The sequence below is a fragment of the Ruegeria sp. BHSA163 genome (assembly GCF_059613365.1).
The window spans coordinates 1-56968 of record NZ_JBXWSJ010000025.1; the positions used below are offsets into that span (position 1 = coordinate 1).

General features: G+C 51.6%; 55 protein-coding genes, 1 tRNA gene and 1 pseudogene (1 of these 57 cut by a window edge). 32 read left to right on the top strand and 25 right to left on the bottom strand.

Translation table 11 applies throughout. From position 1 onward, the window contains the following. Positions 1-38 precede the first annotated feature (38 nt). The 3 genes from accC to AC2FNV_RS12900 form a co-directional block, all read right to left on the bottom strand. On the bottom strand, positions 39-1388 hold the full coding sequence (accC, locus tag AC2FNV_RS12890) for an acetyl-CoA carboxylase biotin carboxylase subunit (RefSeq protein ID WP_170473429.1): 1350 nt from the start codon (positions 1386-1388) through the stop codon (positions 39-41). A gap of 9 nt (positions 1389-1397) precedes the next feature. Next, a complete protein-coding gene (accB, locus tag AC2FNV_RS12895; RefSeq protein ID WP_170473426.1) occupies positions 1398-1904 on the bottom strand; it encodes an acetyl-CoA carboxylase biotin carboxyl carrier protein in 507 nt (168 codons plus the stop codon). A gap of 151 nt (positions 1905-2055) precedes the next feature. Then, positions 2056-2592 carry a LuxR C-terminal-related transcriptional regulator gene (locus AC2FNV_RS12900; protein ID WP_170473423.1) on the bottom strand — a complete coding sequence of 179 codons (537 nt, stop codon included), beginning with the start codon at positions 2590-2592 and terminating at the stop codon, positions 2056-2058. Positions 2593-2780: 188 nt separating this feature from the next. Here AC2FNV_RS12900 and AC2FNV_RS12905 point away from each other — a divergent pair, with 188 nt between their 5' ends. The 5 genes from AC2FNV_RS12905 to AC2FNV_RS12925 all read left to right on the top strand — a co-directional run bounded on the left by AC2FNV_RS12905 (position 2781) and on the right by AC2FNV_RS12925 (position 8693). Beyond that, positions 2781-4076 (top strand): helix-turn-helix transcriptional regulator, encoded by a 1296-nt coding sequence (locus AC2FNV_RS12905; RefSeq protein ID WP_170604816.1) that lies wholly within the window; start codon positions 2781-2783, stop codon positions 4074-4076. 78 nt (positions 4077-4154) lie between these two features. Next, a complete protein-coding gene (locus AC2FNV_RS12910; RefSeq protein WP_170473417.1) occupies positions 4155-4535 on the top strand; it encodes a response regulator transcription factor in 381 nt (126 codons plus the stop codon). Continuing rightward, a complete protein-coding gene (locus AC2FNV_RS12915) occupies positions 4532-4840 on the top strand; it encodes a hypothetical protein (protein WP_170473415.1) in 309 nt (102 codons plus the stop codon). The genes AC2FNV_RS12910 and AC2FNV_RS12915 overlap by 4 nt, the downstream gene beginning before the upstream one ends. After that, positions 4828-7509 carry a sensor histidine kinase gene (locus AC2FNV_RS12920; protein ID WP_170604818.1) on the top strand — a complete coding sequence of 894 codons (2682 nt, stop codon included), beginning with the start codon at positions 4828-4830 and terminating at the stop codon, positions 7507-7509. The genes AC2FNV_RS12915 and AC2FNV_RS12920 overlap by 13 nt, the downstream gene beginning before the upstream one ends. Before the next feature lie 77 nt (positions 7510-7586). Continuing rightward, a complete protein-coding gene (locus AC2FNV_RS12925) occupies positions 7587-8693 on the top strand; it encodes a FliM/FliN family flagellar motor switch protein (protein WP_170604820.1) in 1107 nt (368 codons plus the stop codon). Between the two features lie 7 nt (positions 8694-8700). Here AC2FNV_RS12925 and AC2FNV_RS12930 read toward each other — a convergent pair whose 3' ends face one another. The 4 genes from AC2FNV_RS12930 to AC2FNV_RS12945 are packed head-to-tail and all read right to left on the bottom strand — an operon-like array spanning position 8701 to position 10895. After that, a complete protein-coding gene (locus AC2FNV_RS12930; protein ID WP_170604822.1) occupies positions 8701-9132 on the bottom strand; it encodes a protein tyrosine phosphatase family protein in 432 nt (143 codons plus the stop codon). Positions 9133-9141: 9 nt separating this feature from the next. Continuing rightward, entirely contained in the window at positions 9142-9573 is a 432-nt protein-coding gene (locus AC2FNV_RS12935; protein ID WP_170473405.1) for a DUF6691 family protein, read from the bottom strand. Beyond that, a complete protein-coding gene (locus tag AC2FNV_RS12940) occupies positions 9573-10001 on the bottom strand; it encodes a YeeE/YedE family protein (RefSeq protein WP_170473402.1) in 429 nt (142 codons plus the stop codon). Before AC2FNV_RS12940 ends, AC2FNV_RS12935 begins: the two co-directional genes overlap by 1 nt. Positions 10002-10031: 30 nt before the next feature. Then, positions 10032-10895 (bottom strand): MBL fold metallo-hydrolase, encoded by an 864-nt coding sequence (locus AC2FNV_RS12945; protein WP_170473399.1) that lies wholly within the window; start codon positions 10893-10895, stop codon positions 10032-10034. A 241-nt stretch (positions 10896-11136) separates the two neighbouring features. On the opposite strand from AC2FNV_RS12945, the gene AC2FNV_RS12950 reads away from it, so the two are divergent. Next, complete coding sequence (locus AC2FNV_RS12950) at positions 11137-11352, top strand: hypothetical protein (RefSeq protein ID WP_170473396.1); 216 nt, start codon at positions 11137-11139, stop codon at positions 11350-11352. 9 nt (positions 11353-11361) lie between these two features. Here the strand turns inward: AC2FNV_RS12950 and AC2FNV_RS12955 are convergent, their stop codons facing one another. Then, on the bottom strand, positions 11362-11580 hold the full coding sequence (locus AC2FNV_RS12955) for a hypothetical protein (protein ID WP_170473394.1): 219 nt from the start codon (positions 11578-11580) through the stop codon (positions 11362-11364). Between the two features lie 164 nt (positions 11581-11744). On the opposite strand from AC2FNV_RS12955, the gene AC2FNV_RS12960 reads away from it, so the two are divergent. Further along, positions 11745-12011 carry a DUF2312 domain-containing protein gene (locus AC2FNV_RS12960; protein WP_170604824.1) on the top strand — a complete coding sequence of 89 codons (267 nt, stop codon included), beginning with the start codon at positions 11745-11747 and terminating at the stop codon, positions 12009-12011. A gap of 67 nt (positions 12012-12078) precedes the next feature. Here AC2FNV_RS12960 and AC2FNV_RS12965 read toward each other — a convergent pair whose 3' ends face one another. From AC2FNV_RS12965 to AC2FNV_RS12985, 5 genes are all read right to left on the bottom strand, one after another. Further along, positions 12079-13167, bottom strand: a complete 1089-nt coding sequence (locus AC2FNV_RS12965; RefSeq protein WP_170604825.1) for an ABC transporter ATP-binding protein — start codon at positions 13165-13167, stop codon at positions 12079-12081. Between the two features lie 3 nt (positions 13168-13170). Next, on the bottom strand, positions 13171-14826 hold the full coding sequence (locus AC2FNV_RS12970) for an alpha-glucosidase (protein ID WP_170604827.1): 1656 nt from the start codon (positions 14824-14826) through the stop codon (positions 13171-13173). Between the two features lie 9 nt (positions 14827-14835). Continuing rightward, positions 14836-15984, bottom strand: coding sequence for a carbohydrate ABC transporter permease (locus AC2FNV_RS12975; RefSeq protein ID WP_170604830.1), 1149 nt, complete (start codon positions 15982-15984; stop codon positions 14836-14838). A gap of 9 nt (positions 15985-15993) precedes the next feature. After that, on the bottom strand, positions 15994-17001 hold the full coding sequence (locus AC2FNV_RS12980) for a carbohydrate ABC transporter permease (protein ID WP_170473382.1): 1008 nt from the start codon (positions 16999-17001) through the stop codon (positions 15994-15996). A gap of 64 nt (positions 17002-17065) precedes the next feature. Further along, positions 17066-18334, bottom strand: a complete 1269-nt coding sequence (locus AC2FNV_RS12985) for an ABC transporter substrate-binding protein (RefSeq protein WP_170604832.1) — start codon at positions 18332-18334, stop codon at positions 17066-17068. A 219-nt stretch (positions 18335-18553) separates the two neighbouring features. On the opposite strand from AC2FNV_RS12985, the gene AC2FNV_RS12990 reads away from it, so the two are divergent. Together AC2FNV_RS12990 and AC2FNV_RS12995 are read left to right on the top strand one after the other, a co-directional pair. Next, positions 18554-19585 carry a substrate-binding domain-containing protein gene (locus AC2FNV_RS12990; RefSeq protein WP_170604834.1) on the top strand — a complete coding sequence of 344 codons (1032 nt, stop codon included), beginning with the start codon at positions 18554-18556 and terminating at the stop codon, positions 19583-19585. A gap of 1 nt (position 19586) precedes the next feature. Next, entirely contained in the window at positions 19587-20897 is a 1311-nt protein-coding gene (locus AC2FNV_RS12995; protein WP_170604836.1) for a GH1 family beta-glucosidase, read from the top strand. A 39-nt stretch (positions 20898-20936) separates the two neighbouring features. On the opposite strand, the gene AC2FNV_RS13000 is transcribed toward AC2FNV_RS12995, so the two are convergent. Beyond that, complete coding sequence (locus tag AC2FNV_RS13000) at positions 20937-21848, bottom strand: hypothetical protein (RefSeq protein ID WP_254442480.1); 912 nt, start codon at positions 21846-21848, stop codon at positions 20937-20939. Between the two features lie 146 nt (positions 21849-21994). Here AC2FNV_RS13000 and AC2FNV_RS13005 point away from each other — a divergent pair. From AC2FNV_RS13005 to AC2FNV_RS13030, 6 genes are all read left to right on the top strand, one after another. Next, a tRNA-Thr gene (locus tag AC2FNV_RS13005) sits at positions 21995-22070 on the top strand. 237 nt (positions 22071-22307) lie between these two features. Continuing rightward, complete coding sequence (locus AC2FNV_RS13010; protein WP_170604840.1) at positions 22308-23711, top strand: tyrosine-type recombinase/integrase; 1404 nt, start codon at positions 22308-22310, stop codon at positions 23709-23711. After that, the gene (locus tag AC2FNV_RS13015; protein WP_170604842.1) at positions 23708-24250 is read left to right on the top strand and encodes a hypothetical protein; all 543 of its coding nucleotides are present in this window, start codon (positions 23708-23710) and stop codon (positions 24248-24250) included. The genes AC2FNV_RS13010 and AC2FNV_RS13015 overlap by 4 nt, the downstream gene beginning before the upstream one ends. 133 nt (positions 24251-24383) lie before the next feature. Continuing rightward, the gene (locus tag AC2FNV_RS13020; RefSeq protein ID WP_170610439.1) at positions 24384-24575 is read left to right on the top strand and encodes a helix-turn-helix domain-containing protein; all 192 of its coding nucleotides are present in this window, start codon (positions 24384-24386) and stop codon (positions 24573-24575) included. Further along, positions 24575-25111 (top strand): class I SAM-dependent methyltransferase, encoded by a 537-nt coding sequence (locus AC2FNV_RS13025; protein ID WP_170610442.1) that lies wholly within the window; start codon positions 24575-24577, stop codon positions 25109-25111. Before AC2FNV_RS13020 ends, AC2FNV_RS13025 begins: the two co-directional genes overlap by 1 nt. Positions 25112-25113: 2 nt before the next feature. Beyond that, positions 25114-26535, top strand: coding sequence for a DUF3631 domain-containing protein (locus tag AC2FNV_RS13030; protein WP_170610444.1), 1422 nt, complete (start codon positions 25114-25116; stop codon positions 26533-26535). Positions 26536-27066: 531 nt separating this feature from the next. Here AC2FNV_RS13030 and AC2FNV_RS13035 read toward each other — a convergent pair. Then, the gene (locus AC2FNV_RS13035) at positions 27067-28632 is read right to left on the bottom strand and encodes an arylsulfatase (RefSeq protein ID WP_496773497.1); all 1566 of its coding nucleotides are present in this window, start codon (positions 28630-28632) and stop codon (positions 27067-27069) included. 99 nt (positions 28633-28731) lie between these two features. Next, positions 28732-29559 (bottom strand): neuromedin U, encoded by an 828-nt coding sequence (locus AC2FNV_RS13040; RefSeq protein WP_170499493.1) that lies wholly within the window; start codon positions 29557-29559, stop codon positions 28732-28734. A gap of 775 nt (positions 29560-30334) precedes the next feature. On the opposite strand from AC2FNV_RS13040, the gene mbfA reads away from it, so the two are divergent. Then, on the top strand, positions 30335-31312 hold the full coding sequence (gene mbfA, locus AC2FNV_RS13045) for an iron exporter MbfA (protein ID WP_170473345.1): 978 nt from the start codon (positions 30335-30337) through the stop codon (positions 31310-31312). Positions 31313-31522: 210 nt separating this feature from the next. After that, positions 31523-31630, top strand: a pseudogene (locus AC2FNV_RS13050) (IS6 family transposase); the annotation flags it as partial. Between the two features lie 177 nt (positions 31631-31807). Here the strand turns inward: AC2FNV_RS13050 and AC2FNV_RS13055 are convergent. Further along, the gene (locus tag AC2FNV_RS13055) at positions 31808-32446 is read right to left on the bottom strand and encodes a pyridoxamine 5'-phosphate oxidase family protein (RefSeq protein ID WP_170604892.1); all 639 of its coding nucleotides are present in this window, start codon (positions 32444-32446) and stop codon (positions 31808-31810) included. Between the two features lie 462 nt (positions 32447-32908). On the opposite strand from AC2FNV_RS13055, the gene AC2FNV_RS13060 reads away from it, so the two are divergent. From AC2FNV_RS13060 to AC2FNV_RS13090, 7 genes are all read left to right on the top strand, one after another. Continuing rightward, entirely contained in the window at positions 32909-33247 is a 339-nt protein-coding gene (locus AC2FNV_RS13060) for a hypothetical protein (RefSeq protein WP_170473340.1), read from the top strand. Further along, positions 33240-34466, top strand: a complete 1227-nt coding sequence (locus tag AC2FNV_RS13065; RefSeq protein WP_496773500.1) for an HlyD family secretion protein — start codon at positions 33240-33242, stop codon at positions 34464-34466. The genes AC2FNV_RS13060 and AC2FNV_RS13065 overlap by 8 nt, the downstream gene beginning before the upstream one ends. Before the next feature lie 21 nt (positions 34467-34487). Then, positions 34488-35153 (top strand): GAP family protein, encoded by a 666-nt coding sequence (locus AC2FNV_RS13070; RefSeq protein ID WP_170604896.1) that lies wholly within the window; start codon positions 34488-34490, stop codon positions 35151-35153. Between the two features lie 306 nt (positions 35154-35459). Beyond that, entirely contained in the window at positions 35460-36005 is a 546-nt protein-coding gene (locus tag AC2FNV_RS13075) for a hypothetical protein (RefSeq protein ID WP_170604898.1), read from the top strand. Positions 36006-36235: 230 nt separating this feature from the next. After that, positions 36236-37123, top strand: a complete 888-nt coding sequence (locus AC2FNV_RS13080) for a helix-turn-helix domain-containing protein (protein ID WP_170604900.1) — start codon at positions 36236-36238, stop codon at positions 37121-37123. A gap of 128 nt (positions 37124-37251) precedes the next feature. Then, positions 37252-38211, top strand: coding sequence for an alpha/beta hydrolase (locus tag AC2FNV_RS13085; protein WP_170604902.1), 960 nt, complete (start codon positions 37252-37254; stop codon positions 38209-38211). A gap of 66 nt (positions 38212-38277) precedes the next feature. Beyond that, on the top strand, positions 38278-38811 hold the full coding sequence (locus tag AC2FNV_RS13090) for a nuclear transport factor 2 family protein (RefSeq protein ID WP_170604903.1): 534 nt from the start codon (positions 38278-38280) through the stop codon (positions 38809-38811). 223 nt (positions 38812-39034) lie between these two features. On the opposite strand, the gene AC2FNV_RS13095 is transcribed toward AC2FNV_RS13090, so the two are convergent. From AC2FNV_RS13095 to AC2FNV_RS13120, 6 genes are read right to left on the bottom strand one after another with little or no spacing between them, the layout of a single operon-like run. Next, complete coding sequence (locus AC2FNV_RS13095; protein ID WP_170473322.1) at positions 39035-40042, bottom strand: alpha/beta fold hydrolase; 1008 nt, start codon at positions 40040-40042, stop codon at positions 39035-39037. A 1-nt stretch (position 40043) separates the two neighbouring features. After that, positions 40044-41468 (bottom strand): glutamine synthetase family protein, encoded by a 1425-nt coding sequence (locus tag AC2FNV_RS13100; protein WP_170604905.1) that lies wholly within the window; start codon positions 41466-41468, stop codon positions 40044-40046. 21 nt (positions 41469-41489) lie between these two features. Beyond that, positions 41490-41894: a cupin domain-containing protein gene (locus tag AC2FNV_RS13105; protein ID WP_170473318.1), complete on the bottom strand. Its 405-nt coding sequence runs from the start codon at positions 41892-41894 to the stop codon at positions 41490-41492. Then, positions 41894-42328, bottom strand: coding sequence for a lactoylglutathione lyase (gloA, locus tag AC2FNV_RS13110; RefSeq protein WP_254442487.1), 435 nt, complete (start codon positions 42326-42328; stop codon positions 41894-41896). The genes AC2FNV_RS13105 and gloA overlap by 1 nt, the downstream gene beginning before the upstream one ends. Positions 42329-42331: 3 nt before the next feature. Then, positions 42332-43441, bottom strand: coding sequence for an aromatic ring-hydroxylating oxygenase subunit alpha (locus AC2FNV_RS13115; RefSeq protein ID WP_170604907.1), 1110 nt, complete (start codon positions 43439-43441; stop codon positions 42332-42334). Then, entirely contained in the window at positions 43434-43952 is a 519-nt protein-coding gene (locus tag AC2FNV_RS13120) for an Lrp/AsnC family transcriptional regulator (protein WP_367648118.1), read from the bottom strand. The genes AC2FNV_RS13115 and AC2FNV_RS13120 overlap by 8 nt, the downstream gene beginning before the upstream one ends. 419 nt (positions 43953-44371) lie before the next feature. Between AC2FNV_RS13120 and AC2FNV_RS13125 the strand changes: the two genes are divergently transcribed. Then, positions 44372-45298, top strand: a complete 927-nt coding sequence (locus AC2FNV_RS13125; RefSeq protein ID WP_170604909.1) for a DMT family transporter — start codon at positions 44372-44374, stop codon at positions 45296-45298. A gap of 98 nt (positions 45299-45396) precedes the next feature. Here AC2FNV_RS13125 and AC2FNV_RS13130 read toward each other — a convergent pair whose 3' ends face one another. Beyond that, positions 45397-45705 (bottom strand): hypothetical protein, encoded by a 309-nt coding sequence (locus AC2FNV_RS13130; protein WP_170604911.1) that lies wholly within the window; start codon positions 45703-45705, stop codon positions 45397-45399. Positions 45706-46171: 466 nt separating this feature from the next. Then, on the bottom strand, positions 46172-48169 hold the full coding sequence (locus tag AC2FNV_RS13135; protein ID WP_170604913.1) for a caspase family protein: 1998 nt from the start codon (positions 48167-48169) through the stop codon (positions 46172-46174). Positions 48170-48955: 786 nt separating this feature from the next. Between AC2FNV_RS13135 and AC2FNV_RS13140 the strand changes: the two genes are divergently transcribed. The 7 genes from AC2FNV_RS13140 to AC2FNV_RS13170 form a co-directional block, all read left to right on the top strand. Beyond that, complete coding sequence (locus tag AC2FNV_RS13140; protein ID WP_170604915.1) at positions 48956-49705, top strand: SDR family oxidoreductase; 750 nt, start codon at positions 48956-48958, stop codon at positions 49703-49705. Positions 49706-49723: 18 nt separating this feature from the next. Further along, complete coding sequence (locus tag AC2FNV_RS13145) at positions 49724-50113, top strand: ectoine synthase (RefSeq protein WP_170604917.1); 390 nt, start codon at positions 49724-49726, stop codon at positions 50111-50113. A 325-nt stretch (positions 50114-50438) separates the two neighbouring features. Further along, a complete protein-coding gene (locus tag AC2FNV_RS13150; RefSeq protein ID WP_254442488.1) occupies positions 50439-52067 on the top strand; it encodes a L,D-transpeptidase family protein in 1629 nt (542 codons plus the stop codon). Between the two features lie 208 nt (positions 52068-52275). After that, positions 52276-52842, top strand: coding sequence for a hemerythrin domain-containing protein (locus tag AC2FNV_RS13155; RefSeq protein ID WP_170473301.1), 567 nt, complete (start codon positions 52276-52278; stop codon positions 52840-52842). Between the two features lie 403 nt (positions 52843-53245). After that, complete coding sequence (locus tag AC2FNV_RS13160; protein WP_496773507.1) at positions 53246-53995, top strand: Tll0287-like domain-containing protein; 750 nt, start codon at positions 53246-53248, stop codon at positions 53993-53995. Next, positions 53992-56697, top strand: a complete 2706-nt coding sequence (locus AC2FNV_RS13165) for a response regulator (RefSeq protein ID WP_496773509.1) — start codon at positions 53992-53994, stop codon at positions 56695-56697. Before AC2FNV_RS13160 ends, AC2FNV_RS13165 begins: the two co-directional genes overlap by 4 nt. An 18-nt stretch (positions 56698-56715) precedes the next feature. Further along, positions 56716-56968, top strand: partial view of a response regulator gene (locus tag AC2FNV_RS13170; RefSeq protein WP_170610466.1) — the 5' portion only. It continues 113 nt past the right edge of the window; the window shows 253 of its 366 coding nt (coding positions 1-253); its start codon is at positions 56716-56718; its stop codon lies off the right edge, out of view.

Below are 56968 nucleotides of genomic sequence, written 5' to 3' on the forward strand. Positions count from 1 at the left end.
CTGAAACCGGGGGGATTGCTCCCCCCGATCCGATTTTCTTACTGGGCCATATGCTCCGCAAGCCAGCGCTCCAGCCAGTGGATGTTATAATTACCGCTATGAATGTCTGGTTCCTGAAGCAAAGCGTGAAACAGCGGAACGGTGGTATCAATGCCATCCACAATCAGTTCGCCCAATGCGCGTTCAAGACGGGCTAATGCTTCGGCCCGGTCACGTCCCTGAACGATCAGTTTCGCGATCAATGAATCGTAGTAAGGTGGGATCGAGTAGCCGTCATAAAGTGCTGAATCCATTCGCACTCCCAGACCGCCGGGAGCATGATATGCTGTGATTTTACCTGGGCAGGGTGAAAAATTCGGAAGCTTTTCAGCATTGATCCGTACTTCGATGGCATGACCGTTGATTTCCAGATCGTCCTGACCGAACGACATAGGCTCGCCAGCGGCAACGCGAATTTGTTCGCGAACCAGATCAACGCCAAAAATGCCTTCGGTCACTGGGTGTTCCACTTGCAGACGGGTGTTCATCTCAATGAAGTAAAATTCACCATTTTCGTACAGGAACTCGATGGTTCCTGCGCCAATGTAATTGATTTTGGCAACTGCATCCGCGCAGACCTTACCGATTTTGGCGCGTTCCTCCGGGGTGATGCAGGGTCCGGGGGCCTCTTCAAACACCTTCTGATGGCGGCGCTGCAGAGAGCAATCGCGCTCGCCCAGATGCACGGCGTTACCTTTTCCATCACCGAAGACCTGGATTTCAATGTGGCGCGGTGTGGTCAGGTATTTCTCGATATACACTTCATCGTTGCCAAAGGCAGCTTTACCCTCGGCTCGGGCGGTCATGAATGCGCTTTCCATTTCGTCAGCACTCATGGCGACTTTCATACCGCGACCGCCGCCGCCTGCTGTGGCTTTAATTATAACGGGATAACCAAATTCCTCGCCGATTTTCCGTGCCGTTGCGAGGTCAGGCACACCACCGTCCGAACCCGGAACGCATGGAACACCAAGTTCTTTCATCGTATCCTTGGCAGTAATCTTGTCTCCCATGACGCGAATATGTTCGGCAGTCGGGCCAATAAAGGTGATGTCGTGGTCTTCGACGATCTGCACGAACTCGGCATTCTCGGACAAGAAGCCGTAGCCGGGGTGGATTGCCTGCGCACCTGTTATTTCACAAGCTGAAATGATCGCAGGTACAGAAAGATAACTTTGCGGGCTGGGCGGAGGACCAATGCAAACAGATTCGTCCGCCATGCGTACATGCATCGCGTCGCTGTCGGCGGTAGAGTGGACGGCGACCGTCTTAATCCCCATCTCGCGCGCGGCGCGTATCACACGCAGGGCGATCTCGCCTCGATTGGCAATCAGGATTTTGTCGAACATTGGCCCGCCTTACTCAACGATCACAAGAGGAGTGCCGAATTCCACGGCGTCGCCATCTGAGACAAGAATGCGTTTGACAGTACCGGACTTGGGCGCGTGAATATGGTTCATCGTTTTCATGGCTTCGACGATCAACAATGTGTCGCCTTCGGAAACGGAAGCACCGACAGTGATGAAGGCGGGTGCCCCTGGTTCAGGCTGCATGTAAACGGTGCCGACCATGGGTGAAGTCACTGCACCAGGGTGGCTGGCGGGATCTTCCGAAGCCACAGGAGCTTCGACCACGGCAGGTGCTGCCGCCGGGGCGGCGACCGGTGCGGCAGGGACTGCGCTTGGCACTGAAACCTGAACCGGAGCGGCCGGCGCCGTTTGCGATAGGCGGCTTACGCGGACGTTAAGGCTGTCCTCCTCTCCGTATTCCCGTTTTACCTGCAGTTCAGTCAGATCGTTTTCGCGCAACAGTTCGGCCAGTGCCTTGATGAACGCTACATCCGCTTCGTGTTTGGTATCTGTCATGAGTGTCCTCGAAGGTTCCCCTTTGGCCCGTTTGTTTTGCCCAGGCTTTGATTTGATTACGCAGCGTTATAAGCGAAGCAGTTGGTCAAGAAAAGCATCGTCTGACCCTCAAAAGCAGGGGCTTTCCCACAAATTTCTGCGCAAGTTTCGTTTACAAGGGCATTCCTGACAACTTGGCCACCAGCTCTGGCAGTTTTCGCGCGCCGAATTTTTCTAGCAGGCGGGCTCTGTACGCCTCGATTGTGCGATAACTCAACCCTAATTCCGCGCCGATTTCCTTTGCGGACAAACCTCTGCACGAGAGGATCGCTACCTCGCGTTCACGGGTCGTCAACTCCACAAGCGGCCGCTCTTCGGAGATGTCGGAAAAGCTCCATATTCCATGGCGGAAGGGGTCGTCCGGAGTCAGCGACCGCCCCCTGGCGCGGCACCAAAACAAATTGCCATTGCGCCGTCGCATCACACGTTCGTCCGAGTAATAGCCTGTGTCCCGCATTACCTCTAAACTGCGGGCACCGATCCGTTCCCAATCGGCGACGGACGGATAAAGGTGCAGCAACGGCATGTTGCGGTATTCCGCTTCTTCGCCACCGAAGGTCCGCGCAAACTGTAGGTTGCATCGACGGATGATACGGTTTTCCAACTCGACAAGGCCGATGGGGGCATATTCGAAAGCAGGGTCGCTCATATACGCATGGTGACTGGTATTTACTGCAATGAGAAGGGGTAGCATGCGTTTAGGTAACTCAGCTGCTGCCTCATTTCTGTCAACGGTGTAAAGATATGTTGGAAACACCGGGGTAAAATTTTATAATCAATAAGAAAAACTGAAAACTTCTCTGAAATTACCGGTTTTTCACTTTAGGAAGTTTGATCATGCGGGACACACTGACAGGCAGTAGAATACGCGAACGGCGGCAGATTTCGGGTCTGCGCCAAGCAGAACTGGCGCGTCAAGTGGGGATTTCTGCGTCGTATTTGAACCTGATCGAACACAACCGTCGCAGGATTGGCGGAAAATTGTTGATGGATATAGCCGGAGCGCTGTCGGTTGAGCCTTCTTTGCTGACCCAGGGTATCGAAGAAACGTTGATTTCGGCGCTTCGCGAAGCTGCCGCAGACGCAGTTGGTCAACAGCCTGAACTTGACGGAATGGAAGAATTCGCAGGGCGTTTTCCCGGATGGTCAGCTGTTCTGGCGCAAATGCACCGTCGGGTTGTATCCTTGGAGCGCACGGTTGAAACATTATCTGATCGCCTTACGCATGATCCGCATCTGGCGGCATCAATGCACGAGGTTTTGTCGACGGCTGCGGCCATTCGCTCGACTGCCGCCATTTTAGCCGAGCCAGGTGAGATAGAAGCGGCTTGGCGGGATCGTTTCCATCGAAACCTGCACCAGGATGCCGAACGGCTGGCGGAAAGTTCAAAGGCATTGGTGACATATCTGGACGATAGCGAAGGGCAGGGGGAATTACGCGTTGCCCCGCTAGACGCGGTCGAAGCGTTTTTTAATAAGATCGGCTTCCATTTCCCCGATCTAGAAGTCGATAGTGATATCAACAGCGTTCCACTGGAAGATCTTGATACAGCGGCTGCTCGTACGATCGCGTCTGATGTCCTCGATCTTTATGTTAGTGATGCACGGGCCTTGCCGCTTAGTGAATTGGCGGAAGTGTTTGATCCAGCAAACCCGGAACCGCTGGCTCTTGCCCAAATGTTTTCGGTAGATCTTCCGACGGTATTGCGTCGGATTGCCACTTTGCCCGAAAAAATGATGTCACAACCAGCAGGTTTGGTGATCTGCGACGCTTCTGGCAGCGTTTTGTTTTACAAGCCGACACCCGGTTTTGCCATGCCTCGACATGGCGAGGCGTGCCCACTTTGGCCAGTATTTGCGGCACTAAACCGCCCACTCGTGCCGATCCGAAAGCGTGTTGTGCAACTTGGGAGAAATGCAGCAGAATTCAACTGTTACGCGGTTGCTTGGCCGCAACCTGCCTCGGCCTTTGGGACCGATCCCGTTTATCGCTCGGTAATGTTGGTTCTGCCGGTTGATGACAGTCCTCAATCAGGGTTAGCACCTTTGCAAGTCGGAACCAGCTGTCGGATTTGTCCAAAAACTGAATGCTCTTCGCGTCGCGAACCATCAATTCTGAGCGAAGGCTTTTGACAGTTTCCTGACAGAGCGCTTAATCTACCCCTGACGGGCGGTCCTGTGCGCCACCGGTCATGGGGAGGGATTGCAAATATGAGCCGTAAGGTTCTGTTGATTGAGGATGAGCCCAACATTACCGAGGCGATCCGATTTCTGCTAACTCGTGAAGGTTGGCAGGTTGAAACGCACGCTGAAGGCACAGACGCTGTTCAGGTGATCAAGGCAGCCGAACCGGATTTGGTTATTCTGGATGTAATGCTGCCGGGCAAAAGCGGTATGGAGATCCTTCGCGATCTGCGCGAGCACCAGGATATGCAGCGATTGCCTGTTCTGATGCTGACCGCACGGGGACAATCACGGGATCGGGAAATGGCGGAAAAAGCCGGTGTTAGCCGGTTCATGACCAAGCCGTTTTCGAATGCCGAAGTTTTGACTGCCGTGCGTGACCTTCATGCTCAGGCTTCGCGGTTATGACCCCAGAAGAACAGGGCGAGCACCGACGACCGTCTTTGTTTCTGGAAAGGCAAAGCTATCGTCGGCGCCGTTTGATGGACGCGGCGCGCTTGTTGCCGTTCCTTGGTGCTGCATTACTTGCCGTTCCGTTACTTTGGCCGGATGAAAGTGATGGGACCGGCGCAGTGCCGCTATCCGCGGCGATTTTCTATATTTTCGCCTGCTGGGCTGTTTTGATCCTGATCAATGTCGTCTTTGGCTTTGCGGCAAGGAGGCTTGCTGCGCGTGAAAAAGGTGATGCGGAGGCGGACACATGGCAACGCTGAATGTCCTGATACTTGTGTGTCTGGGCTATGTGGTGCTGTTATTCGGTGTTGCCTTTGCCGCTGATCGGCTAGCGGCAGCAGGGCGGGGTAAATGGTTACGCTCGCCACTGATTTATACATTGTCTTTGTCGATTTATTGTACAGCTTGGACATTTTATGGTGCGGTCGGAAACGCAGCCCGCTCGGGGTTGGAGTTCGTTACCATCTACTTGGGCCCAACCTTGGTAATGGTCGGTTGGTGGTGGGGTCTTCGAAAGCTGGTAAGGGTTGGGCGCAGCCAGCGCGTCACATCTATCGCGGACTTGATTTCTTCCAGGTACGGTAAGTCCAACACCTTGGCTATCTGCGTGACGACATTGGCGGTAGTGGGCGGAACACCCTATATCGCGCTGCAATTACAGTCGATTACGTTGTCTTTCTCGATTTTTGCCGAGGCAGACCCAACGGGTCTGTATCGAGAGGGATCCAGCGTGTTTTGGGTGGCCGCAGGACTAGCGGTATTTGCCATTCTGTTCGGAACACGAAACTTGGATGTGAATGAACGACATCATGGTGTAGTCACCGCGATCGCGTTGGAATCTGTTGTGAAATTGTTTGCGTTGCTGGCGGTTGGGATCTTCGTCGTTTGGGGTATTGCCGGTGGATTGGCTCCGATGATGGAACGCATAGACGCGTCGGAGATCGGCAAATGGAATGTAGATGCAAGCCGCTGGGCCACATTTACTTTCTTATCGGCAGCTGCATTTATCTGCCTGCCGCGAATGTTTCAGGTCATGGTCGTAGAAAATGATGATGAAAGCCATCTAAGAACGGCTGCTTGGGCTTTCCCACTGTACCTGCTGCTGATGAGCCTGTTTGTCGTTCCGATAGCGGTAATTGGGTTGGACCTTATGCCCAAAGGGTCAAACCCGGATTTATTCGTGCTGACAGTGCCGCTGTCTCAGGGCAATGACTGGCTTGCAATGCTTTCGTTTATCGGCGGTTTTTCTTCTGCCACATCGATGGTTATCGTAACGGCAATGGCCTTGTCGACTATGGTTTCGAACCACGTGGTGATGCCGATCTGGTTAAGCACACATGAAGGTTCAGCCTCCGTTTCGGGTGATGTTCGGACGATCGTGTTGATGGCACGCAGGGTCTCCATCGCAGTTATTATGGCGCTGGGATACTTCTATTATCGCGTGTCGGGTGGGGGGGCAGCGCTGGCCTCAATCGGGCTGGTGGCCTTTGCCGGAATTTCCCAAATTCTTCCCGCGTTGGTGGGCGGACTGTTTTGGCGAGGAGCCACCCGAACCGGTGCGCTGGTTGGGCTGAGCATTGGATTTATCTTGTGGATATATACTCTGTTACTACCGGGAATGGGCGGTGGGATTATTCCGATCTCGGTCATTGAAAACGGGCCTTTTGGGTGGGGTTGGCTAAGGCCGCAAGCCCTGTTCGGGATTGAAGGAATCGATCCTATGGTCCATTCCGTGATGTGGTCCCTATCTTTGAATACAATCGGGTTCTGTGTTGCTTCGCTGTTAAGTTTTCCCAGTCCGTTGGAACGTTTGCAGGGTGCGCAATTCGTGAATGTTTTTGACCATTCTGTTGCACCGCAAGGCTGGACAGGATCGGTAGCCCAAAGCGAAGATCTGATGATCATGACACAGCGAATTCTTGGGGTAGTTCCGGCCCAGGAGTTCTTTCAAGCGGAAGCCGAAAGGCAAAACGGCCGTACAGGTCGACTGCCCGAACCCACCCCCGGCTTTTTGCAGCGGCTTGAACGTGAATTGAGCGGTTCTGTCGGTGCGGCGACAGCACACGCGATGATCGGTCAGATTGTTGGCGGGGCTTCGGTATCTGTAGAAGACCTGCTGGCCGTTGCAGACGAATCCGCGCAGTTGTTGGAATATTCCAGTCAGCTTGAAGCCAAATCAAACGAGCTGAGTCGGACTGCCCTGAAACTGCGCGAAGCAAACACCAAGCTGACCCAGGTATCAAAGCAGAAGGACGCCTTTCTGAGCCAAGTGAGCCATGAGCTGCGAACTCCGATGACATCAATCCGCGCATTTTCCGAAATCTTGCGAGACACTGACGGTTTAAGCGCAGAAGAGCAAACACGATATGCAGCCATCATCCATGACGAGGCTTTACGCTTAACGAGGCTATTGGACGACCTGTTGGATCTCAGCGTGTTGGAGAGTGGTCAAGTCAGCTTGAATACCGGCGACGGAAGTCTGAGTGCGGTTCTGGATCGTGCCATTTCCGGCGCGTTGGCGGGCGGCGACGGAAAGCTGAGCGTTCGGCGGGTTCGCGCGAGCGAACGCATCCAACTGCACACTGACCTTGACCGGCTAGGACAGGTATTCATCAATCTAATTTCCAATGCACAGAAATATTGCGATGCAGCTTTGCCAGAATTGACCATATCGACCCATGATGTCGGTGGACAAGTCGTGATCGATTTCGTCGATAATGGCAGCGGTATTCCAGCCGAGGCTCAAGCATTGGTGTTCGAGAAATTTGCGCGGGTCGGCTCGGACAAAGCGGGTGGTGCAGGCCTGGGACTTGCGATCTGCCGTGAGATCATGCAGCGCCTTGGGGGCGACATTGCGTACTTACCGGGGCATGGCGGAGCGGCGTTCCGGGTGAGTCTGCCGGTGGCCTATCAACAGGCTGCACAATAAATTGGTCATAAATACATTTGTAACCGTCTGCAGAGTACACTGGGTAACGGATCAATATTTTACGGCGACTCGATGCCATGACGGAAAAGGTCAACGCAGCCTTAGTGCGCAAGCTTTCGACTGGGCAAGACAATGCCGCGAGAGGCAATCGTTCGGTATTGCGGGCGCTTCGCTTAGCATGCGCGCGCGAGGCCGAAGACAAGTTCAACTTGTCACTCACTGTGATTGGCGCGAAACAAGCCACACGCATGCCGTCCGAACTGTGTAAATCTGTTCAGGACGATTGGTTATTGTTGCTGGTGGACTCAGATAACACAGGACCTGCGGCTTTTTGTCTGGACCCAGGTTGCGTTTCGGCAATACTGCAAAAACAGACGATTGGAGAGGTTTTGGCGAATCCGCCTCAGTCGCGTGTATTTACGGATACTGATGCCGCAATGACGTCTCCTCTGGCCGAAGGGGTGTTGCGACGCGCCAAAGAATTGGTGGACGCGCCAACGGATGTATCAAGCCTGTCAGGACTGGAATTTTCCGCACGCGCAAAAGATTTGCGCTCGCTAACTCTGGCCCTGATTGATGCCTCATACCGCGTATTTGACCTGACTGGGGAGTTGGCGGGAGGTGCTCGGCAGGGTCACGTGTGCGTCGTTTTGCCGGAAACAACGGTAACCGAAGATGCCGAGGCTGTGGAATCAGTCGACAATGGCCCAAATCTGGATCAGGCCGCCGGAGTGATCCGGGCCGAACTGCAATCTGTGATTTGCCGCATGTCATTACCACTGGCGGAGTTATCAAACCTGCAGATTGGTGATGTAGTGCCGTTGAATGGGGTCCGTCTGGATCATACCGAAATCACAACAATTGACAGGACGCGAATAGCGGTGGGGCGTTTAGGTCAAAGCGGTGGTATGCGCGCAATTCGTATCAATGAACAGGTGCGCGAGCCGGCGCTTTTGGCCTCTGATCAAAGCCTGCATATGCAAACCGGCCTGGCGCCCGAACCCCAAGACTGGCAAGCCGTAGAACCGACCCGTGAAGTCATCAAGCCTGTTACGATGGACTCGACCGAACTGATCGTACCTGACCGTCAACAAGTGACATATGCGACTCCGGAGCATAACTTGAGCGATATCAGGCAATTCGCCGGTTCAAATGAAACCGACGAGCAGGAGCCCGTGGGATAAAATCAATTCAACTTTGCGACTTTTCCATCTGTTCCAAAGCTGGGCGCAGTCCTTCCAAAGCGTATCCAGCCTTGCTTGTCGCTTCTAAAATTTCTTCGGCACTCATGCAGTCGCACTGCCCAAGTGCCCATACGACCGAGCATCGGGTCCCGGAAGCGCAATAGGCGAGTACTGGGCCTTCACAGCTTTCGGCCAAACTCTTTTGGCGGGCGACGTTTTCCGGAGTCATCGTCTGATGTGTCAACTCCAGAACTTCGTATTCCATCCCCGCAGCGCGAACAGCCTCTCCGATCGCATCTGAATGCATTTCGGTTGGAACTTCTGTGTTTGGACGGTTGCATATCACCTTGACAAAACCAGCCTCTGCGATGGCTGGCACGTCATCAACAGTGATTTGCGGTGAAACGGCATAGCGGTGTGTTATTCGACGAATCTCCATGGCAGTTGATTAGGACGCGTTTGCGAGCCTGTCCAGTTGTCTGCCCAGAGGTGGCGCCGCCAACATGCCGGCAATCATTGCGATGAGAAACAAAACCCCGTTGATTCCGCCGTAGCTGAGCGATGCCATCGCCGGACCGGGGCACAATCCCGCCAAGGCCCAACCCATCCCAAATAATACAGACCCGACAACGAGACGACGATCAATTTCCATACTTGGCTTGGCCGGGAATTGGCCGCCGACTAAAGGCGTTCTGCCGCGGGTCAAGCGCCAAGCCAGCAACATCGGTATGATCGCCCCCGCCATTACAAAGGCCAACGTAGGGTCCCAATTACCAAAAATGTCCAACCAACCCTGAACCTTGCGCGTATTAGTCATCCCCGAGATCAATAGCCCGGTTCCAAAAAGTGATCCGGCGACAAAAGCAAACAAACCGCGCATCATATCAACCCCAAAACATTTCGGAACAACGCCAGAGTCAGAGCACCGGCCAGAATATAAATCACCGTCGCAACGATCCCGCGCAAAGAGAACCGGGAAATACCGCAAACACCGTGTCCTGAAGTGCAGCCGTTAGCGACACGAGTTCCAACCCCCACCAATAGTCCAGCAAGAATAACGATCGAGATGTTGCTTGTCAGATGCGTTTGAGCGGCAGGTGCAATCAGCGGGCGCAGCAAAAGGGGCATCCCAATCAACCCTACGACAAAAATCAGTCGTTCCATCTTTTTGTCCAGCGGTCCACGCTCGACCAAATTACCCAAAATACCGCTAGCGCCCATGATGCGCCCGTTGCAAAGCAGGTACACTGCCGCACCAAGCCCGATTAGCAATCCACCAATCAGGCCCCATATCCATTCAACGTACATTTTGCTTCCCCTGACGCCCCTTAGGCCGATTCAAAGTTTATTTACCGGCAGCTTCATCATCACGTCGCCATGTTCGTCAGGTGGCGGCATTTGTCCCGCGCGCATATTTACTTGCAGCGACGGCAGGATAAGGCGCGGCATGGCTAGCGTCGCATCGCGGGCATCACGCATTTCGACGAATTCCTCAATACTGCGACCCTGGCCGATGTGAATGTTTAATGCCTTCTGTTCACCCACGGTCGTTTCCCACGCATATTCATCGCGACCCGGCGCTTTGTAGTCGTGGCCAACGAAAATCCGCGTTTCGTCTGGCAGGGACAGAATCTTTTGAATTGAATCATACAGGGTTGCTGACGATCCGCCCGGAAAATCGCAGCGAGCCGTACCGAAATCCGGCATGAACAACGTGTCGCCGACAAAAGCCGCGTCGCCAATAACATAGGTCAAGCACGCTGGTGTATGCCCCGGCGTGTGCAGAACGTCCCCTCGCATTTGCCCTATATGAAAGCTGTCGCCTTCCGAAAAGAGGGCATCAAACTGGCTTCCGTCGCGCTGAAATTCAGTGCCTTCGTTGAATACTTTTCCAAATGTATCCTGAACAACGACTATGTTTTTCCCAATGCCAATCTTACCGCCCAGCTCCTGTTGAAGGTAAGGCGCCGCTGACAAATGATCGGCATGAACATGGCTTTCCAAAATCCACTGAACCTTGAGTCCGTTGTCTTTGACATATTCAATGATCTGATCCGCGGCCTGAGTTCCCGTGCGCCCCGAAGCGTGGTCGAAATCCAGTACACTGTCGATAATCGCGCAGGCGGTACCTGCTGGTTCCTGCACGACGTAGGACACTGTGAACGTCTGCTGGTCGAAGAAAGCTTTCACTTTTGGGGTCATGGTGTCCTCCATCAGAATGCTATCATATACAAATAGTGGAATATGATAGGTTATTCAATTCACGATTTGATGTCAGTCAAAGCATCACGGGTAAATTTCGCATAAGAGTTAACCGTGCGGCATACAATCGGCAGGATTTTGCACCAATCGGCAAGAAATTGCGAGACGTTCATCAAGTCTCATGTTGGTCTTAATGTTGTTACCTATATCAAGCACAGTCGCATCACATGGGAGGAAGCAGATGACAGCTCAGGATCTCTACTACGAGGCGGAACAGCTCGAAAAAATGCTGCATGGTGCTTGTCTGGACACACGATTGGAATTGCAGCCAAGTGTCAGCAAGGTGCTTGACAGAATGCGTGCCCAGCGCGTTCAGATACCGTCCCGGCTACGGCGTCTGGATGCCGCACTGTGTGAAGACGCAATCGAAGCGCAGTTCGATAACATTCCTGTCTGACCAACTTGGTTATCCGAAGGAAATCCCGAGGATGACCAGCATAAGACCCAAAACGGACAGAAATAACGATGCAAGGTTCCAGGGTAACACGCCCTGAACGGTTGCACGCAACTCTTCGTCTGAAAGACCGGCCTTGCGTGCTTTCATTACCCGAAAGATGCACCAGACAAGACCGAATAAGCCGGCAAGTGACAGGGCGGCTCCGCCCCAAACGATAATGTCGAACATGGATTCTCGTGTTTGCCAGTACAACTACGTCTGCGCTTAACGGATCGACGCCTTTGGCACAAGGCCGAGGCCTGGATTGTGCGCTTGCGCCTTGCGCTGTAGCGATGTATCCGGCGTGTTGCCCGATTATCTTGCATCACATATCAGTTCAGGGAGAGACGCAAATGGAAGACGTCACCGAAGATCAATCTGAAGTTAACTACCGGGTGACCGCAGGCGAGTTGCGTCAGTTCGTTGAACGATTTGAGCGCCTTGAGGCTGAAAAAAAAGACATAGCGGATCAACAAAAGGAAGTCATGGCCGAAGCAAAGGCGCGCGGTTATGATACGAAGGTGATGCGCAAGGTAATTGCCCTGCGTAAGCGGGATAAAGATGATATTGCCGAAGAAGAAGCGGTACTGGAAATGTACAAAGAAGCTTTGGGAATGTGAATCTATTCGCAAAGCGTTTTGCCACGCCTCCTGATCCTGTATCGCGTTTTACCGAGGACTTCGATCACTATCGACTGTTTCGAAGAGACAGGCCATCGTGAAACAAGTGCACTTTGGCCGGGTCAGCGTTAAGTTTGACGTTTTGCCCACGCAGGTTCTTTTCGATCCCGGGAAATTTTGCGACTATGTCCTCGGCACCAGGGCGACTGGCGAAGTACAACAGAGTAACCTCGCCTAAGGCTTCGATGAAATCGACGTTCCCTTCAAGAAACGTGGATTTGTCGTCAGGGAAAAAATCCTCGGGTCGTACGCCAACATTTACACGCAATCCCATTTGGTCAGATTTTGTAGCGATCGAAGATACAGCCACCCCGCCTGAGTCGAGAGTGATCGAGGTCATATCGCCCGTTTCAGAAATTACGCCTGGCAGCAAATTCATCGCAGGGGAACCAATGAATTGCGCTACGAATTCATTGTCAGGGGTTTCATATAGTTCCAGAGGCGTACCGACCTGAGCAATCCCTTTGTTTGCCAGAACGACGATCCGGCTGGCCAACGTCATCGCCTCAACCTGATCATGGGTAACGTAGATCATAGTACTCTCAGGCATCGCCTCTTTAAGACGTGCGATTTCAATTCGGGTGGCAACACGCAAGGCAGCGTCCAGGTTCGAAAGCGGTTCGTCGAAAAGATAGACTTTTGGGTCGCGCACGATCGCCCGTCCGATAGCAACCCGTTGGCGCTGCCCGCCTGAAAGTGCCTTGGGTAACCGATCGAGAAAAGGTTCCAACTGTAAGATTTGGGCTGCGCGCTCGACTGCGGAATTTATCTCGGCGTTTGACATTTTTGCGATTTTCAGTGCGAAAGCCATGTTCTCGCGTACCGTCATATGTGGGTATAAGGCATAGGACTGAAACACCATGGCGATGCCACGCTGTGCGGGCGGGACATCGTTCATAACTTGCCCTTCGATTTCGAGCATGCCGCCTGAGATCTTCTCCAACCCCGCAATCATACGTAGCAAAGTGGATTTCCCACATCCCGATGGACCGACGAAAACGATAAGCTCGCCTGTTTCAATGTCGAGGTTAATATGCTTCAGAACATCGACAGAACCGTAGGTTTTGGCCACATCTGTTAGCTTGAGTTCCGACATGGCTTACCTCGTTTCCCTGACCAGAAGACAGAATTGAGCGGCGTCCAATTTGACGGTTCCAATCCCATAAACACTTCCCAATTCCCCGCCGATCGAACGCCATTCACCTTGGGGGAGTGAGGCTTCGATAGCGCTTGAGCCTAGATTAAAGGCGCAAAATATCTGTTCAGCATCGTCTTCGCGGAAAAACGACAGAACCGAGCCATTCTGTGTCATTTCGGTCTGTGTGCCGGACCTCAACGCAGAGTGTGCGTGGCGCAGGGCGATCGCACGGCGATAGTGATGCAGCATTGAATTTGGGTCGCGTTCAGATTGGTCGACGGCGCGTTCTGCTTGCGCAGTGCTCACCGGCAACCATGGGCTACTGGTACTGAAACCCGACTGTTCGTCTTGTGCCATCCAAACCATTGGCGTGCGGCAGCCATCCCGACCTTTGAATTCGGGCCAGAATTCAATGCCATAAGGGTCCTGCAAGTTTTCAAACGGCACATCGGCTTCAGGCAGTCCAAGCTCCTCGCCCTGATACAAACAGGCCGAGCCGCGCAAACACATCATCAGGACCGCGTGTTGACGAAGGGCCGTCTCATCCAAATTCCAACGCGAAGCGTGGCGTTGGACATCGTGGTTGGAAAAGGCCCAACATGGCCATGCGTCGCCAGCTTTTTCTTCCAGTTGATCAAACACGTGCTTTGTATAAGCTGCGGTTACGGCGCGTTTTTCAAGAAATTCAAAAGCATAGCACATATGCATTCTTTTATCGCCGGTGGTGTAATCCCCCATAATTTCTAATCCGCGTTGCGCATCACCGATCTCACCCAAACAGGCACGGTCCGGATATTCGTCTGTCAGAGCGCGAAGCCGTTCTAGGAATGCGATGTTTTCTGGCTGGCTTTTTGAATACAAATGATCCTGATGGTTATAGGGGTTGACCTGCGGCGCAATTGAGGAATTCCGCTGATCCATCGGCAATGCCGGGTTATCTCGCAACTGCTTGTCGTGGAAATAGAAATTGATTGTGTCCAATCGAAACCCATCGACACCCAGATCCAGCCAAAATCGCGCCACATCCAGCAATGCATCTTGCACATCGGAACAGTGAAAGTTCAGGTCAGGCTGTGAGCCAAGAAAATTGTGTAGGTAGTATTGTTGGCGACGCGAATCCCACTGCCAAGCAGAGCCGCCAAAGATCGACAGCCAATTGTTCGGCGCTGTGCCGTCCGATTTGGCATCGGCCCAAACGTACCAATCGGCTTTTGGATTTTCCTGGTTTGCCCGACTTTCACTGAACCAGGGATGCTGATCCGAAGTGTGTGAGAGGACCAAATCGATCATTACCTTCAGGCCCTGTTCGTGCGCCTGACCAAGTAAGGTTTGAAAGTCCTCCATCGTGCCAAACATCGGATCAACGGCTCGATAATCACTGACGTCATAGCCGAAGTCTTTCATCGGTGATTTGAAGAAAGGAGAGATCCAAATTGCATCCACGCCCAAGGATGCGATGTAGCCTAGGCGCTCAGTAATGCCGTTCAGGTCTCCGATGCCGTCGCCATTGCTGTCCTGAAAACTGCGTGGATAAATCTGGTAAATCACGCCGCCGCGCCACCAATTGGACGAAACTTGCAAGGACTTGTTTAGGGTTGCGTTATTTTGCACGTTCATTTCACGCCTTTATTTTACGGACCCGGCCAACAAACCGCGGACCAGATATTTCTGCATTGCAAAGAAGACAATCAGTGGAACGACGATCGATACGAATGCCGCCGTTGCAAGTATTTCCCAATTGCCGCCGCGCGTACCAAGCAACTCGACAATGCTGTTGGTCATAACGGTCGTCTGACCTGATGCGTCGATCAGAAATACTTTGGCGACCAGCAAGTCGTTCCAAGTCCACAAGAATTGCAGGATCGCAAAGGACGCCAACGCAGGAAAGCTAAGCGGGAGTATGAGTTTCGTAAAGATTTGGAACTCGGTTGCGCCATCCACTCTTGCATTTTCGATCAGATCGCGCGGAAGGCCGGCCATGTAGTTTCGCAGCAGGTAAATCGCCAACGGCATCCCAAAGCCCGTGTGGGCCATCCATACACCGAGGTAGCCTTTGCCTATCCCGATCCCCAGATGAAATTTCAACAATGGGATAAGGGCCAGTTGAAGTGGAACAACCAACAAGCCAACAACTGCAGCGATCAGCAAGGCACGACCCGGGAACTCCATCCATGCCAGCGCGTAGGCCGCGAACGCGGCGACTAGAATTGGGATGATAGTGGCGGGAACCGTTACTGTCAGCGTGTTGAAGAATGCCCGTGTCATGCTGTCCGTGCTATCTTCTGCCAACAGTACTTTGTGATAGTTATCCAGCGTGAACTCTGGTGGAAGTTCCGCGGTAACGAATACACGTGCGCCCCGAGCCCCGGTAAATTCTTCTGCGTTTTCCATCCTGTAGTTGCCGCTGGCATCCACTGTGATGGTTCCACCTCTGCGCAATTCGGCTGTCTGTCCCGGCTCAAATGCGTCCACCGCACGTGAACTAACGCCCCATTTCGAAATTGTAGCTTTTTGACCAGCATCAAAAAGGTTGCCTTCGATCACATACATTCCGTCTTCGAGCACTTGGTTTTCTGCCGCAGCAGAACGCAAGGTCAGGTTCTGTTCAGACGGGAACAGAGATTTCCACCATCCGCTTGTCGCAATCTGGTCGGCCGTACGGAAAGACGAAATAAACAACCCCAGAGTCGGCACCACCCACAGCACCACTAGAAAAATAACGGAGAGATGGACGACCCAACGCAGGGCGGGCTTGGTTCCTGCAATATCACTCATGTCAGGCTCCTACTTCATCTCATTGCGTGCATTACGCACATTCCAGACAAGGATCGGGGTAACCAGCAGCATTATGACCATCGCCGAGGCTGAGCCTACGCCCCAGTCATTGGCCCGAAACAGCTTGTCGTACATGTAGTTGGCAAGAACCTGTGTCTCCCACTGGCCATTCGTCATCGCGAACACAATGTCGAAGACTTTGAGAACCAGGATGGTAATCGTGGTCCAGACGACAAGGATGGTCGTCTTGATTTGCGGTACCTTGATCTTGAAAAAAATCTGAAATGGGTTCGCGCCATCCAAAATTGCGGCTTCTACAGTTTCTTCCGGGATGCCACGAAGCGCCGCCGACAGAATGACCATGGCAAAACCGGTTTGTATCCAGATCAAAACAACCATCAGGAAAAAGCTGTTCCAGAAGGGTATGGTCAACCATGTTTGAGGCTCGGTTCCACCAAAGAACATGTATAGGGCGTTCAGTATCCCGATTTGATCCTGTTCAACCGGACGGGTGTCATAAACCAACTTCCAGATCACCGATGCACCTACGAAAGAGATCGCCATCGGCATGAAAATCATGGCTTTGGCGACGTTTCCCCAACGTATGCGGTCGGTTAGCTGAGCAACGAGCAAGCCGAAAAACGTCGACAAAGCCGGAACCACAATAAGCCACAGCATATTGTTTCGCATCGCTTCCCAAAACTTCGGTTCGGCCACCATCTGTTTGTAGTTTTCCAGGCCGACCCATTCATACCCGCCACCAGGTACACGATCAGTCAGCGATAACCGCATGGTTTCGATGACTGGGTAAGCCAGATAAAGACCCAGCGCCGCGACCGCGGGAAAAAGAAACAGCCATGGCCGAATTATGTTCGCCCGGTTTATGTTGCGGCCAGCATTTGGTCCGCGCGGTGGGAACAAAACTTTGTCCAGAAACTGGTTGGATAAGTAAAAATAACCCACACAACCTGACACGCCGATGGCAATGGTCAGCAGGCCCTGAAATGCCGGATGCATGACGCTCTCCGTTGCGAAAAGGGAAGGCGGCCAAAACCAGAAGGCCGCCCTTGTTCAATTGCGATTAGTCCAATGCATCCCATGAGGATTGGATCTCGTCGGCAACCTCTTGCGCGGGTTTGCCACCGGTGTAGTCGACCATGCCGGTCCAAAATGTCCCTGCGCCAACACCTCCGGGCATTAGGTCAGAGCCATCAAAGCGGAATGTCGTTGCGCCAAGAAGAATCTCGTTCATCTTTTTCAGAGTAGGATCCGAGAAGACAGAAGTATCGACGCCCTTATGAGGTGTCAGAAAACCCGTCAGAGCCATCCAAATTTCATGCGCTTCAGGCGTCTGAAGGTAAGCGATTAAATCATGTGCGGCTGGGCTGTCATTAGTGATGGCCCAAAGAGTTCCTGCACCAAGTACCGGGCTACCCAAATCCTTGCTTTCATAAGCCGGAAAGTAAAAGAAATCTGCGTCTTCGCCAACCACGGTACCATCAGGGAAGAAGGCCGGAATAAACGACGCTTGGCGGTGCATGTAGCATTGCGGAGGTGAACTGAACATCCCCTTGGGGCTATCGCGAAAGTCTGTTGTCGCAACCGCACCAGCCCCACCTGCGACAAAGTCGTCATTAAGGGCAAATGCGCCAAATTCCTCGATCGCGGCGATCACCTTGGGGTCGTTGAACTTCATTTCATTCGAAACCCAGGCATCGTAATCTTCTGGTGATTGAGTGCGGAGCATCATGTCCTCGACCCAGTCAGTGGCCGGCCAGCCGGTCGCACCTCCGGAACCCAATCCGATGCACCATGGCGTTTCACCGTCAGCCACGATTTGTTCTGTCAGCGCCTTCAACTCCTCCATGGTGGTTGGCACTTCGTAGCCTGCGTCTTCAAAGTTTTCGGGCACGTACCAAACAAGCGATTTTACATCGACCTTGTAAAAGAACCCGTAAAGATTGTCCTGCCCGTCCGGACCCGAGTAAGTGCCCAAGTCTACCCAAGACTGACCAGCTGCGTAATTGTCTCGAATCCAATCCGCAGTGCCATCGTTAAGCGGTGTCAGAAACCCGGATTTGGCCATATCTGCTGCTAATCCCGGTTGTGGAAAGACGGAAACATTTGCTGCGGAACCTGCCTCGGCATCAATCCGAATTTGTTGTTCGAAGCTGTCCGAGCCGACATAAGCATATTCATGCCCGGTAGCAGCGGCAAAACCGTCCAGGACCTTTTGGACGTTCTCTTGATCAGGTCCCAGCCACGGGCCAAAGACGGTGACTTTCTCGGCCTGCGCGGCGCCCGCCATCAGGGCGAACATGGCCGCGCCTGCGTAAAGCGAGTGTTTCATGGATTTTCCTCCCAACAGTATCTTGCGCCCTTTTGAATTTAAATTTCCAAAGCGCTTTGAATGACACGGTTTATCCGTCAATGATGCATTTCTGTCAATATTTCGTTTGCCAAATCTCAAAATATTAATAAAAAATGCCATAAATCAAAAACGAGTTGACTGAAGTGGCAAACCCAATAAATACAAGTTTTGCGAAAATTTGAAGGCGCTTTGAGGCCCATGAACCTAAAGAAACTCTCTGAAATCCTTGGCTTGTCGCAAACAACTGTCAGTCGCGCGCTCAACGGGTATCCCGAGGTGAACGAGGAAACGAGAATTCGGGTCCAGGCCGCTGCTGCAAAGCATGGTTACCGCCCCAACAGTCGGGCAAAAGGGTTGGCGACAGGGCGGTCATTGGTGATAGGGCACGTAATTCCAACTTCTTCTCAGCACGAAATGGTCAATCCGATTTTCGGTGATTTTGTTGCCGGTGCTGCCCGTGCGTATGCTCAGCATAACTATGACATGATGTTCACGCACGCGCCCGACACATCAATAGAGGAATCTTATCGCAGCCTTTTTAACCGCGGTGTCGTTGACGGAATTGTCTTGCAGGGTCCCAAGGTGAATGAGCCGCGAATCCCCGTCCTGTCGCGATTGGGCGTGCCGTTCATTGTGCATGGTCGCTCGACCGGTACGCAGGTGCCGTATGACTGGATTGACGTCAACAACCAAAGGTCATTCGAACGGGCGACGCAGTTTTTGATCGATCTGGGGCACCGTCGCATCGCACTGATAAATGGTTTAGAAGAGATGGACTTCGCGCGGCGCCGCAGGAATGGCTACTTAACTGCGCTCGAAAAAGCAGAATTAACCCCTGATCCCGCATTGCTGCGCAGCGCAGAAATGACCGAAATCTACGGGTATCAAACTGCATGCGACATGCTGAAATTGGATGATCCACCAACGGCAATTTTGGCTTCTTCGATAATCTCAGCGATTGGCGTCCGTCGGGCGTTGGAAGAGAGCGGTTTGAAAATGGGGCGCGACATCTCTGTCATTGCCCATGATGATGAACTGTCATACATGCGCAACGGTCAAGATGTACCGATCTTTACCGCCACTCGTTCTTCGGTAAGACATGCGGGTGAGCTTGCCGCAGAGATGCTGATAGAACGGATCAACGCCCCCGACGATCCCCCGAAATCGTGTTTGTTAGAAGCGGAGCTTGTGGTCGGAAACTCAACTGGTCCCGTTCGGCAAAGGTCTTGAAATGAAACACAAACGAAGCGACTTTCCGCAGGATTTCCTATTTGGAGTCGCGACCTCCGCCTATCAGATTGAAGGCCACGCCCAGGGCGGCGCGGGAAAGACACATTGGGATAGTTTTGCCGCTACTCCCGGTAATGTCGTAAACGCCGAAAACGGTGATCTTGCCTGCGACCATCTCAACCGGTTTGAGCAAGACCTGGACTTGATCCAGGACGCCGGATTCGACTGTTACCGTTTCTCGACGAGTTGGGCACGCGTGTTGCCAGAGGGCCGAGGGGCGGTAAATCAAGCGGGTTTGGATTTTTACGATCGGTTGACTGACGGACTGCTAGAACGCGGCATCCGCCCATGCGCTACGCTCTATCACTGGGAGTTGCCATCGCCTCTTGCAGATCTTGGGGGATGGCGAAATCGGGACATAGCAGGTTGGTTTGCTGATTTTACCGAGATCATCATGGGTCGGATCGGTGATCGGATGTTCAGTGTCGCACCTATCAATGAACCGTGGTGCGTGAGTTGGCTAAGTCATTTTGACGGCCATCATGCCCCGGGTCTTCGTGATATACGTGCCACGGCACGCGCCATGCATCATGTTTTACTGGCTCATGGGCGCTCGATCGAGGCAATGCGCGGGTTAGGGATGTCTAATTTGGGTGCCGTGTTCAATTTGGAATGGGCTGAACCTGCCGATGACAGCGCGCAGTCAGAAAACGCTGCGGCGCTTTATGACGGGATTTACAATCGTTTCTTTCTTGGAGGCGTTTTCAAGAAATCCTATCCGGAAAACGTGCTGGATGGATTGGCGCCACATTTGCCGGCGGACTGGGAGGATGACTTCGAAACCATTGGCGCTCCGGTTGATTGGTGTGGACTGAACTATTACACGCGTAAGCTGATCTCTCACACGGATGCCCCTTGGCCCAGTTTAAAAGAGGTGCAAGGACCTTTACCAAAAACGCAGATGGGGTGGGAAATCGATCCTGACGCACTGTCCCGCTTCTTGATCCGTACAGCCCGTGAATATACAGGGGAATTGCCGATCTTTGTAACCGAGAACGGAATGGCCAGTTCTGAACGTCAGCAAGACAATGATCGCATCGATTACCTGGACCTGCACCTTTCCGCGTTGCAAGAAGCGCTGAACCAAGGTGTGCCGATAAATGGCTATTTTGTCTGGTCACTACTCGATAACTATGAATGGGCCTTGGGGTATGAAAAACGCTTTGGCCTTGTCGATGTGGATTTCAAGACATTGAAGCGAACACCCAAAGCGTCATACCATGCCATAAAATCGGCCCTGGCCTCTATTTAGCCCTAGGGAATTTTTGTGAGCTTTGGGATGGAAGGCCGTCTATGGTCTTAGAAACTTGATATCTGGCATGGCTTCTAACATTGCCAGATCCTGTTCGTACAATTCGGTAAAAGCCGAGACTATTTCGTCGCTCCAACCCTCCAGGTCAAGTTCTTCTTCTATGGCATCGGGCATGGCGTATTCATCAAAAATTCGACTTAGTTCCGAGCGAAGCGAAGGGTCGCAAGGCGCGGATTTCTTCTGCATTAAGTTCTGAATTTCTTGTTTGCCAGTTCCTGACACCAGTGATGATAACAGCGAATACTCTTCGGACAGCACAGCGTTTTCGGGTAAGCCAGCCATCGCCCGAGCAATGTCTCCCCAGACGAGTGGCGTATCTTCGTTGCTCCATACCGTGAAATTCACGTTAGGTGCGAGATCTCGAATGTTGTCGATCATGGCTAGCCAACTCAAGCAACTCAGGTCGGTTTGGCGAAGGATACGTTGTCGCTGTGACTCTGGTTGGCTCATTAACGCCCGGGGGATAAAACTGCCCGGGTTTCGCAGCCCAATGAACAGTTCGACTTCAAACCCCTCAAAAATTTCCACCAGACACGCGATGCGTTGTCCTGCAAGGGGATAGAACTGCCCGTCCATAATCGCTGTTTCAATTTCTCCAATGAATCGTGGGGTCGACAAGATTAGCCGATCAAAATTTCCATAATTTGGTATTTGTTTAAGAAATTCTTCTCGTGCCCGCTGAATGGACTGTCGATTTTCGAACGAGTCGAGAGCGGTTCGAAAGTAGTTCTTGTAGGTACTAAAACCCCGATAAGCCACATTCCACTGACCAAGCACTTGGGTGTTGGCCTTCAGGAGATCGAGCAGCCGACCATCGTCGGAATGAGCAACGCCTGCGTGGACGACGACTTTCATGGTTATTTGTTCGCCTTCATTTTCAAAGCGTCTCAACTGGGTTACATCCTATGGAAATGACAGTCAAATCCGCGGATCGCTTCAAATTGCACCTACAAACACAAGATAATTTGCTTAAGGTGGATGATAGATGAAATTTCATACTTGCAGTCACTGTTCTGAAGCATTAATCGACTGTCCAAGCCCCTATAGCTCAGCTGGTAGAGCAACTGATTTGTAATCAGTAGGTCCGCGGTTCGAGTCCGTGTGGGGGCACCATCAAATCTCCTTAAAAATATGGCCAAAACCCCAACAAAACAGGGGTTTCAGCTGCAATTCCGTTTTGGGCTCATATTGCACGAAAATGCACGGCCACGAACCCACAAGCAGCAAAATTCTGGAATGGTTCTGGAATCAAATTGAGATTTTGGTGCGAGTCGCGTATTTTTCAATTACGGAACCGGGTGCTGCGAACACCCGGCCCCACATAACCGGTCACGTGAAAGGAACCCGGCCATGTCTGACGAGGCATTACCAGCACGCGAACGGGCTTTAAAGCACCTGATCGCCGCACGTGACACCAATGTCCGTGGCGAACTCGCTGAAGCCATCAAGGCGGCAATCAGCATCGCGGATGGTAGCGCGGTGAAAGAAGCCAAGCGCAGCGATAGAACCGACATTAGTTATCAGAGTCTGAAACCCGGCGGAAAGCTGACAGACCCACAAAGAGCGGGTCTGATGATGCGAGCCACAAAAGGCAAACAGTCGCGCAAAACTTGGATATTCCGTTTCAGTGATCCCGAGACCAGAAAACAGGTGGAATACATTTTTGGGACCTACCCAGAAATGACGTTGGCGGATGCTCGATCAAAGTGGCGCGATCTACGTGACCTCCGTGACAAAGGCGAAGATCCACGCCCAAAAAGCAAGACCAACGGGTCTTCAACCGAAGACGTCGTTACGGTGGGTGCACTTTGTCAGCGGTATCTCAGCGAGTACGCTCGCAAGGTGAAGGCTGAAACTTCAGTTCGCGAAGACACACGGATCATCAATAGACACATCCTCCCGGATCACGGCGATAAAGACGTGCGAGAATTCACCGAGGAAACTGTCGCATCAATACTGTTGCCGCTCTCAGAAGCAGGCAAATCGCGTCAAGCTGAGCAAGTGGCTTCCCTGATTCATGTCATGTTCAACGTTGCAGTTGGTAAAACCAAAAAGATCGACATGTTGGGGCAAAAGCACTGGTTACCTAAAGACCACCCAAACCCGGCTGCAAACCCAGGTCTTAAGAAGCGCGAGGTAATGATCGCCCCGCCGAGTAAATCCGTGTTCCGGTCCTTCATCCGAAATATTGATGTGCTGGGGCGTTACGGTGACATTCTGATGGTTCAGGCCGAGACCTTCGCACGCATCAATGAAGTTACCGGGATGCGTTGGGCTGAGGTCGACTTTGAAGACGCCGTCTGGGAACTTCCCGCAGAACGATCGAAGAACGGTTTTTCACACAAAGTGATGCTATCACGGCAAACCGTCGCGCGCTTAGAAGAGCTGAAAGGAAACAGTGAATCCATATATGTTTTCCCTAGTGCGCAAGACGCCAGCAAACCAATCGATAAGAAGCTGGTCATTCGTACTTTGAAGAAAAAGCTACCTGAGCTTGGTATCGATTCAAAGTTCACATCCCATGCCCTCCGAAGGATGGCGTTGACCTGGGTCGCCGAAAACAAAGGCCACAAAGAGATCCGTGACCGCCTTTCTAATCACACGTCAAACAAAAAAAATGCTGACGCGCATTACTCTTGGGCAGCAGAGCGCAATGACGTCGCACGCCAATTCACCCAGTTGTGGTCAGACCATCTGTGTGCCCTTTCCGACGAAAAGATCATCCTTCCCGCGTTTGGAGGGCAGAGCGCATGAGTGGCAAGTGGAAGGTTCGCGGCGCTCAGTCTGTGTTCGAAGACGATCCTATGGATGTACTGCGCAACCAGATCGACAGCATCGTCGCGCTGATTGAGACAACCGACGAGGTTACAGCGGAGATGCGGACCAAAGCCGAAGACCTGCTGGCGGCCTGTACCAATGCTGAAACCTTCCTACGCGAGCTAGAAGAACAACGCGATCGCCTTGACGCGGAAGCCGCTGAGCGCACCAAAGACTTTGGTGATGCTGTAAATCATGGTCTGGATCAGCTGCGAGAACGGCACAAGCTACAAACAAGCGTTAGTGTTGAGAACGAGAAGAAACGGGCAGGGCGGGCAAAAGGTGTGATTACCAGTAAAGATCGCGCGCAAGAAAGAAACCGATTTGTTGACGCCCACAAAGATGCGGCCTTAGCCCAAGCCAAAGGCGACCGCGCATTAGCGGCGAGGCTAATCCGTAAACAAATGATCAGTTGGGCCGCGGGAATCACCGGGCAAAGAGCCTTGTCTGAGAAGACAATCGAGGATCGTATCTGATCCAACCTTCCCACAAGTCTTAAGACTCATGGAAACTACGCCCGTAAGTCTTAAGACTCTTGGTTCATCTATTCACACAGCAACGCACCGCGGTGCCTGATCTTTCCATATTGGACCGAAACAAGGAAAGATCATGTCACGTACATCTGATCCCAGCCCAAAATCGTTCGCCGAAGAACTCGATTGCAGCGAACGTCATGTATGGAACCTAATTAGCGAAGGCCAGCTTGAAACCTACCAGGTTGGCCGTCTGCGCCGTATCTTCCGCACGAGTGCCAATGATTACAAAGAACGCAACCGCGTTGAACCGCGCGGTACTGCATAATGGGCAAAAGAAGCGACTTTGATCGCATCCCACGCGATAAATACATGACTCCCAAAAAAGCAATCGATCCGCTTTTGTTCTGGATCGAAGAAGGGTGGTCATTTGCTGAGCCGTGCGCCGGCGATGGTGGGCTTGCCCGACATCTCGAAGAAAACGGTCACGTCTGCTTGCACATGTCGGACATCGAACCGGAACACCCAAAAGTCAAAGAACTCGACGTGTTTGATTTTGAGGCCGATCTGTCGACGACAGACTGCGTCATAACAAACCCGCCGTGGGACCGGAAAATACTGCATCCGCTAATCGAACATCTCAGTGACCAGGTTCCGACGTGGTTATTGTTTGATACCGACTGGATGCACACCAAACAGGCGATCCCGTTTTTGCCGCGCTTGCGCCGCATCATCTCGGTCGGTCGCGTCAAATGGATTCCCGGCAGCACGATGACGGGAAAAGACAACTGCGCTTGGTACCACTTCACCAAACCCGGTCCGAAAAACACCGTTTTCATTGGTCGCAGCGAGATTTGGGGGTGACAATGGTTGATTCAGTGCAATTGACCCAGATACTCAACCGAGTGACAGACCGAGCAAAGGAAGATCCAGGGGCGCCCTTCGAACCTGAGGCACTGGAAGCCCTGAAAATAACCAGGAGTACTGATCCGGCCAAATGGCAGCGCATACGCGCAGGATTGAAGGCGGCCAAGGTACAAGTCACGGAGCTGGACAAGCTGACAGACGCCACAACGTCGAGCGTGGAGGAGGATGACACCCCAGACTTACTGGAGGAAACCCCCATCTGGTACGAGCCTGTAAGCGGTCCAGACCTCGCAGAATCCATCCATGACAGGCTCATGCGTCACATCCTGTTTCAGAACGACGAAGAGGCCGACGCAGTGACATTGTGGGTGATGTCCAGCTGGCTCATGGACAGGTGGTACCTGTTCCCCAAGCTGTTCATTACATCCCCGGAACCGGGGTGCGGTAAGAGTACGCTGGCAGAGGTCGTAGAAGCCTTTTCACGCAAGCCGCTGTACTGCTCGCAAGTATCACAGGCCGCGCTATTCAGAGTGATTGAGATGTACCAACCCACCCTCCTGCTTGATGAGGCCGACCTGACGATCAAGAACAATGATGATCTTGTAAGCCTGATAAACGCCGGACACACCAAGCGCCACGCAAACGTGCTACGCACCCAGGAAGTCAATAACGACCACCCACCCCGTGTGTTCAGCGTGTGGGCACCGCAGGTGATTTCAGGCATAGGCCGCCAGAATGCAGCGCTTGAAAGTCGATGCGTAAAGGTGGAGCTGCGGCGCAAGCTGGTTAACGAAAAAACAGAACGTAAACCAGGTAATCTGTTTGAGCTGCACCCTGAGGACCGCCAGAAGCTGGCCCGATGGGCGCAAGATTTTCCACAAGAACACATAGATCACGACATCCTGCCGATGAACCTTGGCAGCGACCGCGTGCAGGACAACTGGCAGCCCCTGTACAAGGTTGCGTTTAGCCTGGGCGAGGAGTGGCTGGAGAGGGCCAAGGCAGCTTATCACACAATGGAGAGCGGCCACGGCATTAACGACCTGCCCATACCGCTGCAGCTGGTGTGGGACATCTGGCTGTTGTTCGAGGAACAAAAGAAAGAGAACTTACCAACGTCCCGCATAGTGGACAAGCTAAACGCAGATCCCGACGCGCCGTGGTGTGAAATTAACCGGGGCCAACCGCTGACACAGCACAGCATGATGGGCCGCCTACGTAAGTACAAGATCACGACACACCCCCGCAATAGCGTTAGGGTGCTCCTCCGGAGCGAGGTGAATGAGCTTTACCTGCGTTATGTGGAAGGGCGGATCGAAAAGGAGGAAAAACAACCAAAAGGAGAGCAAATGGAGGCGAGACTGGATCCGGAAGAGTTCCCAGTCGCTAGCTCTAAATACGACCCGAATGCGTGGAAATAGCACTATAACCCGTGGGAAGGGGAAAAATCAGCGCAGAGAAGTGTAACTATTGTTTAATTGCAAATGGTTACAAGAAAAAAAGTGTAAAAAGAAGTGTAGCCTTGAGTGATTTTGTAGGGCGAATGTTACACTTCTTTTTACACTTCTTTTGCTGCAGCTAATTGAAAACATTGAATAGCTACACTTCTCGACCCCAAAATTTCCCCCTTCGTGTCGAGGCATCCATCACCAAACACAAGGAACCTGCAAGGGCAGAAGGAAGCCGAATGAAACAGACCATACCCATTTCCGGAAGCGGACGTTTATGCATCCTGCAGCGGATGACCGCATCGAGCCCAGAGCCGCCGTTAATCCGGCATAGGTACGCTGCTCCGCGGCGAATAACCGCTCTGAGCCCAAAGCTGCTTTTAATCAGGCCTGCGGGCGCTGCTCCGCAGCGACTGACTGCATTGAGCTCAACGTGGAAACATTAATTTGAAGGCGGCACTCGCTTTGAGTGCCGCACATCATGGCTTTAATCTTTGCTGTTTTTCAGTTTCGGATTGGCGGCATTAGGCTCTCAAGCTTTTCGAACCGTTCGAGTGCGTCCGCGGCACGAAGGCTATTGTAGTTGATGCCCGCAGCGTTGAGCGAGGCACCGGACTGGAATGGAAACTCTCTGATCGTGCCCAAAAAGTCTTTGATGACCTGTTGGATCGGCACAAATAGCCACATGTTATCGGCGTACCAACGCAGATATCCCATCTCGCCCTCCCAAGGCATCTGTTCATAGGGATCCGCCTTTAGGTTGATAACCATTGGCCAGCCAGTTGTTCGCCGCTCGCCCGTAGCAATGTTGCCGTAGACACCAGCGAAATTGATCTTCCAATCTTCGTACCGCACGGCATTCAGTTCTCCGCCTTGTCCGAAATAGATAACTTCTTTGCGAGGCCCTTCCTCAGTTTCACCCGAAAAGAATGGGAGGAAATTGTATCCATCGAGGTGAACCTGCCATTCTTTCTTGTTCGCGGTCATGCCTTCCTTCATTTGCTCAACCAGCTGGTTGTTTCCAGCCGCAGCTGCAAGCGTTGGCATCCAGTCCTCATGGGACATAATTTCGTTTATGATTGACCCCGGTTCGATCACACCAGGCCAACGTACGAATTGGGGAACCCGCATACCGCCTTCCCAAGTTGTACCCTTTTCGCCATGAAATGGGGTGATCCCACCATCGGGCCAGGTGAAGCTTTCCGCACCATTATCTGTCGAATAAACAACGATGGTATTATCAGCGATCCCGAGTTCATCAAGCTTGTCTAGTAACTGACCGACTTGGCCATCGTGTTCGACCATCCCATCAGGGTAAAGCCCAATTCCTGTTACACCTACTGACTCTGGTTTCAATCGAGTCCAGACATGCATCCGGGTCGTAGTGACCCACGCGAAGAAAGGCTTTTCCTCAGAGACGCTACGTTCAATGAAGTCAAGTGCGGCACCTACAAACTCTTCGTCCGCAGTCTCCATCCGCTTTCGGGTCATGGGACCGGTATCTTCGATTGTACCGTCCGCGAAAGACCGGATCACACCACGGGGACCGTACTTCTCACGAAACTCGGGATCTTTGGGATAGTAGTAGGTTTCCGGTTCTTCCTCTGCGTTCAGATGGTAGAGATTTCCAAAAAACTCATCGAAGCCGTGGTTTGTTGGTAAATGCTTGTCTTGGTCACCAAGGTGGTTCTTGCCAAACTGACCTGTTGTGTATCCTTGATCTTTTAGCACGTCGCCGAGTGTCGGCGCCCAATCGGGAATCCCGTGATCGGATCCAGGCATACCAATTGTAAGGAGACCCGTTCGGAAAGGATGTTGACCCAGAACGAAAGCGGCGCGACCCGCAGTGCAGCTTTGATGGGCATAATGGTCCGTAAACAAAGCCCCTTCTGCGGCGATCCTGTCGATATTGGGAGTTTGGTACCCCATAATACCGTGACTGTAGGCGCTTATGTTGTCTCTCCCAATATCATCTCCCCAGATCACCAGGATATTCGGTTTTTCCTGCGCCCAGGCGGATATCGGTGAAATAAGCATTGCCGTAAGCGCTGTTAAAACTTTGTTCCGCATATGTTCTTCTCCTCTAAATACCATTACCCTTTGTTTTGAAGTTGATTTTCATTGGACGGATTGGCGTAAACTTGCACGACAACACAGTTTGAAACTCGTCTAGCCCTTGGGGAATAGAAGCTGAACTGTGAACCCAACTTGCCATTCTGGCGCGCTGGAGGGCCTTTCAACGTTGTAGTACGCCTCGGCACGAATATTGACCGGTTGATTACCCCATTTGGTTACCTTTCCGGCGCCGCCACCGATCGGAAGCAGTAGCCTTTCATCCGACGGCGCTTCCCAATTGTAAGTGATGACCATATCGCTGATCAGATACCAACCGTTGTCCAAGTTGTAGTTTATGAAAGGTTCCAGAAGCGTTTGATTGACGTCCTGGCGATCGCTGTCTCCGTCAAACGACCATAGATGACGGATCAACCCGCCATATGTACCCCAGCCTGGTTGGTTAAGAGCCACTGCAGAAAGACCCGCACTCCACTTTCCGCTCCCCAACCGGTCATCCGTTGCACTGTCTGCTGTAATGGAAGGACCAATTCCCCAGATCCATCCATTGACTGGTTTGACCGGACTAGCGAACAGCGTGTAGTTAATATCGCCCAAACCTGTTGTACGACCAGACTGAGATGGGCTGCCGATCCCTGAGTTGCCCGGCAACCCAGCTACACCACCAGGTGCGTCGTAGAGCGGGATGATAAAGCGTGAAACAAGGTTCCAGTCGCCAACCGTAACCGGAATTACGGGCTGAATCGCCAGTGAGTTTGCTTTCCCATTCGGTGCTCCATTGTCGAATGTGAACTTGAAGGGAACGCTAACCAATGAGCTGATCGGGTTTTGAACTGCAGATCCAAGATCATCCGACCAAGCGAGCTGCGGGGAAAAAAAAGCGCATAGTCCAATAATTTTGAGAGGAAGTTTCCTTTTCAGCATGTTGTGTCTTTCTGCCGTCGAAATGGCTGATAGGTAGTTTGCAGGAGGTAGATTAGGTTGCGTTAATCAATTCATTCCAAGATACGAATACTATTTCTTCGAGAGAATTGGCCTGATTTAGATCAAAAAACTTGCTGACGTTCAGAATTTGATAACTCAGCTGTAAGAAGCCAAATTAAGTGCTGTGTCCAAAGGCGGCTTTGTCCGCAACTCGGACGTTCAACGCACATAGACTTTATGTCTGCTTCTAGTTCGCGGTATCGAGGCGTGAAAAGGGCTATGATATTCGCGACGCAAAAAAACGGTAAACTGATTTAATAACAGTTAGTTTTTTCATAAAATCAATTAACTAGACCAAAGTATTTCGGAACCATGCCGTTCTTTTCTGTTTGTTTGGATAAACAGTTGGACTTTAACGGTGTGTCTCTACGAACAATGTGAGGCCAGAGAACGAGGTAGTACGTGGATAGCACTTTCAAAAAAGCGCGACGGCTGCAGGTGTTAAGTCATTGATATTATTAAATCCCGCCTAGGGAGGTGTGACAAAATCAATAAATGCGTGGCATAAAGGACTGCGGTTGGCGAATGCCAATAGAATCGAAATGCGCCAAGGGCAGCTTCAGAGTGACAAGCAGACTTCCAGCAAAGTAGCTCCGGCGATCGTTCTAAGCCTGAAGCTGGCGGTTCCTCGAACTCCGGCAGAAAAGTGTTTACAGTTTGATTGCGGGGCTGGATTTTCTATTTTCGAAGCAAGTTTGAGGATAGGAGTGACGTTATGCGGTCGTTCTTTGGTGGCAGGAAAAGGTTCACCGATCTTTCTGAAAGCGAGATATTGGGATTGGCAATTTCTTCGGAAGAAGACGATGCCCAAATCTACCGAGGCTTCGCCGAGCGGCTGAGGTCCGATTATCCTGCTACGGCCAAGGTTTTTGATGGGATGTCCGTCGAAGAAGACGATCACCGACGCCGCCTGATTGATCTGCATAAGTCCAGGTTCGGTGAAACGGTGCCATTAATCAGACGCGAGCATGTATCAGGTTTTTACGCAAGGCGGCCGGTATGGTTGTCCGAGCACCTACCGCTGGAACGGATTAGACAGATTGCCGAAGACATGGAGATCCAGGCGCAAAATTTCTACCTTGCAGCGGCGAAACGAGCGAAGGACGCGGACACGCGGAAACTGCTAGGTGACCTCGCGGCGGCAGAAGCAGCGCATGAAACCAGCGCAGCCGCGCTCGCCGAAGCTCATCTTACCCCTCAGGCCCTTGATGAGGAAAATTTTAGAGCGAAACGACAATTCATTCTGACTTGGGTGCAACCGGGGCTTGCTGGCCTGATGGACGGATCAGTTTCGACGCTGGCGCCGATCTTCGCCACAGCATTTGCCACAAAGGACCCCTGGACCACCTTTCTCGTTGGAGTTGCTGCCAGTATCGGCGCTGGGATCTCTATGGGCTTTACAGAAGCCGCTTCGGATGATGGTCAGCTATCGGGTCGCGGGAGCCCGATCAAACGAGGGGTTGCGTCCGGCGTTATGACCGCAGTTGGTGGACTTGGGCATGCCTTGCCGTATCTTATCCCAGACTTCTGGACAGCGACCACGATCGCAATCATTGTGGTTTTTCTTGAGCTCTGGGCAATCGCTTGGATACAAAACCGGTTTATGGATACTCCATTCTGGCGCGCGACGTTACAAGTGGTTGTGGGAGGCGGACTGGTTCTTGGTGCGGGTATTCTGATAGGATCTGGCTGAAACTATCTCGATCAACCAGCACCATCGCGTATTTACCCGCTTCAAGCGCAGTGCCGTAATTCCATCAGTGTCTATGAAAGTTCCAATTCTCTGCGGCCACGATACAGTCTTGTCGGAAGAACTTGTGTTGAGGCGGGCAGGGGCTTTTGAAGCTTAAACCGACGAACGAAACGATCACCCTTCAATTACTTCGAAACCAGTTCCGGGAACATTCGCCTGGCTGCGATGCTGCACGTCGGGTTCTCACTATTGCTTCGAATTTTAGAGGACCTGGTGAAAGAACGTGGCATCGAAGCTTGCCATGAAACCGTCCGGTATTGATGAAACTGATTCGGCCCGATGTTTGAGTCGGGAACCCGCAATTGCATGCCATCTACTCTTCTCGCCAGTCGTATTTGCTCTGATTGCGAGAAGGACGCCCTTTTCGCATGTTAGTCAGCCAAAAAACCTTTTTAATGACGCATCTTGCTGGCACGACCATTAATGGAAATGCTATCAATCGTCGTAAAGACGATATTTTTCATTGTCATCGAACCACTTCGTAACTTGTTCCAATGAATAATCGCGCCCCGTATGATCGACATTGGCTTCCGCATATGTTGGCAATCCGTCAATTGGCACCGCCTTTTCGGGAGCCCACAACGCCGCCCGAATTATTGCCTTACCGCAGTGATAAAAGGCTTCTTCCACGCTTACGAGAACCGCCAGTTCCGGTACTCGGCCATTGATTGCCATACTTTCTAATAAAGGCTGATCCCGTACCACTTGTGCAGTGCCATTCACACGAACTGTTTCATTGCGGTTTGGAACGAAAAAGATGAGTCCAACGCGACCGGTTTGCATAATATTGATGAACCCATCAAAGCGGCGGTTGCCGGGGCGATCCGGGATCGCGAGAGTTTTTTCGTCGATAACCTTAACAAAGCCAGCCGGGTCGCCTTTAGGCGAACAATCGAGCCGACCTGTCGAGTCCGATGTTGCTAAAACAAGAAACGGTGATCGTTCGATCCAGACTCGGCAGTGCTTGTCTATATGGTCAATTATTTTGACGTCCTGCGTTCCACTAGGCGGGTTGGGCACGATTGTTCGCAGTTCTTCTTCGGTCGTTACTACGTCTTGAGGTTCGTAGGGCATGTTTGCTCTCCGCTTTATCATTTGATTGTGCCCTTCGGCCGCGCAAATCTCAAACAAACAAAGCCCAGACAGTTCTGAAGCGTGGACTTGTCCGACATGGACGTGGCTGCCAAACTTGCCTCTGGGACCATGAGTCAGCGAAAGTAAGGGTCAAAAGTCGGTGTTTACGCTAGGCGACCGTTCGTGCGGACCAAGCATGAAGTGGTGCAACCGACGGCAGCTATGTTCGCAAAACAGATGCTAGCGATGTTTGGATGAATGTCCGCCTTAGACTCACAGCGGCCTCATTAATCTACTTTCTCTTTGTTGGAAGGCAGCGAAAGCTCAATTATTAGATACTCCAGATCGGTTGTTGGTCGACTTAGATTGTTACGAACTTTCTTCGCAGTCTCGTGCGAGATTGATCTTTTTGATTTCAATCGGTTATCCTTGTAGCAGATCATTAAGAAACATGAGGTTCAAATGAACAGCTCTATTTCTGATGAGGCGATTGCAGCGCTGCCATTTTGGGTAACACCTCCGGGCGAGACCGACGGGTTTCTGATCGTTGTCGGCGTGTTGCTCGTTTTAATACTGCTGGGTTTCGGCGCGCTCTATTTTACCGTTCAGGCAATTCCCGACCGTATGGCAGCAGGTGCCCACAAGGTTCAAATGCAGCTTGTAGGTGTGCTAGGCTTAATCTCCCTGTTCACTCTGAACAATGCTTTTTGGATCGCAGCAATTTTAATTGCGGCGGTGCCTTTGCATGAGATTTTCCCACTCAAGACCGAAATCGACCTCTCGGAGAATGACGATGCTTGAGTTGGTGTTCTCTGCGCTAATCACAATTGTCCCTGATTACCTTTACAGGCGTTACAAACAGGGCAAGAGGTGGGGTCACGAAATAACTCTTTTCAACGTGTGGTATGAATTGCGATGGGGTTTGACCGCTTGTGCTATTTTGGCCGTCACGTTGATAACTGTGATCTTTTATTTCCACCCGTCTACTCGAAACATTTCAGCCGCGTTTCGTACTGTAACTATTCTCTCCGACCGTGGAGGCCGCGTCTCGGAAGTTTACGTGGCCAATAACGCGGCAGTCAAAGCCGGTGACCCCATTTTTAGATTGGATACCATGCGGCAAGAGGCGGCAGCAGTAACCGCTCAACGTCGTATCGAAGAGGTTGAGGCAGCCTTGGGTTTGGCCGCAACGGAAGTAGCGGGCGCCGCGGCACTTGTCGAGGCGACCGAGGCAGATCTAGCTCAGGCCGAAAATGACTTGGAGCGACGTCTTGAACTCGCAGAGCGCAACGACACCGTCGTAAGCGAGCAGGAATTGGAACGACTGCAAACAGCCGTTTCAGGCGCGCAAAGCCAGCGTGCGGCCGCATTTGCGGCGCTCGACGGTGCCAAACTGCGCCAGACAACACTCCTTCCAGCGCAGCTTGAAAGCGCGCGTGCTGCTCTTAGTGAGGCAGAAAACGAAATATCAAAGTCAACTGTTTTCGCAGAGGTAGATGGGACTGTCACTCAATTTCTCTTGAAGTCAGGCGACATTGTTAACCCAATTTTACGTCCTGCTGGCATTTTGGTGCCTGAGGTCACGGGACAAGGGCGTTTTATTGCGGCATTTGGTCAAATTTCAGCAAGCGTACTCAGACCCGGAATGTTGGTTGAAATTACTTGTGCTTCCAAGCCCTTGACCATAATCCCTATGGTGGTGGACGAAGTGCAAAGCGCGATTGCTGCTGGGCAATTTCGACCTGGGGACGCGCTGCTGGATCAACAGGATCGAGCTCGTCCCGGGACAGTAACGGCCTTCCTGGCGCCAATTTTCCCAAAACATTTAGAAGATATCCCACCGGGCAGTGCTTGTGTTGGCGTTGCCTATACCAGCCGCGCGAAAGAAATCGAGGCCGGCGAAATCACTGGGCTATCAGCTTTCGTCGCACGGATCGTCGACGGAATGGGAATTGCAAATGCAATTGTCTTGCGCGCCCAGGCCATATTACTGCCGGTAAAAGCATTGGTCTTCAATTAGGCCGCGCCTCGCGGAGAAAACATGTTCGCTGCGTTTATCGAAGCATCACCAATCGCTGTTGGCATTGTTCTTGCGACGCTGCCGCTGATAAGCGTGTCGCTGTTCCTGATACGCAGGCCAGAACGCAGCGCACACAATGCGTTTCTTGGAGGTTGGGCAGTTGGAGCGATGTTCGTTGGGTCATTAGCCATAGCGATATCGGATATCAGCACCCCAAACCGGCAACCTCCCGCGGCGTGGGTGGTTTGGTGTCGTCTTTTACTTGGTCTATGCCTCGTCGCACTGGCCGCACGAAAGTTCGTTAGCCTCAGTTCATCAAAAGAAAATGGGCCACCGGAATGGATGGCCGCATTGGAAAGCTTGCAACCAGTAAAGGCGTTTGCGCTTGGAGCAGGTCTTGCGACCCTCAACCCTAAGAATGCAGCACTCTTTGTTTCGGGTGCATTGACGATTGCCGCCGCAACTTATGCCCCAGTGTCCCAGCTGGTTGCGCTGGCATTTTTCGTCGCCGTTTCGAGCCTTGGTTTGGCAATGCCTTTCGCTTTTTCTTTGACGCTTGGGGAGCGTGCGGAGCGAATTTTTCTTGGGTTGAGCGAGTTGATGGAAAAATACAGTAAATTGATAGTTGCAATTGTGCTGGCGGTCTTGGGGGTAATGGTCTTTGCAAATGCTGTCACTGATCTCTAATCGGGTCTTGTTATTGCAAAACCTCGCCCATTTAACCCAGCAGTCGGACCCTTCATCGCAACGGCATTGACCAGCGCCCAATGTCGTCATTGCCTGCAATAGGGAAACTCTAGCGTTGTCCACCCAGTCGCTCCAGATTACGTTTTCGCTATCTGGCGGAAATCTCAAGCTCAAGGACTTCGTTCTTTGGTGATGCCGGCTGACAAACATCTTTCAAACTGCGAAGTGGTGTGGCAACGTTTAGCTATCCTGCGAAGCTGCGAGCGACTGTACAAACTTCCACCATGAATCTCATTAGGAGAAGACATGCTAATTAAACTTCTTGCGTCTGCATTTTTCTTGATTTTACCAGCCCTCAGTTTTGCTCAAACAGCTGAGCGCAGCGTGACCATCGAAGCTGATGCGACAGTTAAGTCGGTCGATCCAGACACTCGGCTCATCGTGCTGCAAAACGCAGATACAGGCGAAGAAGAGACCATTCTTGCAGGTCCGGAAGTCGTAAACTTCGACCAAATTGAAGAAGGCGATACCGTCAAAGCGGTGTACACACTGGGTATAGCTGCAAGCATGGCATTCCCTGGCGAGGTTGACAGTATGGTTGAATTGGAAGGCCGGGCTTCAGAGGGATCAACACCGGGCGTGGCTGCCGGAACGATGGTCACCTTAATTCTGACTTTTGTTTCCTTCGATGAGGCGAGCTCTGTTGCAACTGTGACGGACAGCAGCGGCACAGAACAAATGATCGAGGTTGAAACGGAAGTTGGTCGAGAGTTTGTCGAACAGCTTAGCGCGGGAGACAGAGTAGCCCTGAGCTTCACGGAAGGTCTTGCTGTAGGAATTGTCGAAGAATAGGCGCCGGATATTGGTGCTATGCATCGCCTATTGGATCCGCAAGAGGATCAATTCTCGTGTTGATTATTGCAATGGCGCGGAACTCTCGCTCAAGGTCTGCTACGGACTAAACGAGGTCATTCGCGGAAACGCGTCACGGGACCACTCTGCGGGACTTTGCTGCGATACGTTTTAGTTTCAATTTTGGCATTTCCTGCCAAACTGCTAATCCTTTTCAAAGGAGGAGCAAATTGCCACGCCGCTACCAAGATATATATCCTTCGTTACCCTTGCTTAATAGTGACGAACTGGAACATGTGTCTGCTGCTGGCTTGATGTCCTTGCGTTATTTTCAGGCTGCGCCGGATAGAATGCCTGAGAATGTTTACACCGAGCACCATGTTCTCTTGAACCTGCAGTCACGCCCGCATCGAGTTCAGAACACTCGAGATGGCAAACTCCATGACTTTGTTTTCCATAAAAACGAGATCGTTGTAACGCCCGCCGGCATGCGATCGGGTTGGCGTTGGTTCGATAAGTCAGATGTGATTGTTGTCACTTTGGACCCAGTCAAAGTGGAACGCTTTGCGCACACCGAGTTATCGATGTTACTGGACCCGCAACAGTTTCAGGACACGCCACTTTTTAAAGACGCCGATCTGTGCACAGCAGGGGTTATCCTGCGCGATGCGCTGGAAAACGATGACATAACGTCAGGCGTTATGTATGAAGCAATGAGCCGTGTTCTTCTCGTAAAGCTTTTACAACGCTATGGAAAACGTCGCCACGAAGCGGTCGCGCTGAGTGCCCGTTTCACTTCTTCTCACTATAATCGTGTTTTACGCTTCATCCGCGAACGGCTTGACCAAACGATCGTACTGGATGAACTTGCACGTGAGGTGGGGATGTCGCCATCTCACTTTAGCCGTGTGTTCAAGGAAACCGTGGGCACAACGCCAATGCAATATGTACTGGCCTATAGAGTGGAGCAGGCGATCAAGATGATGGACGACACCGCACGTCCTCTTGGTAGTATCGCACTAGATTGCGGCTTTGCCGATCAGTCGCATTTCTCGCGAAGCTTTAAACAAGTGACAGGTCAGTCCCCTCGTGTTTATCGGGCAGCGCGCGTCGCTTGAGAGATACCGTACTAAAAACAAGAATCTTCAAAAACTGAGCAAGACCTTTCAAGAACGCTGACTTCTGTTGAGATATCTCTCAATTCATCGGGAAAACCCCACAAAGATGAAAAGCAGGAGAAAATGCCATGAAGATGTTCGCAACAACAACGGCAGCAGCGTTGATGGCCTCAACATCTGCCATTGCACAGATTGAAACCCGCAGTGTGACGTTCACTAATGAGGGCCAGACGCTTACCGGAACTCTGTATCTTCCGGAAGGGTATGAAGGTTCATCGTTACCCATGGTCGTTGTCACCGGCGCATGGACATCGGTCGAGGAACAAATGCCTCGTGTGTATGCCAAAGAAATGGTAGAGCGCGGCTTTGCCGCCTTTACCTTTGATTTTCGGGGCTGGGGTAAATCGGGTGATCTTCCTAATAATGTCCGATTTGTCGAAAGCCCATCGGCCAAGTCCTCAGATATTCGGGCTGCTTTTGAATTTGTTGCGTCTTTACCGGAAGTAGACGCCACCCGAATAAACGGCCTGGGTATCTGCGCGTCTGCGGGTTATATGGTTGATGCGGTTTCCGGCAATGATTTGGTACAACGCATCGGTCTTGTCGCACCGTGGCTTCAGAACAAAGAAATCGTAGAAGCTGTCTATGGCGGTGCCGCAGGTGTCGCTGGATTGATAGAAGTAAGCCGTGCTGCTGACTCTGCTGGGGGTCAGATTATACCGGCAGCCGGGCCTGAAGGCGCGGAAGGCGTTTTAATGCCTATTGGTGGTTACTACTATGAAGAAGATCGTGGTGCGATCCCTGCCTATGACAATAAGTGGAACAATTCAGGCTGGGAAGATTGGTTGACATATTATCCCGCCGATCACGCAACCGGTTTGACTCAACCTCTTGCAGTCGTTCACTCGGAAGCAGCAGCGATCCCTCAAGGAGTACAGACTTTCCTGCAGTCGTATTTAGGCGACGCGACCCTGGAAATGTTGGAGAACGTCACCCAGTTCGACTTTTATGATAATCCGGAGGACGTCACTCGCGCTGCAGACGTGATGGCCGAACATTTCAACATCACAGACAATAACGACAGCTAAGCAAGTAGGATCCGGCGTTGTCGCGCCGGACGCCCTTTCGCAATCATTTTCCTAAGGAAAGAAAATATGAAACGCATGCTGACCAACGCTGCTATTGCCACGACCATGTCCTTATCCGCCGCGCAAGCAGAACAAGATCCCGCTGGAAAGGTCGACCCTGATACGGCTCAAATTATCACTTTGGTTTCGTCCATTCCACTGGCTGTAGACAGAGCCGCATACGAAATAGCCGAAGCTGCATTCGCACCTTTGGTCACTATCGATTACACCAGTCTGTGGGGCGGTGAGCCGGCAAAGATGACGCCGAAGGATCTCATGGCCGCGTGGCGCGGCATTGTTCCTGGATTTGACGCCACATGGCATGAGCTTGGTCAGGTGACTGTCGAAATCTCCGGCACATCTGCGACTGCGACTGCATCAGTTGATGGTCGACACTGGATAGGGAATGAGATTTGGCGACCAATCGGAAAATATCATTGGGATGTAGAAGAACTAGAAGGAGAATGGCGGGTAACGCGAATGGTTTTTGAAATGACCGAGGAACTCGGGGACAGAAATCTAGCTGCAAGAGCAATGGAGAAAGCCGCGGCTTCGAACTGATTCAATCTTGAGCTAAAGTGTCTAGTCACGGCTTAATCATCCGTCGGCCATGTTGAACAATAACGGATTCGATCTTCTGTTAGTTTTTTAACTTGCATTAGCCCTTACAGGTCGAGACCAGGCCTACTTCGGGTTTAGTGGGAACATTCGACTACCTTATTCAGATGGCTGTATTGACCCCAAAGCGGATTTTCTGCGGATTGTCCGAATGACCGGTTTAAGGCTACGCAGCCAATAAATCCGAGATACTTTCGTCAAGCATTCTTTGGAAATAGGCGTCGTTGCCTGGGTTGGCGGCACAATGCCCGAAGTCCGATGTCACGGGTCGTAGATCTGCACGCGGGATCAGCTCGGCCTCGATCGCGTTGTCCTCCGGTGGGAAATAAAGGTCCTGGTTGCATGGCATCAATATCGTGCGCGCACGGATCGAACCAAGCGCTGCCTTTAAGTCGCCCTTGAATTCTGGTCCGGCGCTGACGTCACCAAACTGCCACGTTGCGAGTTTGCAAAGAAGGTCGTTTGCGTCCCAGTTCGTTGCATGGTCTTCCGCCCAATCGTCCAGCAATTTACCTATGCTTTCGTAGCCGATATCTCGGTAGAGTCCGTTGCGATAAAAAGCTTGGGAAAATGCCCAACCTGCGTAGACGCGCCCAAAAGCCTTTAAACCTTCAGTAGGTTGTTCCGTATAACGCCCCTTGTTCCAAACCGGATCAGCGCAAAGCGCCGCCTTGACGCCTTCGAGAAACACAAAATTATGAGGCGAAGTTTTTGCAGAAGCACAGAAGGGCAAAATCGCGCGCACCATGTCCGGATACTGCACTGCCCAGTGGTAAGCTTGGCATCCCGCCATGGACCACCCTAGGACCAAAGCGATCTGCTTTATGCCCAATTCCTGCGTCAGCAAGATATGCTGAGCACGGATGTTGTCCTGAAACGAGACTGCCGGGAAAGCTGCGCCTTGCTGTGCGGACGAATTGCTGGGCGATGTTGATAGTCCCCCGCCGAACAGGTTGATAGAGATAATATAATGTCGCGCTGGGTCTAGTGCGCGCTCTGCACCGAAGAAACCTTCGTTGCGCTTGTGGGAACCGGTGTAGAAGGTCGGCATTACAATCACGTTGTCGCCTTTGGGCGAAAGCTCACCATACGTTTGATAGGCAAGCTGCGCATCACGCAGAGTGCCACTTCCCGTCAGTGGCAGGTCGCCCAAATGGAACGTCTTGTGACCCATTTTAGTAAAGGCGCAGGTATTCCTGCACCTCCCAATCCGTCACGGCCTGATGATATCTCTCCCATTCGTCGTTTTTATACTCGATGTAAGATTTTCGCATGACTGGACCCATAACTCGCTCAGCGATCTCATCTGTCTTGAGTGCCTCAATCGCATTGAACAGCGTGCGTGGCAGACGTCGAATGCCAAGGTCGGCGAGTTCAGATTCCGTTTTGTCATAGAGATCGAAATCGGTAGGGGCCCCTGGATCGATTTTTCCTTTGATCCCCTCGACTGCACAAGACAGCGTCATCGCCATTGCCAAGTAAACGTTCATTGTCATGTCAGCGGCGCGGTTCTCAATGCAGTGGCGGCTTTGTGGCAGGCGGAATTGGGCAGAGCGATTGTTATAGCCGTAAGTAATGTTCGTAGGTGCCCAGGTTACGGTGCCACCTTCGAAACCACCAACCCGCGGCACCAGTCCATTATAGGAATTGACAGTTGGACAGGTGATCGCTGTTAGCGCCTCGGCGTGGGCCATTAGCCCCCCGACGGCCCAGCGGCTTTCGTTGGTCCAGTCGCTGCCGTCTTCGGTCTCGAAAATGTTCTGACCCGGGCGGCTTTCGTGTTGCATGGAAATATTGATATGTGCACCTGAGCGCCAATCGCCCACGGTGGGCTTCGGCATGAAGGTAACAAACATTCCGTGCTGCTTGGCGATCTCCTTTAATACAATACGCAAGAAGACGAGCCTGTCGGACATCTCGAGCATGTTAGTGTAGTGGAAATCAAGTTCGAATTGGGAGTACGCACCCTCAGCCACGACGTCGTGCAGGTTCCATCCGAGGCCTTCGATGATATCGATCATCTCTTTGAGAAATGGCATTGAATCGATGGAATACTCGACATCATAGCCAAACGCTTGTCGGCGTGGTCGAACGCCGACGGCCGGATCGTCGTCGAAAGCTTTCACCGGTCGCCCCTCTTCGTCATAGGCCATGACGATGAATTCAGGTTCAACACCGGCAAATCCTGAGTACCCTTCTGTCGCGGCTTCTTGCATCGCGCGTTTCAGCGCTTGACGGGGACAGACATTATAGGGCGCGTCTTCCCAGTACAAATCGGCAAATATGATTGCGGTTTCTTTGTCCCATGGGCAGATGTACACGGCATCGAGATCGGGCACGACGACCTGGTCACTGTCTGCCGGGCTAAGTTCGGGAACGTAAGAAATCGAATGCACCGCGAATTGCGGCCCCTTGCCGAGGCAGAGTGGTTCGAAATCGCTCATCGGCACAGGCTTGGTCTTCGGAATGCCGTGCAGGTCGATCCATGCGGCCATCACGTATTTGACGCCTGCGTTTTCTAGTTCTTGCTTTACCTCGGCAATGCGCGGTCGATTGCGGTCCACTGCCTCGGCGAAACTTTCAAAATAGATCTTGCCCATATTTTCTTTCCCTTTGCTGAATCAGCCCGGCACGAAGTCATCGGGGTCAATACCCGGGACATGGGTGAGGCCCGCCAGTTGTTTCCAGTTGTGAGGATAGGCGGCATAGAAAATCACGCAGCGGTCATCAGCCTCGTAGGAGATGTGGTTGTCTTTCGGAACGAAGAGTACATCGCCTCGGTTGCAGATGTACTCCTCGCCACCGCAGACCAGGCGAAAAGTACCTTCGAGGCAGTAGATAATCTCATCGCAGGTCAGATCCCACGGCACTTTGATATTCTTCAGGACATTGATGCCGCCACACATGCTTTTGGAAAACGCGCTTGTGACCATTGGCTTAATGTAGGTGTCACTTTCCTTGTCGCCGATTTGGTTGTAGCGGTCTTCGACCATATCCCATTTCATCAACTGTGGTTTGTCGCCCATCAAGTTACCTCCGCAGCCAGATGTTTTGTAATGCTTTCATTGAGTTCAACCTTGTAACCATCAGGATCTTCACAGAATGCAATGACTCGAGTGCCGTTCTTCATCGGCCCTGGTGGACGAGTGATCTTTACCCCTGCCGCCGCAAGGTCATCGCAAGCCTTGTAGACGTCTGGTGTCTCAATGCAGATGTGGCCCCAGCCGTTGCCCTTTTCGTAAGGCTCGATCTGGTCCCAATTGCAGGTGAGTTCCAAACAGGGAAACTCTGCTTCCGGACCATATCCGATGAAGGTATTGGTGAACTTTCCCTCGGGGTAATCGGTGCGTCGTTGCACCTTCATACCCAGTATGCCGCAGTAGAACTCAAGCGATTTATCGGTATTCATAACCCGCAGCATTGTATGTGCAAGACGAAAGCCGCTAGTGATTCCGGTCAATTGTCACGCTCCTTTTGATTTCGTGACATCGGCCACGATCATTTCTTGAAACGCGCGAACGCTGTCTTCCCAGACCGGCGATAGAACTCCACCGTCAGCTGCAAATTCCGATGCGCGTCCGCGCCACATGCGCTCAACCATTTCGTGATCTTCTTTGTGAACATCCCACCAGAGGTTTTTCAGGCTATCTACTTCATCCTCCGACAGGTTTTGCCCCTCGGTTGTATACAGGTACCGTTTTTGCATCATCTGATTGGGTCCAATGGGGATGTTCAGATAGACGCCCATTTGGTCAGGGAAGTAACGACCAAGAATGAAGTTGGGATAAAGTGTTAGGTAGCGCGAACTGACGCCAAGCGATCCTGAAGTACCCGATTCCTCTGCCAAGTCTACCGCGCTGCCAAGGCAATTGCCGTCTACGATTGTGTAGTGATCTTTCAATGGCTGATCGGTGGTCGAGGAATGGACGACCTGCACATGGTAGGGCTCAATAAAGTTCTCCATGATCAGTTTCCAATTGGTGTCGATCACTCCGAAGTCGAGGGTGCCAATATGCGTAAGTTTACAGAAATCAATTCCTTCCAGCCGTGCTATCAGGGACGCAGCATAATCTTCAAAGTCTGGTGCATCGCCGCTGAGATTCACGAAAACCCAATCCTGCCAAACCCTCGTTCGTACTGGAACGAGACCATTTTGCGATTTGTCGAAACCATTGGCTTCGTGGGTGTCTGTGCCACCGAAATGGGGTGACGCTTTCAGGCGCCCGTCCAGATCATAGGCCCACGCATGGTATGGGCAGCGGATCAGCTTGCCTACATTCTGCGGCTTTTCGACAAGCGTCATGCAACGGTGGCGGCATACGTTATGGAAAGCGGCGATTTCGTTCTGTCGGTTTCGCACCAAAATCAAAGGTTGCTCGGCCAGTGCAACAGGTACCACGTCTCCTGGAAACTTGAGCTCGTGTGCGGCCGCGACGCAAACCCAGTTTCTAAATAGAACGGTTTTGCGCTCCTTCTTCCAGAAAGCCTTGCTGCGATAGGCAGAAGGCGGCAACCCATGTGCGGGACGCGAACCGTCCTGAAAATATGCCAGCGTCTTGTTTAGCTTACCCATTTTCAGGCCTCCAGTCCCGTTTGAGCAAGAATTGATTTTTGAAGTTTTTCATCCCCATCATCACCTCAACATGGGAGATATCTGAAGCCGAATGGATTTCGTCCTCCAGAAATCGCTGCAGGGCGTCCGCATCGTCGCTGACGATTTCCAAGATCAGATCAAAACTGCCTGCGACCCAGAGCGCAAATACGACACGCTGGTCGTGCTGAAAGCGATCGGCGACCTGAGCCGGAGCAACCCCGGGCGCAACCTTCAATCCAAGGATCGCGTCGGTCCTATATTCGCGCGCGACCGGGTCAGCGATGGCAACAATGCGCAGCATGTTTGCATCGCGTAGCGCGCTGACACGGTTGCGAATGGTACCTTCAGAGACCCCTAGCGTATGCGCGATTTCAGAAAATGGCGTGCGACCGTCTTCTTCAAGGATCGCGATGATTTTGCTGTTCAGTGTGTCAGAAGGCGAGCGAATGCCGCCATTTTCTGCCATCAATTCAAACTTGGTCTCACCCACTGACTTCTCCGAATCGCAAGTTTTTTAGGAGTAAACTGCGTATTTCGCATTTCTTGCAAGGAAAACTTAAAATTATCTGAGAATTTCGAAGAAAATTAAATCGAAATACGTACTCCCTAACCAAGCCTGCAATCTCGTGGAGTTCAAGCGTAAAGAAGAACACAGGTGACACTTGGGGCGCCTTGAGATGCGACAGGGAATTCCGCCCCGAGGTTAAAAAAACCGAAAAATGAGACGTTCAAAATATCGAACAACTAGTCCGTTTGGTCCGCATAGTGGTTGTTAGGCTCTCTCTTGGGCAATTTCCGCTGTCACCAGAAGCAGCCATTCAAAAAATGTTGAACGTCCCGTCTGTGGGGCTAACCGCTGCTCGATAAATCTCCAGCGACAGAATTGCAGGTGCGTGATAGCTAAGACGCATGACCACTAGATCGATGCAAACACCCTCTTCCATTCCTTATACGCTGGCGATTTTTGGCGTTCTTTTTGCATCAATCTGTTTCGGACTGGTTCCATACTTTAGTAGGGGGCTGACCGAACAGGGTGTCGCTCCCTATGCAGTCGCATTTTATCGCTACGTTGTAGCAGCAACCCTGCTTCTGCCCGCACTCTTTTCGCAAAAAGAATCTTGGCGAGAGATTGCTTGGGGCCTTTCGGCTGGAGCGGTAATGGGACTTGGTTGGATTGGTTATGTGAAGGCGCTGGAGACATTGCCTGCTTCGACCGTGGGAGTCCTCTATATGACATATCCGGTTTTCACGCTGGCCATTGCATGGGCATTGTTTGCTGATGCGCCCACGCGGCGTTCGCTGCTAGCCTCCAGTTTGATTGTGTTGGCAGCGGTCATAGCTGGTTCGCCTGCGTCTATTCCCATTCAGCTTTTACCCACGCTGTTGATCGCCCTAGCGGCTCCGTTGGGCTTCGGCTTTGGGATTTGCGTGTTGGTGCATAGATTATCCCGTATCACGCCGCTTGCGCGTATGGCTGCAGTTTCCCTTGGGGCCGTTCTCGGTCTTGCACCGCTGGTTTTGACTGCAGACGCAGCTGAATTACTCCCGCAGGATCGCTCTGACTGGCTTTTGATCGTAGGAATTGGCCTTGTAACGGCACTAGTTCCTCAGCTCATCTACACGGTTTGCGCGCCGGTGATCGGTGCTTCTCAATCTGCAGTGGTTGGTAGTATTGAGTTACCAACCATGTTTGCCGTTGGTTTTCTAGCTTTTGGCGAGGCAATCACAGCCCCGCAGGCCATTGCCTGCGCTATTGTCATGGGCGCGATTGCGATCAATAGAAGTCGCAAAACTCGCAATGTCCCAACCGTGCTAGCGAAAAGTCCGGAACGATAGGTCAGGTCAAATAACACGCAAACAGTATTCAGTTGGAGATTAGCGCCAAAGGCGAGCGTTCAGAGCATTCCGCCTTATTACGAAAAACAGGACCTTTGTTACCGGTCGCTGCCAGAACCAACACCGCCGGCCAACATGGCCGCTTCGCGCAAGCGCCGAAATTCCTCAGGTGTTACGGTCCCGTCACTGACATTTATTCCGCTGGGAATACGTGTTCTTTTGTACCCCACAGCCCGAACACTACCAGCTGGATTTATTTCCAGGCAGCCAGAGTTGTAGCAGGTCAACCCACTGGTGTTGATTTGGATAACAGTTTGACCGTCTTCGTCAGTGACTAAAGGAGCCTGCGGAGCAGTGCCGCAAGCTGAAACCAACACTGCAACACCAAAATACGCCCATTTCTTCATTGGCTATTCCTTCGGATCATATCGCTTTCTCGCTCCGCAGTGTTGGTTTTTGGTTCAGTGAAATTGTTCCCGCGTTACCAAGTTCTTGGTTTAAATTAATCAGGAAGTGGCTGAGAGAATTTGGTCTTCAAATTACTGTTTGTGATCTTCTGCCTACTATAGGACATCTGGATGCTTGTTTGAACAGCGCATGCAAAAATTCTGTTAGTTTTAAAGTTTGAGAACGTTACGGGCCGAACTCACGCAATGATAAAGAAAGTACGCAGTATTCGGTTCTATCCGATTTAATCGGGTGAGTTGCAGTTAGTGTCGACCTTGCAAACTGGACCCGTCCTTCGATGACTTTCCAAGCCATTGGTTTTGAGGTCGAGTAATCATCAATTCATTGAAGGTCCCACCGCAATCCAAAAATAAGCCTCTCTTCTTTCATGTAGTCGCATTTCTATAATCGAGTGAGGGGACACAATTATTCGATCTCCAGAATTATTGTCGGAGGTAGATTGGATGTCGTCGCCCAGCCTATGCGTTCCACTCTGGTGTTGTTGCCTCCTGTACGTTCTAAAGGAACCAAACGACCATAGCTTTCGTCCAAAGGCGAGGCTTCAAGCACCCGCTCCGGCTGCCCTGGCGCCCAATTCGTATACTCCAACTCGCGCCCCGACCGCCAAAGCCAATTTCCTTGCTTTTGCTGCAAACCAATTGCGGGTCCTTTGTTGTTTCGGATCGAGGTCGTGCCCCAAAGTTTCTGGTCGAATCTAACCAGTTCCCGAATGAATTCTTCTTCCTCGCGGCTATCAATTTCTATCAGGGATCCTTCTGTTTTCTCTTCCAAAACCCTCAAATCAGATGACCCTATCGTTGTTCCAAGATTTGTTGCGACATACAGCCGACCTTGGAAATAGCCATAAATAATCTCTCGACCCGGAAACACTGACAAAACTCGGTCCAACCGGTGGTCTTGCTCTAGCAGGGCAACTGCTTGAGGGTCCAAAACTCGCGCCAACGGTCCGGATGTAGGGAAAATCGACGCATCATACTCAAGTCGACCGCTTGACCCCCATCCACCGGTTTGCGTCAACGCGTAAAGGGTTGCCCGGGTGGGTAGTCCGCTTACCGGAAGCGATCTGCGTTCTTGAAATTTCTCTATTCCATTGCGCGTTTTCGGCCCGTATTTTCCGTCAATACCAACAAAGCCAATTCTTCCATATGTCAGCGCATTTTGTATGCGCGTTACTTGCCCTTCATCTAAATCGATCATTTCCATCGCGGTTTGGAGCATTTCTTGGGTTAAGGCATTACCGCCATTTAAATTGCGATAGCGACCCCAAACCCGGTCCCGCAGGGCATTCAAAAAACTCACATTCTCTTGAAGTTTTGCACTCTTGGCCATGGCGCCGTTAGGATAGCGATCAAAGTAGAGTGCCCACGCACGAGGGAAGTCCAGGCTTTCGGCGGCAGCAAACAACGTCAACTCGTCAGTTAAGGCATTCGGGCGGCGATTGTCGTTGGTTTTACGCGCATCAAGTTGGGAAAGCGCCGCTTGCCGAAGCTTCCCGAGCTCATAAAGCGGATGATCATGTTCGTTGGCAAAACGTTCCAGAAAGATGTTCCAATCCGCCAGTGATTGAGAGCGATCTGCTTTTGCGAAAGCCTCCGCCAAAAGATCAGCGTTTTGTTTCGAGGCAATCGCAGGAACAAGAAAAATGTCTTCGCTTGGCAGAGACCCATAGGTGAACGGTTCCTGGTAACCTTCTGTAAGTTCGAAAACCGTATCTCGAACCTTTCGAAACATTTTACCAAGTTCCAGCCCCGGCTCTTCAATGTGTTGAAGTAAAGCTTCCGCATAAGGGCTATTTCTACCCTCTCCATCTAAAGCCAAGGTCCCGCCCTTAGCAGCGTAACTGACCAGAACTCCACTCGGATCAATGCGCCCCAATCCGCTGCCGATCGAACGCGTGCTGTTTGTTCTGGTCATAGTGCTCAAGAATGGATTGTTACGGCATGCGTCTACCAACACGATCTTGAGGCCCTCAGATGAGGAAAGCGAAGTGACTACGGTGTCCAATCGAATTGCTTCAAAACTAACATCCTTGTCGCTTTGCAGCTCTGCATTCACAGGGATTATGTAGTTTACACCGTCTATTTCTATTCCGTGCCCGGCAAAATAAATCAGCGCAATGTCAGCGTTTTCAGCTCTTTTCGCAAAGTCTCTGAGGGCAACCCGCATTCCTCGGAAATCTAGGTCAAGGCTATAATCAACGTCGAAACCAATCCTAGAGAGAGCAGAAGAGATGTCGCTCGCATCGTTTTGTGCATTGGGTAAATTTGCTACGTGGTTATAATTTCCATTGCCAATGACAAGCGCGACTCGTTCAGGCTCCGATCTTGCGGAATTTGCAATAATGAACCAGAGCGCGATTGTAACAAATATTAATGTTTTGCGGCGAAACCTGATAAAGGTCATTACAACGTCTAACCAAACACTTTCATGTTGTTCGTGGTGCAGTGTAACACAATCAACAAAGAAAAGCGTAACTGGACTATTAGGTGCCTCAGATTCTTAAACTAACTCACGCGATGGTCAAATAAGCCAGACCCGTGGGATCTCCGGTTTGTTTTCAATACAGACGCTTGCAAGAATTTGTTGAATGACAGCCTCGCGCGCAAAGCGGACCCTCTTGCAGGTCCAAAATGTTTCAGCCGCACTGTCTGGACCAAATAGTTGGTCAAGACGATCGCGGCTAACCTTCTGAGTTGCGCCATCTTGGTATCAAACAGAATGAAGTTTCTCAGGGAAACCCATACGCTTCGCGACGGTCTGCAATAATTGCTGACAATGAAGTGGCGACCTCTTCGCAATAGGCGGCACAGGGTGGGCTGTCCGTGCTAGGAAGCGGCGGGAATGCCGTGGACGCGTGGCTTGACACCGCGATTGCTTTAACCCTTTTCGAGCCGACGGAAAATGGTAATGGATCGATGCTTTAACCATCATTTGAGACGAAAAAAAGCTCAATAGTCTCAAAGCTTCGGGAAAATTTCGTTCTGCCTGGGAACTGTTGTGCGGGTTGCTTTGCGGACGTTCAAGCGCGATGCAGTTGCTTTGAAAGCTTTGAATGCTCGAAGATGACGGATGTTCCTCATATGGTGTTTGTTTATCCAATACCTATGTGCTGCATAGCTTTTCATGGCATCATACAACCCGCATATCTTGGTAAATATTAGGCAGAAATATTATAGCGGAGACAATCAAATGGCTGATCTCAGAGTGGCCCTGATGACCGGAACTGGCCAGGGCATTGGAAAAGGGTGCGCCATCGAGATGGCAAAAGCGGGCTACAAGGTCTCGCTGATGTCCCCGTCGACGCGATCCAAAGAATTGGCGAAGGAATTGGGCGGGATTGGACACCAAGGTTCGGTCCTCGACACCGCCGATTTACAAGCAATGGTAGACGCCACACTCAAGGAGTACGGGAGGATCGATGCAGTCGTTAGCAATATGGGCCATGGTGGCAGCGTACCAGAAGCCATCAAAACGGTCGGCTTTGATCCGGATTTTGATGGACCATTGTTGGAGTTGCCGGATGAGCTATGGCACGAAAGCCTCGACATGTATGTTCTAAACGTCGTCAAGCTGGCACGTATCGTGACCCCGATCATGATTGAACAAGGTGGCGGTTCATTTGTGAACATCTCGTCTATGAACACAGTTGAGCCGCGCGCGCCCTATCCGATGAGCATGCTTCGAGGCGCACTGCACAGTTTTGCCAAGCTATTCGGCGATCGATACGCCCGCCACAACATCAATATGAACAACCTGATGCCAGGCTTTTGCGAGAACGTGAATTTGTCGGACCTGGCAAGACGATCTATCCCTGCTCAACGCCCGGCAACGTTCGCCGAGATTGGCCAAGCTTGCGTCTTCCTTGCTTCGGAAGGAGCGCGGTATATTAACGGGCAGAACATCCTGTCAGATGGAGGCATGAATCGTGCGGTTCGGTGACTTAAGAAAGGTAAATGCATGATCGTAAGATCTCTTGAGGATGTCGTTGGTACAGAGCGGGACGTCGCTGGCCCGGGATGGAAAAGCAGACGGCTATTGTTGGCGTCTGACGGCCTGGGATTTTCGATGACTGACACAATTATCGAAAAAGATGCCGTACTTGAACTTGAATACATCCATCACTTGGAAGCTTGTTACTGCATCCAAGGCAGGGGCCAAATTAGGCGGTTTGACGAAGAGAAATGGTACTCGCTGGAGCGCTTCACATTATACGCATTGGATCAAAACGACAGACATTTGGTACAAGCCTTAGACGCAGACCTTAGGCTAATCTGCGTTTTCAATCCGCCCCTCACAGGCAGAGAGGTTCACCGCAAAGACGGTAGTTACGCTCCAGTCGAGACCTGATTGATGTGGCGGCCTATTTGCGGAACTCGCTGACATCTAGAGAACGTCCGCCTTGGGCTGAATGCGGTTACACGCCAAGACATCTTGGTTGAGCGCTCTACGGGCTTTCCAACCATTGGCGGTCAGGAAAGGTTGTAGATCTGGAAGAGACACGAAATGCGAAACAATGCTGCCTTCAGCCGGACACGGATTTGGTTTAACCGCGAGCGTCCTCCCCACATTTCAGATCCTACACTTGAAATCTGTTAATTGCGATTTGAATATACCGTATATTGCGTTACTCTACACCTGAAAAGCAATATATAGGGTGACGTCGTAGGAGGTGATGGTGGGATACATTTGTTCTGTGGCCGCAAGTGCGCTAACCGCGATACTGATTTTGTGTCCCAGCTTTAGTTCTGCGGACCAAGTTTCCGAACAGATTGCAGCGCTTCTAGGAAAGGGTTTGGATTCAAGTGACACGCTGCCAGACAGCAAAAGCTTGGATGCCGCGGTTCTTGTGCCGCGTTTCTATGAAGAAAGGGACTTTACCCCTGCGTGGACACGCGACGAATTGGTAGACGAACTCTTTACCGAGCTGGACGGAGCGGTGGACCAGGGCTTCAGACCAGATGACTTTGAACTCGAAGAGCTTCGAGTCGCATTTAACGCCACCAAAGGTGGCAACGCCTACGATCAAGCTGTATTCGACATTATCGCAACAGATGCTGCTGTTAAACTTGTCCATCATTTGGTGTTCGGAAAAGTCGACCCAAACGCATTGGACGATGATTGGAACTTTTCCAAACCGGTTATCCAAAAAGATCCGGCCGTCGTTTTGAGTCAATTCCTTCAAGGGGATGGATTTAGCGCCCTAATCGAACGCATAGACATCGACAACGCGCAGTATGAAATGCTTGTTGAGGCACTAAGCAAATACAAAGCAATAGCAATGCAGGGCGGTTGGGCGATTGTTCCCGATGAAAAAGTTTTGAAGCCAGGAATGGTGGACCCAGCTGTTGCAAAATTGCGCGAAAGACTACGGGCAGAGGGTTACGACGGAGCAAACGAGGTTTCGGAACTTAGCCAAGGTAGCTCAAACCCGGCATGGGTTTACGACGATAGCCTGCTGCAACAGGTCAGAACATTTCAAAACCGACACGGGTTGGAAGCAGATGGGGTTATTGGCGGCAAAACATTTACCTCCCTCAACAAACCTGTGGAAGATCGCGTTAACAAGCTGCGCCTGAGCCTTGAGAGAGGTCGTTGGCTTATGCGGGAGCTCAACGATGATTTCGTTCTGGTTAATATTGCGGGGGCCCGTACTTACTTAGTCAAGTCTGATGGGACGCTTTGGACCACCAGATCAATCACAGGGTCAGCGTACCGAAAGACACCGGTATTCCGAGATGAAATTGAATACATGGAGTTCAATCCGACCTGGACCGTTCCCGCCTCGATATTTCGGAAAGATAAACTTTCTCGCATTCGCAAGGATCCAGCGTATCTTGCACGCAACAACTATGTGGTTCGAAACAAGGACGGGCAAACAATTCCAGTCAACGCAGTAAACTGGGCGGCGAAAAACCCCGGCGTCACACTTGTCCAACAACCGGGCCCAAACAATGCGTTGGGTTTGGTAAAGTTCATGTTTCCCAACAAATACGCGGTGTACTTACATGATACGAACGACCGTAGTCTGTTTGATCGAAACGAAAGGAACCTTAGTTCCGGCTGCGTTCGCTTGGAGTATCCCTTCGAATTCGCAAGCCTTCTGATGGAGGGAGAACCCGGCTGGAACCGAAAAAAGATGCAATCCATTTTGGATAGTGGAAAGACAACGCGCGTTAACCTACCAAAACCAATGCCAGTTCTTTTGACATATTGGACCGCTTGGGTCGAAGACGGGGTTGTTCATTTTCGCGAGGACCCATACGAACGCGATGCTCGCATATTGGCCGCATTGGATCGATGAAAACGACTTGTTTGGGGCGAGGCAGGTTTTTGTGTGCGTTTAGTTAGCTTGATTCAATGGCGATCTGCACGAGGATTGGCCGACTTAAGCAGCAACAGGGAAAATCAATTGGTTTGGAAGATGTGCAAAGATGGACATCAGTTGTGCAGCATTGGGTCTAACGAATTGAAATCTTAGCACACAAATTACTGCGGAAAGGAGTAAGCTCATGCTTGATACTTACAATATCCGCACAGCAGACATGCCGGGCGAGTTGCAGTTCTTGCTCGACAAGTATCCCCGCGACAGCTGGGAATCTCATCCTGGGTTCAAGGAAAAAACTCGTCACTGGCTAGGAGCCCATCAGATGTTCAGGCGCCTTGCCGAGTTGGTGCGGGTCGATGCAGAAAGCTATCTTGAAAAAGACGTGCCACCCGATGAGTACGCAGCGCGCCTGTCATACTATGGCAACGCTCTTGTCGGAAACTTACATGGACATCATGGCTGGGAAGATAGAAATTACTTCCCCGAGCTTGCTGCTGCTGATCCTCGGTTTGACGCTGGGTTAGAAGTGCTGGAAAAGGACCATGCAGATCTCGATCTCGTTCTTGAAGAGTACACACGGATGGCCAATCGTGCAATAAAGCTTATCCATCTGGACGAGGCTCAGGCTCGTTCAGAGGTTGGAGCATTGCATCGCACTTCTGAGGTCATCGAAGCCTTTCTTCAGCGTCACTTGAGCGATGAGGAAGAACTTGCTGTTCCAATCATCTTGCATCACCGCCTAAGAGGGTAAGGCAATTCAAATTACCGACCATCCCAAACAGGAAGATCGGTCAGTCGTAAAGATACGCCGTTCACGAGTTGATTTCGTGAGCGGCGTTTTACGGATTCCGATCATGACCACAAGCTTGAGTATGTTGATTATTGTGTTCATTTGCGGCCATTCGCCTTGCAGCGCTCCGAAGCAAATGACCGCTTTGAACCCGAGATAGACGCACAGATTAGCTGATCTCTTACATTGCGGACAAAATTGTCTGATACGCACACAGTAAATTTTCCGGCTAACCAATCACTTAAAATAATCAATTTTTGGCGGCGCAATTCCAGCCGGTTCGAATTCCTCTGACAGTTTGGAGATTTTTTGCTAGGCCAGCTTATTGTCACGGCACTCGACTTTACGTGGAGGCGTTGGTCTATTGAAAAATCTGATTATAACAGCAGCAGTTATTTCAAGTGCATTCTGCACGCTTGGTGCGGATGGTGTTGCAGCGCAAACCGCAGAAGAAATTGAGACAGGCAACCGACTTGCGGCTGTGTTACGAGCCGGCAGAAGTGTGGTGTCGAACAGCCAGGAATTAATCAACGATCCTAATGTCACAGACAAAGGGCTTTCCGGTGACGTGTTTTACGAGAAAGTTATCCAGGCCTACTTGAACGCTAATGGCGAACAACCGCTGCATGATGGATTGGACCCATTGGAGCGTAAACTTACCGAGACGCAGCTTAACGCTATGGTCACGGTAATCGACGCAAACCAAGAGCTGATAAATGCCGAGGGAGTGGCTTTCAAAGGATTTATTCCAGCGGTTTTTGCGCGGTTGGTAAATGAACAGTTCGCAGGTGAGATCGGCACGTCTGCTATGGTTAAGGTAACGGCGCCCTCAGAACTTGTCCGCAATCGCATGGCTCGCCCCGACACTTGGGAAAACTCAGTGATCGAAGAAAAGTTCAAGGATTCTTCTTGGGCTGAAGGGCAATCGTTTTTCGAAGAAACTGAAGTTTCTGGGAAGCCCGCGTTCCGTATGCTTATCCCAGAATACTACTCCCAGTCTTGTCTCTCATGCCACGGATCGCCAGCGGGCGAAACGGATGTGACCGGTTTTCCCAAGGAAGGTGGACAACTTGGCGATCTTGCCGGCGCAATTAGTATAACGCTTTTTAAATGAAACAAAAATCTGGTGTAAGCGACGGTTGGGGGTGGGTGTCCAAAAACACTATTCCGGTGCGCATTGGTTCATTGTCTGCGTTATTGTTGGCTGCATTGGTTGTTAGCACCATCGTAATGGTCTACGATCTAGCGCTTAATCAAGCCCGCATACAAGACGCCAACATTGAGTTTCACCGACTGGAAGTAGCTGGCCAGGCAGACCGTCATTTTGGGGAAATGAGGTACTGGTTAACTGACCTTTCTGTCAGTTTGCTGACCCTGTCGGAACGTCGCGCCAATGAAGCAAGCACGAAGCTCAAAAGCAGTCTCGAACAACTTGCCGCTTTTGCGCCAGATTCCGCGGCAAACGTGCAAGAGCAGGCAAATTCCTATTTCGAAACTTCCATGCAGGCGGCCGATGCTTATACCGATGGCAACAGAGTGCTGGGAAATACTTTACTTGCACAAGCCCGAGTGGCTAGTGATGAAGTCGACAAAACGCTGACGCAACTGGTCGAAGACCTATCTGAAAGTGCCGACCGGACCAGAAACGAAGCAACTGTCGCCGCCAAGGCTGCGATGAACCGAGCGATCATCGCGTGTATTGTCATTGTGATTATGGGAGCACTCCTTACTTGGCGTGCTCTAAGGTCGATCGTTGTGCCTCTGAATGCAATCAACGTTGCGATTTCAGGCTTGATCCGGGGTGAAAGAGATGTGGACCTGCCACCTGAAGGCACTGATGAGCTAGGTCGGATGTCCCAAGCTCTGAGGGCGCTGCGCGACAGTCAGGAAAAGCGACGCGCATTAGAAGAAGAGGCACGTGCGCAGCGCAATACAATCCTGACGGCAATTGAAACAATTCCAGATGGATTTGCGCTGTTTGACAATGAAGACCAGCTCGTGCTCTTCAATGATCGGTTCCGTAGCATTTTCGCACATGTGGACGACATTCTTGTGCCGGGCACTCGGTTCGAAGACATCTTGCGGCTACAACTAAAACGAAAATCGGTTGATACCGACGGTGTACCTGATGAAGAGTGGGTTCACGAGCGGATTGCACGACATCGCCGTCCAGATGGCGATCGCCAGGAAGTATTACTGGGTGGCGCTTGGATTCAGGTGTCGAAACGCCGGACACCCGACAGAGGTACAGTCGCCGTCTATAGCGACATATCCGACCTAAAGTCCAAACAGGAACAACTTGAAGAGGCCAATGCACAGGCTGTCGCTTCCAGCTCAGCAAAAAGCCAGTTTCTAGCTTCCATGAGCCATGAGCTGCGCACACCATTGAACGCAATCATCGGCTACAGCGAAATGTTGTCCGAAGACGCACAAGATATGGGGTTCCAGACAGCGACTGATGACCTGGAGAAGATAATGGCTTCTGGGCGACACCTACTCTCGCTCATCAACGACGTTCTTGATCTATCCAAGATCGAAGCCGGTAAAATGGATATGTACCCGGAACGTTTTGCTCTCCGACCCTTGTTGGACGAAGTCGCTTCTACCGTGGTGCCCTTGGTGAGCAAGAACAGCAATGAACTGGTTCTCTCTATAGATCTTGAAGATAATGACGAGATTGAAACCGACAAAACTAAGCTTCGGCAGAACCTCTTCAACCTGTTGTCCAACGCGGCAAAGTTCACCGAAAGCGGTAAGATTGAGCTTCTTGTCTCCAAAACCCGGAAAAACGACACGGATTTCTTTCGGTTTTCGGTGCGAGACGAAGGTATCGGAATGACTGCAGAGCAAAGCGACAAGCTTTTCCAAGCGTTCGTACAAGCTGATCAGTCTACTACGCGGAATTTCGGAGGCACCGGACTCGGTCTCGCGATTGCACAGGAATTTACGCGTATGATGGGTGGACACATTACAGTTAGTAGCAAAGAGGGTGTTGGATCGACCTTCTCTTTTGAAATCCCGGCGCGCTACGAGACCGTTTCCACCTTGGTTGACGATCACAGCGAAGCCTCATCCGAAACAGCTTTGGGCCGAGTGCTGATCGTGGATGATAAAGAAGACGCAAGGAACGCAGTTGCCCAAATCGTTCGTGAGGAAGGTTATGAAGTTTTGACAGCCCCGAACGCAACAGCGGGCATGGAAGTCGCGCGAATGCAACGGCCTGACGTCATTATACTGGATGTTATCATGCCTGAACGCGACGGTTGGTCCATGTTGAAGGAACTCAAGGCGGACTCGAAGCTTTGCGAGATTCCAGTTGTTCTAGCCACGATTGTCGCGGATCGCGACATGGGCCTTGCCTTTGGCGCTATCGAGCATTTGATTAAACCGATAGATCCAACGCGTCTGATTGCAGCGCTGGAAGCAATCGCCTCGGGGCGCGACAAGGATGTGCTGATTGTTGACGACGATATGTCAACGCGAAACCTGTTTCGCCGTATTTTAACGCGCAATGGTTGGACAGTACGCGAAGCGGCGGACGGTCAGGGCGCGCTTAGCCAATTGAAATCTAAAAGGCCGACTTTGATGGTATTGGACATTATGATGCCCAATGTGGACGGTTTCGATGTACTGAAGACAGTTCGCTCTACCGACGGACTTGCAGATTTACCGGTGATTGTAGCGACGTCTAAGGACCTGACGCGGGATGAACTGGATTGGTTAAAAGCCCATTCTGGGGAAGTCATCCGAAAAGGTGATACGGGTCGAGGTGATCTACTTGCTGCACTGAAGCGCCAGCTACAAGTTTATTCATGAGTCGGAAAGATTAAGGCGATGGCAAAGATACTTATTGTGGAAGATAACGATATGAACCTCGATATGCTGTCGCGCCGCTTGCAGAGAAAAGGCTATCAAACTGTATCGGCCCGCGATGGCCGGGCCGGCGTTGAACAAGCTCTATCGGACAAACCGGATCTAATATTAATGGACATAAGCCTGCCGGTAATTGACGGGTGGGAGGCGACAAGAAAGATAAAAGCTAACCCGGATACCAAAACTATCCCAGTTGTCGCATTGACTGCGCACG

Bases quoted from the DNA above. Each gene is read 5' to 3' on its own strand.
- accC (WP_170473429.1), bottom strand. From the start codon at position 1,388: ATGTTCGACAAAATCCTGATTGCCAATCGAGGCGAGATCGCCCTGCGT.
- accB (WP_170473426.1), bottom strand. From the start codon at position 1,904: ATGACAGATACCAAACACGAAGCGGATGTAGCGTTCATCAAGGCACTG.
- AC2FNV_RS12900 (WP_170473423.1), bottom strand. From the start codon at position 2,592: ATGAGCGACCCTGCTTTCGAATATGCCCCCATCGGCCTTGTCGAGTTG.
- AC2FNV_RS12905 (WP_170604816.1), top strand. From the start codon at position 2,781: ATGCGGGACACACTGACAGGCAGTAGAATACGCGAACGGCGGCAGATT.
- AC2FNV_RS12910 (WP_170473417.1), top strand. From the start codon at position 4,155: ATGAGCCGTAAGGTTCTGTTGATTGAGGATGAGCCCAACATTACCGAG.
- AC2FNV_RS12915 (WP_170473415.1), top strand. From the start codon at position 4,532: ATGACCCCAGAAGAACAGGGCGAGCACCGACGACCGTCTTTGTTTCTG.
- AC2FNV_RS12920 (WP_170604818.1), top strand. From the start codon at position 4,828: ATGGCAACGCTGAATGTCCTGATACTTGTGTGTCTGGGCTATGTGGTG.
- AC2FNV_RS12925 (WP_170604820.1), top strand. From the start codon at position 7,587: ATGACGGAAAAGGTCAACGCAGCCTTAGTGCGCAAGCTTTCGACTGGG.
- AC2FNV_RS12930 (WP_170604822.1), bottom strand. From the start codon at position 9,132: ATGGAGATTCGTCGAATAACACACCGCTATGCCGTTTCACCGCAAATC.
- AC2FNV_RS12935 (WP_170473405.1), bottom strand. From the start codon at position 9,573: ATGCGCGGTTTGTTTGCTTTTGTCGCCGGATCACTTTTTGGAACCGGG.
- AC2FNV_RS12940 (WP_170473402.1), bottom strand. From the start codon at position 10,001: ATGTACGTTGAATGGATATGGGGCCTGATTGGTGGATTGCTAATCGGG.
- AC2FNV_RS12945 (WP_170473399.1), bottom strand. From the start codon at position 10,895: ATGACCCCAAAAGTGAAAGCTTTCTTCGACCAGCAGACGTTCACAGTG.
- AC2FNV_RS12950 (WP_170473396.1), top strand. From the start codon at position 11,137: ATGACAGCTCAGGATCTCTACTACGAGGCGGAACAGCTCGAAAAAATG.
- AC2FNV_RS12955 (WP_170473394.1), bottom strand. From the start codon at position 11,580: ATGTTCGACATTATCGTTTGGGGCGGAGCCGCCCTGTCACTTGCCGGC.
- AC2FNV_RS12960 (WP_170604824.1), top strand. From the start codon at position 11,745: ATGGAAGACGTCACCGAAGATCAATCTGAAGTTAACTACCGGGTGACC.
- AC2FNV_RS12965 (WP_170604825.1), bottom strand. From the start codon at position 13,167: ATGTCGGAACTCAAGCTAACAGATGTGGCCAAAACCTACGGTTCTGTC.
- AC2FNV_RS12970 (WP_170604827.1), bottom strand. From the start codon at position 14,826: ATGAACGTGCAAAATAACGCAACCCTAAACAAGTCCTTGCAAGTTTCG.
- AC2FNV_RS12975 (WP_170604830.1), bottom strand. From the start codon at position 15,984: ATGAGTGATATTGCAGGAACCAAGCCCGCCCTGCGTTGGGTCGTCCAT.
- AC2FNV_RS12980 (WP_170473382.1), bottom strand. From the start codon at position 17,001: ATGCATCCGGCATTTCAGGGCCTGCTGACCATTGCCATCGGCGTGTCA.
- AC2FNV_RS12985 (WP_170604832.1), bottom strand. From the start codon at position 18,334: ATGAAACACTCGCTTTACGCAGGCGCGGCCATGTTCGCCCTGATGGCG.
- AC2FNV_RS12990 (WP_170604834.1), top strand. From the start codon at position 18,554: ATGAACCTAAAGAAACTCTCTGAAATCCTTGGCTTGTCGCAAACAACT.
- AC2FNV_RS12995 (WP_170604836.1), top strand. From the start codon at position 19,587: ATGAAACACAAACGAAGCGACTTTCCGCAGGATTTCCTATTTGGAGTC.
- AC2FNV_RS13010 (WP_170604840.1), top strand. From the start codon at position 22,308: ATGTCTGACGAGGCATTACCAGCACGCGAACGGGCTTTAAAGCACCTG.
- AC2FNV_RS13015 (WP_170604842.1), top strand. From the start codon at position 23,708: ATGAGTGGCAAGTGGAAGGTTCGCGGCGCTCAGTCTGTGTTCGAAGAC.
- AC2FNV_RS13020 (WP_170610439.1), top strand. From the start codon at position 24,384: ATGTCACGTACATCTGATCCCAGCCCAAAATCGTTCGCCGAAGAACTC.
- AC2FNV_RS13025 (WP_170610442.1), top strand. From the start codon at position 24,575: ATGGGCAAAAGAAGCGACTTTGATCGCATCCCACGCGATAAATACATG.
- AC2FNV_RS13030 (WP_170610444.1), top strand. From the start codon at position 25,114: ATGGTTGATTCAGTGCAATTGACCCAGATACTCAACCGAGTGACAGAC.
- AC2FNV_RS13035 (WP_496773497.1), bottom strand. From the start codon at position 28,632: ATGCGGAACAAAGTTTTAACAGCGCTTACGGCAATGCTTATTTCACCG.
- AC2FNV_RS13040 (WP_170499493.1), bottom strand. From the start codon at position 29,559: ATGCTGAAAAGGAAACTTCCTCTCAAAATTATTGGACTATGCGCTTTT.
- mbfA (WP_170473345.1), top strand. From the start codon at position 30,335: ATGCGGTCGTTCTTTGGTGGCAGGAAAAGGTTCACCGATCTTTCTGAA.
- AC2FNV_RS13055 (WP_170604892.1), bottom strand. From the start codon at position 32,446: ATGCCCTACGAACCTCAAGACGTAGTAACGACCGAAGAAGAACTGCGA.
- AC2FNV_RS13060 (WP_170473340.1), top strand. From the start codon at position 32,909: ATGAACAGCTCTATTTCTGATGAGGCGATTGCAGCGCTGCCATTTTGG.
- AC2FNV_RS13065 (WP_496773500.1), top strand. From the start codon at position 33,240: ATGCTTGAGTTGGTGTTCTCTGCGCTAATCACAATTGTCCCTGATTAC.
- AC2FNV_RS13070 (WP_170604896.1), top strand. From the start codon at position 34,488: ATGTTCGCTGCGTTTATCGAAGCATCACCAATCGCTGTTGGCATTGTT.
- AC2FNV_RS13075 (WP_170604898.1), top strand. From the start codon at position 35,460: ATGCTAATTAAACTTCTTGCGTCTGCATTTTTCTTGATTTTACCAGCC.
- AC2FNV_RS13085 (WP_170604902.1), top strand. From the start codon at position 37,252: ATGAAGATGTTCGCAACAACAACGGCAGCAGCGTTGATGGCCTCAACA.
- AC2FNV_RS13090 (WP_170604903.1), top strand. From the start codon at position 38,278: ATGAAACGCATGCTGACCAACGCTGCTATTGCCACGACCATGTCCTTA.
- AC2FNV_RS13095 (WP_170473322.1), bottom strand. From the start codon at position 40,042: ATGGGTCACAAGACGTTCCATTTGGGCGACCTGCCACTGACGGGAAGT.
- AC2FNV_RS13100 (WP_170604905.1), bottom strand. From the start codon at position 41,468: ATGGGCAAGATCTATTTTGAAAGTTTCGCCGAGGCAGTGGACCGCAAT.
- AC2FNV_RS13105 (WP_170473318.1), bottom strand. From the start codon at position 41,894: ATGGGCGACAAACCACAGTTGATGAAATGGGATATGGTCGAAGACCGC.
- AC2FNV_RS13115 (WP_170604907.1), bottom strand. From the start codon at position 43,441: ATGGGTAAGCTAAACAAGACGCTGGCATATTTTCAGGACGGTTCGCGT.
- AC2FNV_RS13125 (WP_170604909.1), top strand. From the start codon at position 44,372: ATGACCACTAGATCGATGCAAACACCCTCTTCCATTCCTTATACGCTG.
- AC2FNV_RS13130 (WP_170604911.1), bottom strand. From the start codon at position 45,705: ATGAAGAAATGGGCGTATTTTGGTGTTGCAGTGTTGGTTTCAGCTTGC.
- AC2FNV_RS13135 (WP_170604913.1), bottom strand. From the start codon at position 48,169: ATGACCTTTATCAGGTTTCGCCGCAAAACATTAATATTTGTTACAATC.
- AC2FNV_RS13140 (WP_170604915.1), top strand. From the start codon at position 48,956: ATGGCTGATCTCAGAGTGGCCCTGATGACCGGAACTGGCCAGGGCATT.
- AC2FNV_RS13145 (WP_170604917.1), top strand. From the start codon at position 49,724: ATGATCGTAAGATCTCTTGAGGATGTCGTTGGTACAGAGCGGGACGTC.
- AC2FNV_RS13150 (WP_254442488.1), top strand. From the start codon at position 50,439: ATGGTGGGATACATTTGTTCTGTGGCCGCAAGTGCGCTAACCGCGATA.
- AC2FNV_RS13155 (WP_170473301.1), top strand. From the start codon at position 52,276: ATGCTTGATACTTACAATATCCGCACAGCAGACATGCCGGGCGAGTTG.
- AC2FNV_RS13165 (WP_496773509.1), top strand. From the start codon at position 53,992: ATGAAACAAAAATCTGGTGTAAGCGACGGTTGGGGGTGGGTGTCCAAA.